This is a genomic window from Paenibacillus sp. FSL H7-0756, assembly GCF_038006765.1.
Lineage (GTDB): Bacteria > Bacillota > Bacilli > Paenibacillales > Paenibacillaceae > Paenibacillus_AQ.
On the sequence record NZ_JBBOVT010000003.1, the window covers coordinates 688,576 to 746,246 of the forward strand.

Here is a 57,671-nt window from a genome sequence, read left to right on the forward strand (position 1 = left end):
CTTCGGTGGGCTGCGTGGGTGGCTGGGTTGGTCGCGGGCACGCCGGCGAATCGGTCCTTTACAGGTGTTAAGGTGCCAATGACACAGGCTAAGGTGGACTGGAGTCATTCGGAGGTATTGAAGGGTTTGTCCGAAGGAACCCTGATGGCCACGCGAGACGGTTACGACTACATTATCGAGTCTGCCGTCAATACGCTGACCACGCTGGGAGCTGGGGAGCGGGAGGACTTCGGGAAGATCCGCGTGTCGATGACAATCGACCAGATCTTGAACGACATCTACGCTGCCGGTAAAGCCAATAAGGCCAAGCTGGACAATGACAAGGATGGCCGGGGGCTGTTCATCGCTGCGGTCGTTAGTTATCTGAAGGTACGGGCGCTACAGAAGGCCATCGGTGATGAATTCACTTTTACTGAGCACCCTACAAAGGTGAGCGACGCTGATTACGCATACTTTTCCCTGTCGGCGAAGCCCTTGGATGCGATTGAAATCTTTAATATTGATTGGGAGGTGGCGTAATCCATGGAACGCGAGCTGATTGGCCGTAATTTATCTGTGCAGGATGATAACGGGGATTCGATTCAGACCATTAAAGAAGTAGAAGTGATCCTGAAGCCGGAAACACTGGATATTATCCGCGCGCGGAAGATGTCCAAGACAAAGCAGATTGTGGGGTATGAAATTACGGTCAAACTGGTTATGTCGAAGCTGGAGTCGGCCCTTCGTTACCGCCTTCTGGCCGACTTTAAGGCGGGCAAGACCATGTTTTTGGACCGGATTACCGGCTCTCTCGAGGACATGCAGACCGGCAATGTAGAACGGGTGATGATTAGCGGGGTGCATATTCATGATGAGATGGATCTTCTGGTGGCGAAGATAGATGAGAACAACGGCATCGACATTACATTGTCTGGTACTGCCAATGACTTTGATTTCATAGAGCAGTTTCCGGATTATATGGCGTAGTCTATTGGAATTATCCTATCCATGAGTATTTTATTGTGCTATATTTGCATTATCTTACAATTGGTAGAGGTGGATACTTGAAGAAGAATTCCTTTAAGAAATATATAGTAACTAAAAATGTAATCTCTATTTTCTTGATTATTGTAGCAATTTTATGGATTATGTGGCCTGATTTATTAATATTGTTTTCAAAAAAGTTTGATATTTACTCAACCCTATTAATAGTTTTCGCATTACTTATTTTCTTTTTTGAAGCGTTAAAGAAACAATTTAAATCAGCAAAGGCAATAAAAAAAAGTACTTGGAATAAAGGAATATTATTGCTTCTGTGTTTTTCAATAATAATTCTACGAATGTTCTTTAAAGACTTGAATTTTGATAATACATCCTTGTATATACTTATTTTTATTGGTGTGATAATTTTGATACCTGATCTTAAAGATCTTTTATTAAGGATAAGAAAAGTTAAAAAAGGTGATTTTGAATTAGAAATAGGAGAAGCTTTAAGCGAGTTAAAGGAAGATGTTAATAAGGTAGAAGAGAAATTAGAGACCGATCCTGCGCCTAAAGCTAATTACTCAAATGACCCACCAGATATGATGAAATATATTATAGAGCTGGCTAATGAACCAAGAGCGCTGATCTTAATAACCTCTGCTGAGATTGAGAAAAGAATACGTAATCTTGGATTTGAAGCGGATGTAGAAAAAAATGATGATAAAATGCCGGTATTTATGTTAATGAAAAGATTATTTAACTATGGTGTGATTCCTGAAGAACTAATACCTCTCTATCGTAATTTTCAAAAAATACGTAATTTGGTTGCACACGGAAAAGGCGAAGAAATAAGTAATGCTGAGTTGTATGAGGTTTCAGAATTGGGTATAAGGATTCTTTCTTTAATACCAACTCATGTTGTCCGATAAATTATTTTTTAATGGAGTCGCCATAACTATGGCGACTCTTTTTATATCTAAATATGGAGGGATTATTATTATGAAAGATAAATTGGAGAAATACCTATCCAAAGGCAAAACAGGTCGCGATGATGATACCATTACTGTGCCAGCAGATGGTGAAGAATGGTCCGTTCGCCGTTTGACCACTATAGATGTGCGCCGGTCTTATGAACTGGCTTATGAAGAGAACGGTGATCCGAAAGAGTCCTATAACGAGATCGATGTCATGATTGTTAAGGCAACTGAACACGATTTCAACTGGAACGATAAGGAATTGCTGTTGGCCTTCAACTGCATCAGCAAGTATGAACTGCCGCCCCGCATCCTGGACAACCCTGCAGATTACTCTGAGCTCAGCAAAGCAGTAACCAAATTTCAGGAAACAAAGGATGCTCTGCTGAAAGAAGCAAAAAACTTATCCGGCGGGACGGAGAAGCAAGCTGGGTAGCCTCGTTTTGGGTTAATCAGCATCGACTGCCGACTGAAGTCCTGCCTTACGAGGTGGACAAGCAGCGGCAGTATTTTTTCTGTCTTGCCGCAGGGATGGTCGCTGAAGAAGAAGCCAAGCGCCTGGCCAATAAGAAATAGGCAGGAGGGGGGTGAACAACCATAGCAGCTACAACAAAAGTGACGGTCCCGTTTGAAGCGAAGGACCTTATTTCTGGTGCTGTCCGGAATATGCGAAATGCACTCCGCGGGGCAACTGATGATTTATTCGACTTCCGCCGGGCTGCAGGGCAGATGGGGGATAACCTGGTATCTGACCTTCGGCGGTCCCGGAGCGCGGCCGATGATTTAGGTGGCCGGATTGGTAACGTTTCGGATGAAGCTCGCCGTCTGGGACGTGCGAACGTGGATGATATCTTTCGACGCGCTCGATCCGGAGCAGAAGATTTACGCCGCTCAGCATCCCGTGCAGATGATGAGATCCGCGGTATGAGTGATTCACGAGTGCATATAAAAGCGCAAGATGGAGTCAGCCCGGTCATTGACGGGATTTCAAGCAAGCTAACGACTTTGGCAGCGACAGCCGGGGCAATCCTTATTGGCGGCGGGATTAAGGATGCTTTATTCGGGAATGTCATGGATTACTATTCTGAAGCTTCTCGCAGTGCGGCGCTGTTGCCTGCAGGGGTGCGAGATCAAGGTCTTCAGACTGTGAAGGACTTGAATGCTCAAGGCATTATCCCTTCTCAGACTGAGGGAGCCCGACAATTGGCAGATTTGGCTCCGCTGGTCCGGGATAAGTCGCAAGTCAGCGAATTTCTAAGGGCTTCATCAAATATGCAGTATGTCCGACCAGATGCCGGAGCAGAGGAAATTAACCGTGCATTGTCACAGTCGGCTGATACATTTCATGAGACCTACACTTCAGTGGCTGATAGTATGATGTATGCCTATAAGGAGGTAGGAGACAAGCAGCAAGATCTCTTCGATACCTTCTGGGAGTACAGCGGTTATTTCAAAAATACCGGTGCGAATTCCGGGCAGATGGCCAATTTCTTAACCCAGAGTGTGAAGGAAGGGGCCTTCAACTTTGACAAGCCCGCCGATTTCATCAAAGAAACATTCGGCGTAAAGGCCCTCGATGCTGGGGATATGGAGAAGTATTTCACCTTGCGTGGCGCTGGGAAGAACGATGCAGCGAAGCAAGCGGCAGCATTCACAGGAGATATTAACTCTGAAGATGAACAGCGAGCGAAAGGTGCTCTAATGTCACTGGTTGCAGACTTGGCCAGTCAAACGCAGAGTCAGCTGAAAGCTTCGCTGGTTTCGCTCGGCTCGGCTGCCGCAGAGGACAATGGGCTTGCTGTTCTTAAGACCTTCCAAGTGCCGTTTCAACCCGCGCCATCGGGGATTGCTGGGACAACAGAGAGAATGGTGCAAGCTCAACAGGCTGCTAATCCCATGCAGGATATTATTCAGACCCGCGCGCAGATTGATCAGCAGATGCAGGACCTGGGGGCTAATCTTTCGACTGCAGTCCTGCCTGCGCTACAAGAATTCAATACCCTAATCACGGAAAATAAAGATCAGATACAGGATTTAGGCACAAAAATAGTTGGTTTTGTTAGTAAGCTCACCAGCTTCTATAGTGATCATTTCAATGTAATAAATAGTACTTTAGGAGTTATTGCCGGTGGTCTTGTCGCAGTTAAAGGAGGCAAACTAGTTCAGAAAGGCTATACAAGTGTCAGAACAGCAAAAGAGTGGATTGGTCAGAAAAGAGGACGAGCAACATCTCCAATCGAAGAGGTTGGCACTCCTTCCCGCCGTAGATTCACTCTCAGACGTGGTACCACTGGTGGATCGAGTGGAAGTCTGGGGGGCGGCCTGAGTTCATTATCTTCTATGACTGTAAATGCCAGTGTGGTTTATCTTAATGATTCAGGCGGTTTGGGTGGATCTCTTGGCGGGCAGGGTAGTCGCCAGGGTGGCAGGTTGACCCGGCGTGGGCGCACCAGGGCTGCTGGTGGTTCAAGTACTCGAACTACAAGAGGCAGCGGAACTGGTGGCTCAATCAGAGCGCGCCGGGGAGCCCGGACGACCAATATACCAGATGTGGATTCAATTCCAGATGTAGCTCCAAGACGCGGGCGGGTCACTTACAGAAATACGGCTCGACTCCGGGGAACATCTGCTATTCCAGAAATTATATCTGATGTCTCGGATATACCAGCAAATCGTGGATTGTTAAAAGGATTGGCCAAAGGTGGAACCAAGGCTGTTAAAGCATTGGGGATTGTAGGTACTGTCGCAGGTATTGGCATGTCTGGGTATGACCTATATCAGGCTTCACAAGATAAGGGCTGGAAAGACGGCATTTCCTCAACGGGTGGGTCACTGACAGGAAGTTCGCTTGGCGGGCTTATCGGTGGTGATGTTGGTACACTTGCAGGGCCACTTGGTACTATTGCTGGAGCTGCAGCTGGGAGCCTTGTAGGCGAGAAGCTCGGTTCTTGGGCAGATTCAAGTGGAATTACCAAGTCTGTTGTAGACGGAGTGGTTTCGGCTGCTGGTGGTATTAAGGATGCGGCAGCTTCAATAGGTGGTTGGCTCGGCATCAATAATCAAAAGGAAAATAAGAAGCTGGAGGTTATCCCCCCTCCTGAAGCGAAAGTGACCTTTGGTAACATGACACCGCAGCAAGAGGAGAAGCTGAAGGCATCCTTCAGCCGTTTTAGCACAGATGTTGCTAAGAACGGGCTAGTGCCTGCTTTCAAAGGAGTGATTGAGAAAAGCGGTGTCCTGCAGGGCGTGGACAAGGTGAAATCGGAGCTCTCGGGCGTTTGGAAGAGCACGGAGTCTGCATCAGCGCAGAATAACATTGCTGCCGTGGGATCTGCAGCTAAAGGGACATCAATACAGGCACAACTTCTGGGCAGCACTACCAAAACAAGCACCGACAGTATTGTCGCGGGAACCAGCGCTGCTGGAATGGGTCTGCTTGGAATTGGAACATCTGTGAAGACTGCTGCAGATGAAACCAAGCAGCAGCTCCAATCGATTCAAACCGTCACAAGTCAGAGCCAGAGCTGGGGCAGCGGTATCATCACAGGCATCTCCCAGGGGATGCAGAGCAAGTTTCCAGAGCTGAAATCTACAGCAATGGGTGCAATGGGTATCTTGTCCACTCTGACCGGTACGGGAGCCAAGGTATCTTTTGGCGCTCCTGCATCATCAGGTGGCGGTGCCAAATACGCCAATGGTGGTGTCATTAATCGCCCTCATCTTGGGTTGGTCGGAGAAGCCGGTCCAGAAGCGATCATTCCGCTGTCTGCAGAGCGCCGGCAGCGTGGGGTGGAACTTTGGGAGAAGGCCGGGGCAATGCTGGGCGTCCGTGCTTATGCAAACGGTGGTATTGTTGGCGCGCAGCCTTTGCAGGCTCATGCGCTTCAAGCCAAAACCTTCATTGATGATAATAACGACAATATTGGTTACGGTGCCGGTTATGCTGAGGGCATCCATGGATCGCTCGATATGGTGAAGAAATATGGCGCCAAGCGTTATACCAGGTCTCTGAGCAAAGCGGCCAGTCTCACGGATGCCTATAAGATCCGCGCAACGGGTCACCGCTTACGTAGACAGGCTTCCAAGATGCGGAGATTTGCTAAAGGTTCAAAACTTCTCGGGAAAATAGTTCGACCGGTTGGTTATGCTATGGACGCCTGGGACGTCCTTTTCGCGGGCAAAGGGAAGAAAGGACGACAACTAGCCAAAGTAGTTGGTGGTATTGGAGGCGGTATGGCAGGTGGTGCGGCGACTGGCGCTTTACTCGGAACCTTCCTTATGCCAGGAGTCGGTACCGCTGTCGGCGGGGCGATCGGTGGCCTAGTGGGTACGATCGGCGGTGAAAAGTTGGCCACGAAGATTTTCGACGGCATATCGGGATTTTTTCGCCGTCGGAAGAAGCGTAAGAAGAAATATGCTGATGGTGGCCTAATTAGTTCCCCTCATATGGGGTTGGTGGGTGAAGCGGGTCCTGAGATGATCATCCCATTATCCAGGCAGCGGAGCCAACGGGGCAGAGCTTTATGGGAGCAAGCCGGCAGCTTGCTAGGCGTGAGGCCATATGCAAACGGTGGGGCGGTAGGAATGAGGTCCAGCAGTATTCCGGTGGCGAAGACACTGGCGCAGGCGCCCGCATCGACCCGCGACATTGTAATTGAGAATATCAATATCGACTTTGGAGAACTGGCCAAGGGAATAACGAATTTTGCTGAATTTGCGAAGATGCTGACCAGCCCGCAGGGGCGGTCCTTGTTCCGGAAGATATTTGGAGAGGAGCTATATAAGGCTCTGGAAAGCGGGGGATAATCATGCTGACCATGATTCGGGATAAGAACAGATTTACATTCCCGATTACGCCGGCGGAGATTCAAATTACAAGCAGCAACGAAATAGATTCCTTCACGGTGATTACCGGGGAGGAGAAGACCAGTAAGAGACTCACTTCGAAGCTGAAGCGGGTCTCTTTTTCTGTCATCTTCCCGCGGCGCTGGAATGATCTGTGGGAGAAGGGGAAGGAAACCATCACCTACAAATCTCCAGAACAGGCATGGAAGCTGATGGAGGAATGGAAGGCTAAGCCGGTTGTGATCAACTTCGAGTCACTGTTCTCGCAGACCATGTGGTTTGAAACGATGGAGGCCACCTATAAGGATGGCCAGGCAAACTTGCATATCGCCTTCACCTTCGTGGAGTTCGATCCGGTCAAAATTGTTTCTTACTCTAATACCCAGCAGTTATTGAAACCAGGTGTGATAATCACCAAATCATCCAAGAGCCGCCCGAATACTACCGGACAGACGGACAAAAAGAACCAAAACAAGAAGAGTGATAAGCAGAAGAAGGCTGAAGCAAAGGCGGCTGCCGACAATGCGAAAGGTAATTTCGATTACTTGTCTCAAAAGGAAAGGATTTTGGATAAAACCTCTACTCAAAAGTGAGGAGTGTAGATGGACAATTTTGCAGTTGTATATGGGAAGGAAAGCAACCGTATTTTACTGACGGATGCAATTGTCGAGCTGGCCTGGTCTTCAGCGAGAGATGAAATCGCTCGTAGTATGACCGTGCGGGTGCGGGATGCTGCAGACGTTAAGATAGCCGGTCTGTTGATGTGTTTTTCACAGCAATTATCAGGGGTTGGAGTGCTTCATCACAAAAACCAGTTCTTCTACGGACCGATTATCAAATATGAGCAAAATGAATTTTCTCGGGAGTGGGAAATCGATGCCCGGGAGATCAGCTGGTATTTGTCCAAAAACAAAGGTGTCCGTCCTTATCTTAAAGGGGAAGCCGGCGCGGAGCTACAGCGCTACATCAAGACTACTGGCATTGATTTCCGCTGTCCCGCTTTTGGTTTTAACCTGGACGAACGGTATGGAACGATTTCACACTCAGAACTCATCCTGGATGTGTTGCAAAAAGCATATGAGCGCAGCGGCTACCGGTATCACATTGATGTCGTCCGGACGGATTCGGGATTTTACCTGCAGGTGGTCCGCGAAGGGACAAATAGCCGGGTACCGGTGTTTATCCCTGAACAGATGGAATCCAGCACGGCGGGCTACAGCATTGAGGAAACCTATACGGTGGTTACTGCTCAAAAGTACAAGGATGACAAGTTGGCCTCCTCTGTAACAAAGACTGCGGCAGGCGCAGTCCAAGCAATGGGCCGTATGGAGGAAATCATTGAGGTTGAGGAAGATGAGGACCCGACCACGATCGCAACTCAGCGCCTGAAGGCTATGTCACCGGCTAAACAGAGCAAGAAGATCACAATCAAGCATGAAGATCATTCCCTCTCTGGGCTTAGAGCCGGTTGGATGGTGTTAATCAAGACGGACCATACATCCAAGTGGATTGTGGAGTCTGCGGAGAGCAGTTTTAAAAATGGAATGTATACCGTAAAGCTAGAGTTGGAGAGGAGGGAATAGCGGTGCTGAATGATGCGCTTAAGCTGCTGCGGGAAAAGACTGCCGGTCACATTGATGCCCGAGATACCGAGAGGGCCACACTGCTGAGCTGGCCGGGAAACCCTGCCATTCAAGTTGATGGCGATCAGGAGCCTTATCCTGCAGAGAAGCTAGTCTTTGCAGAGTATCTGCAGGAGCGTCGTATTGATGCTGTATTTGAGGTTAAGCAGCCTTCTACTTCTGCGCTCACAGGTGTCCTCGTTCTTCCCAGCCCGCTGCAGGCGGGTGATCGGCTGATCGTCTCCCGATTGACCGGGCAGCGCTATTACGTACTTGGGAAGGAGGTGGGCAGCAGTGGCGGATGATGGATTGTTTCCTGTTCTGGATTTGACAGACCTCGATGGCATAGAGTTGACGGAATCCGTCGTCTCTGCGACTAAGTGGACGTACGTCATCGATTATCGCAATCGGCGCGCCGTGTTTGATGATGCTGGTCATCCTACAAAGACCCGCACGTATCCAGAGTACTTGGTGCAGACAGCTTTGAAAATCCTCAATACAGAGCGTTTCCGTTATGTCCTTTACGGTTCCGAGGTCGGTGTCGAACGGTCCGAATGGTCCGGTTGGGAAGACGTGGAGATCAAGCGAGATATAGAAGAAGCCCTCTCTGCGCATCTGGAAATCCTTCGAGCGGAAGTGGAGATGATGGAGCGCGACGGCCAAGAAATGCATCTTAAAATATTGATTACCGGATCAGCCGGTCAGGCAGAATTGGAGGAGACGATATGACAATTAAACTAACCGATCTGCCCGTGCTCCCCTATATGCCGATCTTGGAGGAGGAGCCGGAGGAGATCTATCAGCGGTGGGTAAACCGCGCAATTACACTGGCGCAGGAACGCGGGCTTCCTCCGCCGCCAACCGGGGAAGGGGAGTATTTTTACGATCTTTGGTATCCGATCGCACTGGAGATTGCCGAGCAGCAGTCCTTGTGGACGTACGGATTCCTCCAGGGCTTCCCGATTTGGGCGGACTCCGAGTACCTGGACGGACATGGCTGGGCGGCTGGCTTAATCCGAAAGGAAGGGGAAAGCGACGACATCTTCCGGCTCCGTATGCTCGAACGGGCTGCGTCTGAGTTTGGTAGCGGGCGGCGGAAGGATTACGAGAGTTGGGCAATGGAGATGGCCGGAGTCGGCGGAGCCATGGCCAGGGAGAAGGAACGGCATGAGAACTCAATCGATCTTTACCTGACGGATTTGAATGGGCAGCCAATTACCGAAGAGTTTGCAGGGAAAGTGAAGGCGTGGATGTGGGAAGAACGTCGAATTGTCGGACATGATCTTCAAGTGCATCCGGCTCCAGTATTTACGGCCAAGATCGAGACGAAACTGCTGACTGTTATCGGTACCGACATGGCTGCCCTTGAGCAAACCATCCGGCAGCGCATTGCGGAGTATGCAAGCGGCCGGGACAAGCTGGTTTACAACTATGTGGCCGCGCTCCTGCTGGTTCCCGGTGTTGAGGATTATGAGAGCCTTACGATTAATGGAGCCGAGGACGACATAGTCATCCCGCCGACTTCGGTCCTACGGATTGAGGTGGTCCTGTCATGATCCCGCTGAGATACCGGGAAGTGCTCCCCCCGTACTGGTATGAAATAGACATGGCGGACCGGCATTTTTCAGTGATGGAAGAGGAAATGATCGCCCGTGAAAAGACCATTGATGATTTGAGTAATCAGTTTACTTTGAATCGTGCTACTTGGGCGCTGTGGGCCTGGGAGTGGATGTACTTCCGGAAGACGCAAGCCGGAACCGATGATGAGCGCCGGGAGGCGATCCGGCGGAAACGGTGGGGAGACCGGCCGTTCAGGCTGCCAGTATTGCGGGATATAGGTAATCAACACGGTAAGTTACTGAACATCACAGAGGATTTTCTGGCCAAAGAGATTCAATTTGAGTTCTCACTTTCCCAGCCAGTTAATATGGTTGGTCTGCAGGCAGACTTTGAATATATTCGTCCGGTTCACATCCGCCGGGCTGTGGTGAGTTCATCTGTTCCTTCACAAACGATCAATATTAAAGGTACTGGATACTCTCACGGAGTGGATTTCCCCATCTGTGGATTTGAAGTGCCGATGGGAGGCTGATATTTTTGGCAGATGTAATTAAACAGTTATTGCTTGATAAATTGATCAACGATCTGAATGGCCATATTAGAGAAGCGCGAGTAAATATTGGTGGAGTGCAGACGGCTTACCCGATTCATAATACAGTCGTTTCAGGTTTAGCTGTTCGGAAGTATATTTATATAACAGAGACCCAAGCCGTAGGCAAACAGCTTTTAGGAGCTGCATTGTTAGATGTAGAAGGCAATATATTGGCAGATCAACCCCTTACCGTTACCAAAAACGATAAGGGGTTTTTAATTGCCTTTGAAATTGTGTTAAGACTGGAGGCGAATGCTGGTGGCATATAACAAACAGACCTGGAAGGACGAGATCCCAGACCTGACCAAACCAATTAAGGATGCTTCCGGGAAGCAAAAGACGGACCCGCAGACTGGACGCCCGATTTATGAATTGGTTCAGGAAGGAACGCGAATTACCTCAGCAAGTTTGAACCATATTGAGGATGGAGTTGAAGGAGCACATACCCAACTGGCAGAACTGTCTGAAGATGTTGAGACACATTCAAGTGACAAGGTGAAACATCTTACCGCAGCAGAACGCACAGCCTGGAATGCTAAAGAGACACCAGCAGGAGCCCAGCAAAAAGCGGATGCCTCCCTCTCTTCAGCAAAATCTTACACTGAGACCCAATTGCTGACGAAGGCGGATAAAAGCACCACCTACAGTAAGACGGAGACGGACCAGCGTATTAAGGCAGTGATAGGGGCTGCGCCTGAAGCGCTGGATACGCTAAAGGAAATCGGGGATGCATTGAACAACGACCCTGATTTTGCTGGGACAATGACGACACAGCTTGCGGGTAAAGTAGATAAGGTGTCTGGAAAGCAACTTTCAACGGAGAATTTCAGCTCGGAAGAGAAGGCGAAGCTGGCCGGACTAACAACGGGGGCCGGTGGCGCCGGATCAGCTACGGATATCGTCATCGGTGACCGAACGATTACCGACACTCAAGCACCTACAGGGAATACCGGATCGCCTACCAAGCTTTGGGGTTGGTTGGCATGGATGATCCGTGCAATAACCGGCAAGGGGGAATGGTACACTCCTCCGGCCACAACCCTAGAGAAAGCCAAGGAGCATGCGGACGACACTACCCGGCACATCAGCTCAGCGGAGCGCACAGCCTGGAATAACAAGGAGACTACCGCCGGAGCGCAGGCCAAGGCAGACGCAGTACAGACCAATCTCACCACCCATGCAGGCAATACAACGGCGCACATCACCGCAGCGGAGCGGACGGCCTGGAGCGCCAAGGTGAGCAAAGCTCAATCCTTGCCGTCTAATGCTGACTTGAACACCTTCCTGAATGAAGGCTCTTGGGTAGCTATATCAAATGCCATTGCGGCGACTATAACCAACCGTCCTTTTGGCGATTACGCCTTCAATCTCACCATAAAGACTACAGTAGGTGCTGATGGTACAGGTTGCAATCAGACGATTACTTTTTATCGAACGGATCTCGACCCACCAAAGATGTATACCCGCAACTTCTATGCAGGCGTTTGGTCAGCTTGGGTAATCATTGAAACGGCTGTAGGTTCTCAATCAAAGGCAGATGCTGCGCAGGCTGCGGCCATTGCCTACACTGACACGAAGGTAGGCCGGGTAGACCTGACCCAAACCCTAGGGCCGGGCACATCGGTGGTGACGGCGGACGGGAATGGCTCGGAGCTGGAGCTGACCGTGCAGGGGAGGACGCTGGTGAATCTACTGGGTAGTATCGGCAATTTTGAAATAGACTCTGATGGGGATGGCCGAGCAGATGGTTTAAGTATAGGCATGCCCGCAACCTACTCCCGTGTTGTGGGTAAATATGGGGCATTCGCACAGCGTATAGCAAACTCTGCCTCTGAAACAAGCACGGATCGGCGAGTGTCCCGGTTGAATATAGTGGTTCCTGCCGGAAAGTATGTGGTTATAGCTGATGGCATGACAGACGGAACAAATGGACGTATGGGCATATCTGTGTATAACAATGGATCAACTGTAGGGGTCACAACTGCTATGAGCAATCCTAGTAATTGGAAGCCTGTGTATACCAAGTATACACTGGCGGCTGATACAACCACGCTAGCCCTGCATTTTTATAACACGGCCACAGCGGGCACGGTCGGCTGGGCGCAGTACGATGGGGCAGGGCTGTACCAAGTTGATGATGCACTATACGCCCGAATCGGCGCTGACATTACTGAGGCCAACATCCGGGATTATCTGCCGCATGTTGATGGCAAGCAGCACGTACAGGGCGTTGCAGTGAGCAAACAGGGGAGAAACCTGTATACTGGCGGTGGCTATTCGCTAGGAAATGGCGCTGGAACAACCATGAATGAGGATTTAGCTACAAGTAGTATAACTGTAACCTCTGGAGCGGTGGTGTACAGCTACATGAGGTCAAAACCATATGCAGTTTTTCCAAATACTACCTACACACTAAGCTATGTTGCCACTAACGTCAGTGGTGTAGATGCGCCCCAACTGAGCGTTAGGAAAGGTAGCGATAATGGCTCAAGTGGTATTGCGGCCGCAGTGGGAGGAGGTTCCGGATTTAAGAGCGTCAGCTTTGATACAGGCACTGAAACCGAAATCCTGCTGTTCGCCTATGGCTCTGTGGCGACTGCTGCTGCACAGGTCAAGCGCTATGACAACATCCAATTGGAACTAGGGGGAACAGCAACTACTTACACCCCAGCGGAGCCACAGTCTGTCATCCTTCCGGTCACGCTCGGGCAAATCGGGGATGTGCGGGACAGCGTGTACTCCCAGGGTACGGAGTGGAAGTATCTTGAGAGAGTTAAAAAGAACGTATTGCTGGATGGATCATTAAGCTGGGTAGGTCATACATCTACAACTGACTACAGTGTAATCAGAATAGACAGACTTCCAGCGTTGTCGGATAACTCCCCTCTCGGGGGCATGATTGTGGCACGAATGGTAAAGTATACTGGTTCTCTGCTGATTAATAGTCCCCAGAATGTAACCGCAACTGCACCGGATGTATTCAGGCAGCTCGGGGGCGATGCGTATCTCTATTTAAATGTAGCGCGTGCAGAGTCGGGATGGGTAAGTGCTCTCCCCCCAAGCACTAATGCAATGAAAGCACTAATGAACGGCTGGAAAGCTACAGCCAACAACGGCATTGCCTATACATCTTGGGTGTCTATCTTGGACGGCAGCGTACCAGCAACCAATACTGAGGCATGGGTTTCCGCCAACAAAGCGCCGGGATGGACGGCGTGGGCTACGCTGGATTACGTGCTGGCGCAGGCAGCGCAGCCGGTCCCGGTCCCGAACGCCGAGGGAAGCATTACACTCCATCCGGGAGGCAATCAGATCAGTGTGGAAACTGGGGTTGTTCAGCGGGAGCGTGTCACTGTTACAGGTGGGGAGCCTAAATATATTAATGCTGGAACTAAGATGAGTTATCCAGCAGCAAGAATACTTCAAGTGTACAAAGGTGCCGATATTGATAACAAATGGCTGCTAGGATTACGGGGGGCTAGACTTGATCCTTTTGGAGTTGCTTTCGCGTCTATTTCTGCCGCAGACTATGATGCCAATGCAACCTACTATGTGACCTATATTGCCCTGGATAAATACCCCCTCACCGCCAATGTCACAGAGACAGCGGCAAGCTGGAGGACAGGCCTGGGCGGCGTTGTCTCCGAGCTGTTGCAGAGTACCGCCGAGCTGCGGCAGGATAATGATCGGCAGGACTTCGCAGACGACTATATCGAGGCCAAGGTCGATAACCTGCGGCTGGGTATCGCTGACGCCTCGGCGCTGCCTGACACCATCCAGAAGTACAAGCTAACCGAGAAGACGGGCAAGCCGTTTGTTATCACTTCAGGCAGCGCTGATGCACTGACATCAACAGGCCTCTACTATATCTCAACAACTTCAAATGTCTCTGGATTTCCTACGGATGTTGCTACCAATACCGCTGTGACGTTGGAAGTCCTCGAATTGGGCGTGACCTCATCCAGCAAGTCTTGTCTTCAAAGAGTTACCGCCTATGCCTCTGTGAGAGTGTGGCAGCGTCGATACAACGGTACGGACTGGACTGCGTGGGTGGAGAGTGAGAACACCAATAAGAAGAATGTAGCTTGGGGGTATGCAGGGCTTGACGGCTCTGGAGATGTCGCCCTCGCTGCCATTCCAGACGTTGTTCAGAAGTATAGTCTCACTAAAGACGATGGGAAAGCCTTAGCTCTTGCTGCGGGGGTTGATCTGAATAACGTTCTGACAACGGGATTCTACTCAGGAAGTACGCTTTTGAGCGCACCGGGCGACTCTCAGGGTTGGTTCCATATCCTTGTCCAGACGCATTCCGGGACATCAGACGGAACTAGTTATGTGGTGCAGAGGGCGATACTCCTAAGCGCAGCAGGGACTCCACCAGAGTGGATTAGACGGCGTGTCAGTAATAATTGGACCGCGTGGGTAAGCGTTCCGAATAGCAGTCTATACAATGTTCCGAATGGTATAGCCGGACTGGATGCAAACGGTGACTTGCTGCTAACTGCGATCCCTGACGCCGTGCTGCAAGGGACGGTTTCCTATCTGGGCACCCTCGCGGGCAACTCGCCCAATTTCACCGGCTCCGCGAATCCGCCGATAACGGCCCTTGTAGCCGGTCAGCGGTTATCCTTCAAGTCGCCGTCAAGCACAGTTGGCCCTATCAATTTAAATGCAGACGGGCGGGGAGCTAAGTCCATTAAAAAGCCAAACGGCAATAACCCGCCGCTGGTGCAGGGCGGGGTGTACACGGTCATTTATGACGGTTCAGTTTTTACGTTACAGGGTGAAGGGGGTGAGTATGGAACAGCGGAAGCAGGCCAAGTGCTAACCGGCTACTCCGTGGGGAGAGAGGACGGGGTGGTGAATGGCGCGATGCCTAACCGGTCCGCAGAGAACCATCATATGCCTGCATCGCAATACACGGTATGGGCGGGAGATCGAGTCTTCTTGAATCCGCCTGAAGGATATTACAATGGCTCATCATGGGTCACAGCTCCCGCAACAGATATCAAACCGGAAAATATTTTATCCGGTAAAAATATACTCGGGATAGTTGGTAATGGAAAAAGCCCGATGAAAGAGGCAGTTCGGACGTTTACTTCTAATGGAGGAACAGTTTCAGTTTCATTTGAAGGTCTTCCATTTGTCCCCATGGTATTAATTTGTTCGCAGGTTGTAGTATCCACTAGCAGCACAGTGCCGGGAACTTCTGCCTTAGGTGAATGTTACGGATTTGCAGTGCGCAATACTGTGTCAGGCACAGCAAGAGGGGGGGCACCTCGCGTAGCGTATACTCCGATTTCTGGAGGGTCTTCATATTCTCAGTTCGGGTCATTTAACGTATCTTGGACAGACAATTCCGTTACAATCACCATGTTTGATAATGGCAGTGTAGGATCAAGAGCCGCATTTATCTACGGTATTTAAGAGGAGGAATACAAGATGAACATCGGAATGAAAATCTATTATGACAAAGCAACCGGCAATGTAATTCATAATACCGGGGAGTACGTGGGCCGGGGATATGTGGAGACAACAGAGGACCAGGACTTTGCTAGCATCAAGGAGCTGGCCCAGCGGGTCCGGGAGACGGTTGCTGTAATCAAGCTGCAATACGGCCAGTACTCGCGGGAATTTGCTCAGTGCGACAGCTATCGGGTGGACCCGGAGACGGGCGAGCTGGTGTTTACGTATCTGCATGAGCCGAACCCATTGGAGGGCCGCATGGCTGCCGTGGAAGCCGGAGCGGTAGACACCGCGCAGCAGCTTGCGGATGCGCTGGAAAGACTCAATGAGACGCAGGCTGAATTGCAGGTAGCCAAGCAGGAGGCGGTTGACGCTCAAGTTGGCCTTGCTGAACTGTACGAGCTGGTGCTTGCCGGGCAGCAGCCGGAAGCACCGGACGCACTCGCAGGGGGAGGTGAAGATGAAAATGGCTAAGGTATATGCAAACTTGATTAATAAGGGTATCAGAACGCTGGAGCAGGTGCCGGAGGTAATCCGGCCGGATGTCGCCGCGCTGATTGAAGCTGAATAGAGATTACCAATAGCGCCCAATGAGGCGTTTTTATTTTGCCCCTGGACTTGTATCCGGGGGCTTTTTATCACCATTAGAGATGAGGGGGGGAATCAGGTGGAGATTACAACAATTACGGCTATAGTCGCAGCAGTGAGCGGAGTTGTACTTGGGTGGGTAACCCGTACCTCTGCATTTAAAAAGGATGTTGCCCAGGAGGCTGGTAGCGGTGCTGCATTGCGCACAGATGTTGAGTACATCAAGCGTGGTGTGGATGATATCCGGGCAGACGTAAGGGTACAAGGGCAGCGTACAGACGCTCTATCAGAGCGAGTGACTAGAGTTGAAGAGTCTGCGAAGCAAGCCCATAAGCGTATCGACAAAATTGAAGAGTAGGAGTGATAGACATGGAATGGAATGCTGTATCAAGCTTTATTAAGCCGGAGTTGCTATTGGTGCTTGTTGTCTGCTGGGTGATCGGATATATCCTCAAGCAGACGCCGCGCGTGCCGGATTGGACGATTATCTATATTGTCACGGCAGTTGCTATTATTGTGGTCTGCCTGATGCTGGGTCTGAGCCCCGATAGTGTATTGCAGGGCATCCTGTGCGGAGCTGTGGCCGTGTACGGCAATCAACTGGTCAAACAGACAAAAAAAGGAGCTGGCGAATAATGCTGACTCTGGATCAAGTAAAGAATAAATCGCAATCCCGCCTGGACGGGCTGCATCCTGTGGTCCAGGCGGCCACGGTGGCGCTGATTGAGCGCTGTTATGCCCGGGGAGTCAATATAATGATCACCCAGGGCCTGCGTACCATCGCAGAGCAAGATGCCCTGTATGCGCAGGGCCGGACAAAGCCGGGCAGCATCGTCACCAATGCCCGGGGCGGTCATAGCTATCACAATTACGGTCTGGCGATTGACTTTGCACTGCTGCTGCCAAATGGCACCGGCGTATCCTGGGATATGAACAGGGACGGGGACAAGGACGGTGAAGCCGATTGGGCCGAGGTGATTAAAGAGGCTAAAGCGCTAGGGTTTGAGTGGGGCGGCGACTGGACTAGCTTCAAGGACTACCCGCACCTGCATATGAGCTTCGGATTAAGTCTGGCTAATCTTCGGACGGGGAAGAAGCCAACAGGCGTACAGATAGATGCAGCATATTCAAGGATCGATAAATTACAAGGGGAGGCAGCGGAGGATATGAAGAAGATTGAGGAATTGGAATCACAGGTGAAGGAACTGGCAGCGGCGGTGGACGGATTGATCAAGAGCAAGGATGTGCTGAAAGATCAGGCGCTGCAGCAGGCCGGAGATATGAAGAAGATGAATACCTTATTGCTGGAACTGACCAACACTACGCCGCCAGCATGGGCCAAGGATGCGCTGAAGGCTTTTGCAGATACTCCGTCATTGCTTAACTGCAAGCCGGTTATTGATACGCCGGATAAGGCCACATACACCGAGGCGCGGCTGATTACGATTTTGCACCGGCTTGGACTGGCCCGGATTCAGAAGGAAGCAAAATAATGAACAAGGTAGACTTGAAGGCAAAACTGTCCAGCCGGAAGTTCGGGGCGCTTGTCGCAGCACTGGCTACGTCAATTCTGGGGGCCGTAGGGGCATCGGATGACACAGCGGTTAAGGATTACAGGTATAATTGCAGCTGTCGGAGCTTGTTCGGTGTATATGTTGGCTGAAGCAGTTACTGATACCAAAAAAATAAGGGAATTGATATCTGAAATATGTAATATGTAATTGCCCATTGAAAGTTCCTAATATTTGTGTTATAAAATATGTAAAGAGCGATCCACGAAAGGATCATCACAAAACACTTCATCTTAATAATTAAGGTGGAGTGTTTTTTATTGTAGAAACTGATGCTTTTTTAGTGTAAAATGAGGAAAAAAGTCCCATGATGGCGATCACTGTTAATAAAGTGACTATGAGGAGAATTCTATAGCTATGGTAAACATAAACTTGGGAACAAGAATTATAATGTTTTCAATATGTACATCAATTGAATTTGACATCAAAGAATATATATTAACAGGTGGTCAACCAATTAATTATACTCCTGAAATGATAAGTAAAGCTAAATTTAGAAATTCCAAGATTGAGGTTACTAATGATAGAGCTATGCTTGATCAATTAGATCTAGGTGACTATATCAGTATTATTAAAGAAAATCCATATTCCTTTAATATTAATAATGAAAAGGCCAGTGTGTTATATGAGTATTTTGAGAAGGTAATTCCGGTAAGAAATAGAGTAATGCACACCAAACCTCTAGAACTTGGTGATAGAGCTATTCTCTCGGAAATTATAGAACAAATTGATAGTTCAATAAATTGGATAAAATGGAATCAAACTATAAATACAAGAACTGTCATCAATGAGGATCCGAGTAAATTGATAGTCCAAAGGTACCCCAAGATCATTGAATTTAATCCTAAAACTTATCATAATATACCCGAACCAGAGTTTGACGACACAGGCTATATCGGAAGAAAAAAAGAAGTAACTGATATTAAAAATTTATTACTAAATAATAAAAATCAAATAGTCACTATTATTGGAAACGGGGGTATCGGTAAAACCGCTATTGCGGTTAAAATTCTTTATGATTTAATCGAAGATAGTGAAAATAAATTTGAAGCAATTATTTGGATATCGCTTAAGACTAGAACTTTATCCAAGGGGGAATTTGTTCTAATAAATAATTCTATTAATGATATTCCTCAATTATATTTGGCTGGTGAGTCTAACGCAATAAAGGAAGAAAATTTTACCCCTAAAGAAAACCTTATAAATTTTATGCGTGAATTTAATGTTTTATTAGTTTTAGATAATTTAGAGACCATAAATAATGAGGATATTAATCAATTTATTAAGGAAATACCTGAAAATTCTAAGGTTTTAATAACCTCCCGTCATGGGCTTGGAGAATTAGAATATCGGTACACTCTACAAGGAATGAATAATAAAGATGCCACTGTTTATTTCAGAGAACTATCCAAATATTATGGGCTTGATCTGCATAAAAGAACTGACTCTCAAATAAATGGCATAATCACCAAGCATTTGTATTCTAATCCACTCTCAATTAAGTGGTTTATATCCGGGGTTTATAATGGTATTAGTGAAACTGTTCTTATATCTAAAAAATCAGAACTAGTAGAATTCTGTATGTCTAATGTCTACAATAAACTTACTATAAATTCTAAGACAATTTTACAACTTTTTTTAATTGAAAGGAAAGAATTGAGTCTTGGGGAGATAGATTATTTTACTAATCTATCTGATGTCGAATTAAGGAAGTCAATTAATGAGCTTTTATACACAAACATGATAATGCTCAGGAATGGCATATATACAATTAATGAGATGGCGAAAGACTATTTGTCAACATATCAAGCGCCTGAAAATAAATTGGTTGTAAGTACATTTAGTAAAAGGAAGAAATTAAACGATATCTTGCAGTCTATAAAAGTAGAAAATGAAGTTGATCCATTTAATCCAAAATCCATGTTTGCAAACATGGATAACGAGAGTAGAAAACTTGCTTCATATTACTTGACCAATGCTCTTGAAAGAAGTGCGAAAAAGGATTGGGAAAAAGCTTTTTATTATGTTGAAAAAGCTGCCAATATATCTCCTGATTATTTTGAAGTATATAAAATAAAAGCATTTATTTTAGCAGAAAGAACTGAACTTTATGGAGCATTAGATAATTACCAAATTGCATTAGATAAGTGTGAAACAGATCTAGAGAAGGCTTCAGTATTGTTTTTATTTGCAGTATTTTATGTAATAAAATTGCTTGATCCTTCAACAGCGTTAGAGTTGATTTTAAAAGCTGAAGAGATTTGTCCAGACGAAATTATGATTGTATCTGAGAAAGCACGTATTCTTATGTACTTAGGCAAATACAATGAATCAGAAGAAATTCTTTTAAAGTACAATAATAAAAAAGAGGAATATGATTTAAAAACCCAAAATATACTTGCATCAAGGTATGGAGAGTTATTTCGCAGAAGGGCAGAAAAATATGGAAATAGAGATTTTGAGAAAAAAAGAGAGCTTTTGTCACAAGGAATAGCAGAAATAGAAAAATTGCCTCAAATCGACAGAAGATCTTATTTAGTTTTGTTGGCTATCCTAAAGGACTTATCATTCTTATATTTTGACCCACAATCAATAGAGTTACTAGGAAAAGCCTTGAAAAAGCATGCAAGTAACATTAAATCAATAAATCATAATAATATAAAAGTCATTCAAGAAGTTTTATCAGCACATCGAGAACAAATACCATTGGAGTTGGTTGATTCTCTAGCGCAGTTTGTTACTGATTTTCGAGCAAAAGCCCAGGAAATTAAGGAACCTAACAATGGTATTATAGTTTTTATAAAAGATCATTATGGGTTCATTCAGAATGCAAATCATAAAAGTATTTATTTCACAAAGAACTTACTTCCAGAAGGTTTAGGAGTAGGTGATTTAGTAGAATTCATTTTGGTTCCTAGTCATGCTGGTAAATACACTTGTAAAAATATCAAAAAAATTATATTCGAAGAAGAGTACAACGTTTAAAATGGTTTCAACCCTGCCAACAATAGCAGGGTATTTTTTGTATTATGGAATTTCTCTCTTATTGTCATATTAAATATTACTGCTCAACCACTCAAGAAAGGATAAGTCATTCGTTCGCCTCGCCTGAAATCCGCAACTTTATCACTCGTGAAATACTCTCCACATCTACATATGGCACCCAAATCGGCCCCTCAATCGTATTGATCTTTACTCGCTCAGAATCAGCTGATACCTCCGCAATGCCTTTTATCTTTTCCCCGTCATGAAGCCATACAACAATCATTTCCTGTTTTACAGCCGCAGTCTTAATACTTTGCCTTAGCTTTTTATCCATGACCACACCTCGGGTGTTTTCTGATTATTATACACCTCGTCTGATACCCGAAGGAAAATTTTCCTCACCCACATATACATAATGTTCCATATGATTTATATTGGAAGGAGATTTCAGTCGAAATTGTTTATAGGGGGATTAAAATTGCTTGGGATTTTTAATGCAGCAATACTTATTGTAATCATTGTTGCCGGTATTGTGTTTTTTGTTTTGTCTAAGAAGAAACCACAGTGCACACGTAATGAAGTTATTGATCCACTCAAAATTACAATTCAGGATGTAGACCGTATGGAAGACGGATCGGAGTTTGAGGAATACCTATATCGACTATTTTTAGCCTTGGGATATAAAGATGCTTATAAGACTCCAAGAAGTAGAGATTTCGGAACTGATTTAGTTTTTACGGATCGGGACGGATATCGGAATGTAGTTCAAGCAAAACGTTATTCATATCCTGTGGGATTAGGTGCTGTACAAGAGATCTATAGCTCAATGAGGTATTACCGAGCCAAGAAGTCTATGGTGATCGCATCAAATCAATATACTGTTGCATGCGAAGAACTTGCTGGGTATAACGGTGTAAAACTACATAATAGAAATGATCTTATTGTAATTATGGATTTATTTAAGGCGGGGCAGATCGAGAAGGTGAAGGATATCATAGAAGCAGATGCACATATGATTTTTGATTCCTGGGATAACTACATGAATGGGGATAAAGTAATCAAAAAGGACTACAAAGCTGAGAAGCGAATCTTAGCTGAGCAGCATGTGAAGTGAAATATGAATACTGCATACAAAGTTTTGGAGAGCGACAAAGACTTCTTCATGGCAGCCCTGGCGCAATCTAAAGTATCAGTCTGGTACCGGGAAGATCCAGACCCTATCGGGCATCTCATGGACTACGGGGGGATTGTGGAAGGCTACACACCTGATTCAATCAAGATAGCCGGCGCCCGGTTTGTCCGCGAACGGTTTGAATTCAGAGCATACATAAAATAACCCGCCGGGCTTGTGCCTGACGGGTCTCTTTTTTGTTATTGAGCTTTATACTCACTTACCTCAAAGGTTAGGATCTTATCATGTATTACATATTCAGTCCGTTTGCTAAAAGGCCCCTTGTTGTTGGAATGTTTATTAATTGCATACATACCTGGACCTCTGCCTGCATCTCGGGAATCACACCAATTTAAGAATGCATCTACTTCAATCATTGAGAGGTCATATTCCTTCTCGACTCCATTAACCATTGTGATTGTAATTAATGCACGATCACCCGATGGTTGTTCAGGTCCTGGTGTAGGTGTCACTGTGGGAACTGGAGTCGGTGATGGTGTTGCGGTTGCTAACGGGGACGCAGTTGGAGTCGGTGTAGTAGTTGGACTAGGAGGACTTGTAGGCAATGGAGTAGCAGTTGGTTCGGGTGATGCTGAGGGAGACGGTAATTGATCTACATAGTCGGTCCATTCAGTTATAAGATTAGTTGTCTTAGAACCGAAACTAAAAGTATTTAAGGTCGAATTTTCGGATAAAGTAACCTTTACATAGCGTATATTAAAATCTTTGATCCCAGTAATGTAAGACCCTAGAGGTAGCTTGCTATTTTTATATACTTCGTTCTTATCTTTGTCATAAAGATAAACACTTGCAGTGCCTGAACCGGAGGTATAAATAAGTTTTCCGATGTACTCAGAACCTATATCGCCCCAATAAGTTTTTGTTTCCCCCGGTCCTGTGGATACAGATGTAGCTGCTGATACTCCTGCTAATGGTATGCAAGATAAAATTAGCAAAAACATTAAAATGATCTTTAATCTTTTCATTTAAGTACACTCCTCATTATTTATTATAGATATTGACTTTACAAAACTTAACAAGGGTTGTCTAAACATATATGTCTATATCTGCAATAATGTGAGCGAATGATTTCTTTTTCTTTCCCAGCCAAAGAATATATTGCTCCTTGTGCATAGAACATTTATTTGGTTATAATACAAACAAATGTTCTTATTTTGGAGGCTATCAATCATGAAAATGAGCATCGGCCAAACCATAGATATCATATACCTGGACAAAGCGGGCAAGATCACGCAGCGGAAGATTGAAGTGAACGGTATCCGTGAGGGCCGTATCCGGGCCACGTGTCTGACCACCGGCGCACCGCGAGTATTCCTGGCGGAAAGTATCTTGTCATGGCAGCCGGTACCGGAGCGGCAGCATGCTTGACGACACCCCACGCAAGCTGCTGAGGATCATCGTGCAATTTAAATATCACTTTCGCCGCATGCCCTCGATCCGGGAGCTGGGGCGATTAAGTGGGCGGAGGCCGGCGGATGTGATTAAAGGTTTTAAAGTGCTGGCTGCGGAGCAGTATATAGTATGGGATGCAGGTAAACCCATCCAGACGGCGGTGATAGTGGAGGGGGGGGAACGTGTCATACGATTCTGCGCCGCAGGGAGGCGCACAGACGGCGGAGCGCGGCGGTAATGCGGATTACTGGCTATACCATTAGGGGGCTGCTTTATGAGTAAGTTGGATGGCAACGAGCGGTGGAAGACCAAGATGCTAATGACAGAGCATGTAGATCAGTATGAGCAAGCGGAGAGGGCGGCAGCCGGTAGTAACAAGATGCTCACCGCCGAAGAGCGGACCATGATCCGGGATCTGATCTTGTTGCCTCATATAGATACGATGGTCGCCAAAAGCCTGCGGGAGTTGGATCACTCCGGCAGCATCCTTAAGCGGGCTTATCAGATGGCCGGGGAGGCGATCCAGCAGCGCATTATGCAGGATACCTACCGACTGCAAAAAGAGCTCAAGCAGCGGAATGTCCGTTTTATCCCAGACGAGCAGGACGAATTTGTCATATACCATAAAATCTTTTGCAGGGGGTATCAGGATAGGTTTGGAATGACCCGGGATGTGATGAGGACTGAGATCAGCCTGCGGCTCACCAGATATACAGCGGAGCTGGCAGAATCTTTGCGAGAACAAATAAAGCCCCGGTAAAAAATCCCGGGGCTTATTGCTATTCTTCAAATACTTCGTCCATTAAATTTTGAATTTCATTCTTTCTCTTTGTTGTATCAGCCTTATCAATCGTTACACTATCTTCTTCAAAAATCAGAGTGTCTCCTATCTTCGCTTCAGCTGGCAACTCTGATCTAAGAATATCCTCTGTTTCCCCGTTAAATTCAACAACAGCAAACTTTCCTTCAAACCGATCTATTACTCCTTTTCTCACTTCCCAGCCCCCTTGGTTGTCGTGAAGGTGATTTTATTACCGTCACTTATTGCGGTAATTGTACCCTTTTGGTCAGTACGTAAAACAGAGGCGTTCGCACTTTTTAATCTGGATAATACGCCGGAAGTGGGGTGCCCGTAATTGTTTTTGCCTACACTGATTACTGCGTAACTTGGCTTAACTGCATCAAGGAATGGTTTGCTGGTGGAACTGCTGGAGCCATGGTGCCCGACTTTTAATACATCGGCTTTCAAAGATTTACCATCAGCCAGCATGTCGTTTTCGGAAGCTTTTTCAGCGTCACCGGTAAATAAAAACGACTTGCTCCTATAAGAGACCTTCAGCACAGCACTCCAGTTATTCAAATCGTCTCCGTAGGAGTTGACTGGACCAAGGAACGTAGCGTCTACGCCCGAAAGCGGAATTTTAACCCCTTTGCTGACTGCCTTGATCGTCCGCCCTTCATTTTTGACAGCTGTCAGAAAATCCTTATAGGTCTGTGTGGTATGCGAGACCTTTGGTGCATATACGGACTTGACGTCCACCGCCTTCAATACATCATCCAGGCCGCCGATATGATCGGCATCGGGATGGGTCGCTACCATGGCGTCCAGTGTTTTAACGCCGAGAGCGTTCAGGTATTTCACAACGTTTTTACCTTGATCGTTGTTGCCTCCATCAATTAGGATGTACTGATTAGCGGGCGTACGAATTAAGGTGGAGTCACCTTGACCAACGTCAAGGAAATAGACCTGAAGTGTGCCCGCAGCTTGCTTTTTGGGCAGTGCGATTGCTGCCGGGGCCGGTGTTGCTGCTGGTTTGCTTGTTGGCTTGGCTGTGGGTTTAGTGGTTGCCTTTACAGCCGGCTTTTTAGTAGCTGCCGGCGCTGGCTTTGAGCCTCCACCATTGTGATAATGGTATTCCCCGTTTTTAAGCCCCCATTTAGCACAATTGGTTCTGCAGGTATGCCCTCCGCTTGAATCCGTTCTTCCAGGATGTGCATTGGCGATAACAGGGAGCAAAATCAGTAAAACCGACATAATCATTGATAAAGCAATTCTTTTCTTCATAAAATCCCCCCAGAGTTGTTCTGGAAGTAGTCTATCAGAATAAGGGAATATTTACTACGAAAAAGCGAAACTTTGCTGGCAGATATGCTCGCAAGGCTTCGCTTTATATTTTGTCCACAGTATGTTGATAACTTATCAGTATCACAAAGACCTAGATAGGAGCTTGTCAACGGGCCATTCGAACAGTGCGCTGGACATGCTCAGCCGCCTGGAGACCATGGTGCTCAGTGCTGCTGATCTGCCGGTAACCGTCGTTCGTCAGCAGATCAGCTCAGCAATCGATATATTCGTGCATCTGTCGCGGTTGCGTGACCGTTCACGCCGGGTGATGGAGATCAGTGAGGTTGCTGGAATCCGCAATGGTGAAGTTATCCTGAATCCTCTATATGAGTTTCGGGAATCGGGCGAACAGGATGGCAGGGTGCAAGGGAGGCTTGAGGTCAGCGGCAACCCGCTTCTGCATGCGGACAAGCTGCGGATGGCCGGAATCCATGATTATCCGTTGCAGCAACATGAGAGTAGAGGCTCTGCGAAGGAGGCGAGTGTGCCCTGAACGTAATGAAGAAGAGCGACCGGCAGCCTCTAGTAAGGCGACGCAAAGGATTCTTGAAGAGGACACCGCCCGTGCTGCCGGTTAGCGCATCTCAAGGGGGAGAGCAGGTGCTGCTGCCGGATTATACCGTATACGAGCTGACCTCCCTGCAAAGATTGCTGGTCATTCTGGGTGCCGGAGTCCTGTTGTTCGGCATTGGTTACCTGTTCTATCACCGGCTGCTCCTGGCGGCACTGCTTGTCCCCGGAAGCGCCTATGGGCCGAAGCTGCTCCGCGAATATCTGCTGCAGCGCCGCCGGGCTGCGCTGAATCTGCAATTCAAGCAGATGCTATTCTCACTCTCTTCGTCGTTATCTGCCGGGCGTTCGGTGGAGAATGCCTTCCGGGAGGCCGTGCAGGACCTGCGGATGCTTGACCCGGAGGGCGCAAGTGACATGATCTCCGAGCTGAATATCATCTGTGCCCGGATGGAGAACGGGGAGCCGATTGAGGATGCACTGTATGAATTCAGCAAAAGAGCGGGAATGGAGGATGTGGAGCGCTTCGCAGATGTATTCATGGTCTGCAAGCGTACAGGCGGGGATCTGGTTGAGATCGTACGCCGCACATCATCGATCATCGGCGAGAAGCTGGATATCCAGCAGGATATAGCCGTCAGTATAGCCCAGAAGAAATTCGAGGCGAAGGCGCTGCTGGTCTCTCCGCTGATGATGGTGATGTTCATGAGTCTGAGTGCCGGGGACTATATGCAGCCAATGTATACAGGTGCGGGAATAGCGGTGTCGACATTGGCGCTGATTGCATTGTTCCTCTGCTACCTCTGGACCCATAAGATCATGGATATTCCGCTATGAAGGAGGGGGAGTGAAGGGGATGTCATTGATCTGCGGTGTTATTCTGCTTCTGCTCGCAGCAGGCTGGCTCATTCTGAGGATGAGATGCGGCAGCCGTTATGCTGCACTACGGGAGCTGCCCATGGAAGGTCTGCGGCTGCGGCGGCTGGGTGAGCCTCTATTATTACTGTTAGAGCAAGGCAGAATCGCCAGTTATCTCCCCTCTGTGATGTTCAGGATACAACGTTCGCTGCAGCGGATCTATGGTATGCGCTACAGTGCAGAACGGACCTTGCTGTTCATGGGGGAGATGCTTAGCTACAGCTGGCTGCTTGCCGCAGGCGGAAGTGCGCTGACCATGCTTACGGGAGAACAGACGGGAATAATCCTTGGCGGGCTCTTGGCAGTTGCACTCCCGGTAGCGATGGCTAGCGATCTGCACAAAAAGGTACGTGTACGGGAGCAGAATATTATGCTGGAGCTTCCTGAGCTGCTGAACAGTATTGTTCTGCTGGTCGGCGCGGGTGAGACGGTTCAGCGGGCGATTGTCCGCTGTGTGAACAGCCGCCAAGGGGACAGCTCCCATCCGCTCTACGCTGAGTTAATGAAGATGACGGCTGAATGGGACGGCGGTTATTCCTTCCAGCAGGCGTTCGAGAACTTCAGCAAGCGCTGTGCCGTGCAGGAGGTCTCCATCTTCACAACTACAGTCCTGCTTAATTACCGCAGAGGCGGGGCCGACTTTGTTCTGTCGCTACGGGATTTGTCACGGATGCTTTGGGAGAAGCGGAAGGCGATTAGCCGCACACGCGGCGAACAGGCATCGTCGAAGCTGGTTTTTCCGATGGTGGTAATCTTCCTGATTGTGATTGTGCTGGTGGGAACACCGGCGATTATGATGTTAAAAATGTAGGAGGTAGAGGCGTATGTTAACACAGATGGCTGAAGGAGCAAAAAGCTTTTGGAAAGATGAGGAGGGGCTGGGGACGCTGGAGATGATTCTGATCATCGCTGTACTGATTGCGGTCGTTCTGGTATTCCGCGAGGAGATTGTGAAGGTGGTTAAGGATCTGATCGGCACGGCCGGAGATAAGAGTCAGGAAGTCTTTGAGTGATTCCGCTGCGGGAGGATGACGGGAGCTTCACTATCGAGGCTTCACTTCTGCTGCCGATGCTTATGGGGATTACGATGGTGCTGCTGTTTTTCTCCCTTTACAGCTATCAGAAGTCGATGCTGCTGCAGATTGCCTCAGCTACTGCGGAGCGGGTTGCTTATAACTGGGAGAATAGTAACCGGGCGGTAAGCGGAGAATTCCAGACCGGAAATGTTGATCCGCTGTACTGGAGGATCGGTGAGGATGGACTGTTAGCTGCGCTATTCGGTTCAGAAGCAGAGAATGGCAGTACCGCCATTACGCTGCCTGGTAATGCATATGGAGGAGGGCCCCTGCCGGTAGTGAAGCTGCGCCGTGCATCACAGATGGTGCCAGCCGGATTACAGGGTGAAATGAGCTATGTCTATGGATTGACTGGCCGCAGAATCAGTGCGGAGCTGAAGAAGGTGCTACATCTGCCTGTTCTGGACAATCTGCTGGCGGATGGGGCGACACCTGAGGTGTATACCCGCTCCTACGTTACGGAGCCAGTTGAATTCATAAGAACGGTGGATCTCATGCGTTACTACGGGTCGAAGTTCAAACAGAATTCCTCCGCCAGCAAGGAGGGCAGCGGCATGGAGAAGAAGCATGCAGCCCTGATGCTGGATAAGCTGCAATGAGAATGGCTCGTGTTGTGTGGCCGTGGCCGGGGTTATTCAACAATAAGGTTAAGGGGAAGTTCGGATGCGTATTTTCAAGCACAGCAGGTTCTTAAGCAAGTATCCCGGCCTGAGCCGCTGCTCGTATCGCGGATCTATATTCAGATGTCTTCGTTCAGTGGAAGGTTCGGTATCGGTCTTTCTTATAATGGTGCTGGCGTTTGTATTTCTTTTTAATGCTGTGCTGATCGATTACGCACGGATTGCGGCGGTGAATGTGCAGGAGGAACGTCTGGCGAGAGCCGCTATACGCTCTGTAATGTCGGCATATGACATTGAGCTGCGCGAGAACTACGGCTTATTCGCCTTCGGCGGCGGGGACGGCAATCAGCTGCTATCGAAGGTGCTTAATGACAATCTGTATGAGAGCGGACGGGGGGATGCCTTTAACCTGCTGCCTGTGATGGTCGATTCCTCTTCGCTCGACTGGAGCCGCCCGCTGGGCACCTATGAGGTCTTCCGGCGGCAGATTATAGAAGAGATGAAATACAAAGCGCCGGTTGATTTCGCCCTGGAGCTGGCAGGCAAGCTTAAGCCGTTATCGGCGGCCATGACTGAGGCTTCACGGACAACAGAGATACTGGGTGACTTGCAGCCCTTATATGATCAGCGTGAGGAAGCGCTGGATCTTATGCTGCAGAAGCGCAAGGAAGCTGCTGACAGTGCACAGAACCTGCAGAAGCTGCTGATGAATCCTCCGGGTGACAGTATTCCGGCGCGTTCGCTTGCATCCTTGGCCGCAAGCTCCGATATCCCGGCGATGTACGGGGATTATGTCAACAAATATTATGACGATTATTACCGTCCCCCCAAGACATGGCCGAAGTACACGGCAGTGCTATCGCAGTATCAGGTTCAGGTTGTTGAAGTAACAGGCAAGATACCGGCAGTGCTGGCTGACTTCCAGGAGAAAAATAGCCGTCTGCTGGATGAAGCAGAGGCTGCCCTTAAGCAGGTGAACGCGCTGAACCTTCAGATGAAGAGTGTCATTGATCAGGCTGAGGCGAATGCCAGTGCTGCGGGGGATGATCCTGCCCGCAACTGGGACATTCCGGACACAGCGGGAGAGCTTAGCTCAGAGCCTCTTAAGAAGCTGAGAGCACAGGTGGAAGGTCTTATCCTTCCTCCGGCTGAGCTTAGCGGAATGGGCAGCAACATCGGGGTACAGCGAAGTACCGCGCTTCCCTTGGAGCCGCTGGTCTCCGGCTTGCCGGCTATATTAAGTACAGCATCCGGGTTGTATGCCGACTATTCTTTTATGAGTGCAGGGGTTCTTAATGCTTCCCGGGCAGTTCACGGCTATATAAGCAGTTACGGGCAACACGGTTCTGTTATAAAGCAGGAAGCGGAACAGATTGAGAACCGCCGCACTGCTGACAGCCAGCGTAAGCAGATAGAAGGCCAGGCGAAGAAGAAGCTTGGCGATGCCATGAAGCTGCTGGATCAGATCCGCGCGCTGGGAAGCAGCGCTCAGGAAGCGATGGAGCAGTATGGTAGTCTGCGTCAATACTACCAGCAGAATGTCGCCTTTAACGAAGCTCTGGAGAAGGAACCGGGGGCTGCTGTGAGTACTGACGATCAATATGCTGCGGGCAAGTCGTCCATGAAAGATATGGATGGAATCTATGCAGCTATGGGCAGTGTGCTGGCAGGAGCCAGAGACCGGCTGTACCAGACGGAGTACTCTGCGATGTATTTCCGGCATTTCGATCTGTCAGCGCTGACCGCGCTGGCCTCCGGGTCCGCAGAAGGATTCGGTGGGCAGCTTGGAGAGCAGCTGAAGCCGCAGGCGCAAGAGCTGGAATATATTTTGTACGGATTCTATAATCCTGCAGGCAATGTGGCAGCCGTTTATGGCGAGATCTTTGCTCTGCGGCTGGCTGTGCGAACGATGGAAGGCCTGATTGAGAAAGCCGGTATGGGGAATCCGCTTGTCGTCCTGGCTGCTGCACTGTTGTACGGTATTGAGCAGGCTATCCAGGATATGATACAGCTCTGTACCAAAGGAGAGATTCCCTTATCCAAATATATGACCGCACAGCTCAGCTATCGTGACTATCTCCGGCTGTTCCTCCTGTTGCATGGGGGAGGGGAAGAAGAGTTGTCCCGGATGCTTGCGCTGATCCGCCTGAATACCGGTATCAATCCGGTAGAGAAATATACATATGCCTCCGCCCGGATCACGATGGGCATGCAGCTCTGGTTTCTGCCAGGTGTAGTGAAGCTGGTGAATTACAGTGCCGGGCTGTCAGGAGATGTACGGGGCAAAGTTTATTTCAGACAAGCAGTAGCTGACTTTTCTTACTAAAGGGGGGACGGTAGAATGAAGCGCTGGCTGAGGAAATCGCCGGACCCTAAGGATGAAGGCAGCATGGTTGTGGAGGCGGCACTGATCCTGCCTGTGTTCCTGTTATTTGTCCTGTTCCTCATCTTCATCATCCAAATGACCTTGTATTCGACGGCGCTACAGAGTACGGCTTCTGACACTGTCAAAATAATCTCTACCCATATGTATCCAGCAGCTCTGGCAATGCAGCAGCAGGAGGGGGAAGGCGGCGGCGGGGGAGCTGAAGCCAAAGAAGCAGGTGAGGGAGAGCATTCAGATGATGCCGACTCCTCCAGCATCTGGAGCATTCCACGGCTGTCGATAACGGAGTGGAGTGAGGACTACGTGGAGAAGCTTCCGCAGCCGATGGATTCCTGGGTCAAGGCAGTGGTCCGGGAGGGAGAAGGGCCGCTGCAGAAGGTGCAGGCGGGAGCGTCCGAGGCTGCGCTGGATCTGGTGCTTAAGCCGGTGCTGCGGCCGTATCTGTCCTCAGACCTGCTTGAATATAGCAAGATTCATGTATCCAATGTCACTGTACCCGATCTGAGGCAAGGGACGCATCCGTATTTCGGCATGGTAGTCAGCTATGAGCTGCCAATGAGAGTCCCGTTCCTCAATGAAAAAATCGTGCTGGAGGCCAGCGCAGTTGAACGCTTATGGGTCGGCAATACCGATTCTTCCGGGGAGGGAAATCCGGCTGAGCCTGCTGAGGAGACGGGGAACATTATGGTCCTGGAGAAGCCTAATCCGGGAGTAGCGAATCACCAGGGCATCATCAAGGTGAAGGTGCCACCTGGGGCATCGGCCAATCTGGCGATCTTTTACAAGAGCGGCCAGAGTACTGCCAAGTATCTGGGCTGGAAGCAAGCGGATGAGCACGGGTACATCGAATGGGAATGGAAGATCGGCGTGAATACTACGCCGGGTACCTGGCCCTTCGTGGTTAGTCTGGCTGATGGAGCTACGCTTCAGGCGACTTTTACAGTAGTCAAAAAATAAAAGAATAGAGAAAAGAGGGGCACGGATGACGGAATGGGCGTTATGGGGCTGCCTGCCGTTCCTGACAGCGGCATTGTTTACAGACATACGCTGGATGAGAATTCCTAACTGGATTACACTGCCTGCGCTGATTGGCGGACTGCTCCTGCAGATGATTATTAATGGCTGGCAAGGACTGCTGTTTTCACTTTGCGGCAGTGGAGCGGGCTTCGTGCTCCTGCTGATTATGTATTTTACCGGGGCGGTGGGTGCTGGTGATGTGAAGCTCTTTGCGGCTATCGGTGCTTGGACCGGAGTGCTTTTCTCGCTTCAGGTCATCGTCTATTCGGTGCTCTTGGGGGCGGTGGTAGGCTGGATTATCATTCTCTACAGGAGGGAGACAGGACGCAGACTGCGCAGCATGATTAACAGAACAGCCGGGTTCCTGCTGCTTCGTAATATGAGGATGGCCAAGGGCCGGGAGGGAGAGTTGCTCCGGTTTCCTTTTATGCTGGCTGTGTTCCCGGGCTTCATCTGTGCTTACATATATTTCTGACTTGGAGCTTATCGTTGACAGCTTAGGAGGTGAAGAGACTTGTTTGGACTGGAACGGGATTTCATTCAGCAGGACGGAATAACGATGCTGCTGGACAGATCCGGGGGGCTGAGTGCAGGAGAGCTGAATATGGTGCAGGCCCGGATGCTGATGACCAGCGGGATACCGCATCATTTACGGTTGCTGCTTAGAGAAATAGATCTAAAGGTCACACTGGAATACACGGTTGCACGACGTAAAATGCTTGGAGCTCTGCTTAAAAGCGGGAAGCTGAGCATGACGGAATTCTTCGGGCTGATGCTGCAGATCGCTGCCGGGATGGAGGAGGGGCAGCTTTATATGCTGCGTACGGAGCAGTATGCGCTCCATGAGGAGTTTATCTTTATCGAAGGTCCGCTCAGCAGCGGCAAGGTCTTCCTGACCTATATTCCGCTGGAACTCACAGATCCCGCACCGAAGCCGGGAGAAGCCTTGAAATCGCTGATCATGGTCTTCATGGGAGCGATCCAGGAATTATCGGGTGATGGAATTCAGCGGCTGCTGCAATATTGCGGGGAAGAAGATTTTAGTCCGGCGGGGCTAAAGGAGCTGCTCGCAGTAATGCTGACGGAGGTTACACTCCATAACCATAAGGTTCATGCTGAAGGGGCGGGGCCTGCATACGTAAATCTGACGGCTGGCACAGGCACTTCTGCCGCTGTAACAGGAACGAGGATAGACTGGGCGCAGCCTACAGCTGGCAGGCTGGACGAACCGGGAAGGGAGAGGTCAGCGGCCGCAGCGTTCTCCCATGTACATGGAGATAAGGAGGAGCAGTCTTTCGGTTCTATGCTTAATCCCGCGCCTTGGATGAACGGTACGCCGCAGCTGAAGCGGAAGGAGGGGGTATCAGGAGTTCAGGCAGCAACGGGTACAACAATGAGACCTGCTCAGGCTGAGGACAAGCAGAGTCCTTACAGGACATATTTATTGCTGGGGGCATTATTAGGTGATGCGTTACTATGGAAGTTTCTCTATCTGAATGATCCCCGGACACTGTGGCTGGCAGTTTGTGCTGGGGTGACTCTGATACTTGCGGCTGTATGCTGGCTGGTGTGGAGCGGGAGGCTGGCTTGGGGCGAAGCAGAGGAAGAGACGGATGCTCTGGAGGAGGGACCGGAGGATTATAACAGTACAGTCCGGAACCGTAAGCTGAGAAGCGATCAGGAGTGGGATTTCGGCAGGAATCCGGTAGAACATCATCGTTCTCCTGCACCGGTCTACACTCCTCAGAATCAGGAGGCAACTGTGGGGAAGAGCGGATTTACAGCCACACCAGTTGGCAGACTACAGGCTCCGGCGGGAATGACCGCCAGCAGTCCGCAGAAGAAGGAAGCGGCGATGGCTACAGCGCTGCTGACCCGGGAACCCGTTCAGGCTACAGGTAGCGGAATTCCCAAGGCGGGTAGGGCAGTACCCTATCTGGAAAGAAGTGACCCGGATGACGGCGGAGCTCCCGAACGAATTGAGCTGAACCGGCCCAGCTTCATTATTGGACGCTCCTCTGAAGTGGCTCAGTACATTGAGAAATCGGAGGGAGCTTCGAGGGTTCATGCTGAAATCTCCAGAGCCTCAGGAGGTTACATTCTGAAGGATCTGGACTCCAGGAACGGGACGCTGCTTGCAGGCGAAGCCATGGTTCCCTACAAAGAATACCCGCTGACCGAAGGCAGCGTGTTCACCATTGTTAAGGGTACCTATACCTTTCGCACAGCTTAGCAGGGGTAGATGTGATGAATGGAATGGTGCGTTTGCAGCAGCCTACTGATTTTTCAGTTGCTCCAGTGCAGGCTGTAGCGTGGGATAGTTGAAGGTGAAGCCGTGATTGATTGCTTTGGAAGGAAGCACACGCTGGCCTTCCAGCAGAATCTCGGACAGCTCGCCCACAGCAGTTTTTAGCAGAAACGCCGGAAGGGGGAACCAATGCGGGCGATGGTAGACCTTGCCGATCATCCGTCCGAACTGTTCATTAGTGACCGGCTGTGGAGCTGTGGCATTAACGGGACCCTCGATCTCAGGCTGGAGAATGCAGAATTCGATCAGGCGCACAATGTCTGTAAGGTGAATCCAGGACATCCACTGCTTACCGGTGCCGATTTTGCCGCCGAAGCCAAGCGAGTAAGGCAGCTTCATTTTGGGAAAAGCACCGCTCTCATTGCCAAGCACAACCCCGGTGCGCAGCTTGACCAGACGGATACCGGCATAGGCTTCATCCGCAGCCTCCTCCCAGGTCTTGACCACCTCGGAAGGGAAATCGACAACCCGGGTCTCGGAAGCTTCGGTATAGGTATCCTGCACCGACGTACCATAAATGGCGACTGCTGAGGACTGGACGATCACGCTTGGCTTATGCTGGAGTGAATTCAGCAGCTTACCGGCAGCGGCAACGGTTTCAAGACGCGATTCCATAATCGCCTGCTTCCCCTTAGGGGTCCAGCGCTGGCTAAGCGAAGCTCCGGCAAGATTAATCAGCGCATCTGCGCCTTCTGCCGCTTCAGGATTGGCGGCCAGGCTGTCCCAGGTGAGATAGCTAAGCCCCGGATGATCCAGTTTGTTCTCGGGGTTCTTGCGCCCGACACTGATGATCTGATGTCCGCTCTGCAGCCAATATCCGGTAAGCTCGCTGCCGATGAATCCGCTGCCTCCGCAAATGATATATTTCATAGGGGTTGCTCCTTAATATGCTTTATTTGACCAGATGCTTGTAAGGCGCGTAGTCAATGCCGTTCTTCTCCAGGAAGGTGATCAGGAACCTGTTGTCACGCCGGGGCGTAGCAATAATGTACCCTTGGATACAGTGCTCACGGGTAACCTCGGTTGCTTGGCTCTCTACAGCAAGCTTGCCGATCTCAGCAGCGATAGAGTGCTTGGCAATGTCACGGAACGGGCTGGGCACCGGCTGTACAAGCTGGTCCAGAAAAGCTTTCATCTCGTCGCTCCACAGCGGACGGCTGCGTTCCACCCAGTAGTTCTGCCAGTCCAGCTTGGATTTGCCGTCAGCCTTGGGCAGCACCTTCAGAAATTTGCGGAACATAAAATAGCCGCCGATGCACATGCTGCCCAGCAGTAAAAAGGTCCAAAATGCGATAGAGTTCATAAACCAGTTGCTTGGAGACGTTGACAATAAGCTTGAGGGTAAATGGAAATGCATGAATACACCGCCTTTGACAATGATGATTGTCACTTTCCTTTTGCTCCTCTTGAGTATAGCGTATTTCCTTAAGTTTGCGAAGCGGAAGCGGCCTTCCGGGGCTTGCCTAGATTTATTCTTCCGATCACGGTAGAATAAGGGTTAATTCGTGAAGGAAAGAGGGAAATAGGCATGCTGAAAATAGGTTCACATGTGTCCTGCGCGGACAAGGGTCTCCTGAGCGCGGCCAATGAAGCAAATGAGTACGGATCTACCTCGTTTATGATATATACGGGAGCGCCGCAAAATACGCGCCGGAAGCCGATTGAGGCGATGTTCCCCGAGGAAGGCAAGCAGAAGATGCGCGAGAATGGTGTCGGAGAGATAGTGGTTCACGCTCCTTACATTATTAACCTGGGCTCCTATAAAGAGAATACCTACCAGCTGGCAGTAGATTTCCTGCAGGAGGAGATCCGACGGACCCATGCGCTTGAGGTCAAGCATATTGTCCTGCATCCGGGTGCATTCACTGATAAGGATGCTGATTACGGCATTCAGCGTATTGCAGACGGCCTGAATGAGGTGCTGGGCGGTACGAATGAGACTGATGTGCATATCGCACTGGAGACGATGGCTGGTAAAGGCACAGAGATCGGCCGCACCTTCGAGGAGCTCGCCTCTATTATAGATAAGGTCGAATTTAATCAGCGGCTATCGATCTGTCTTGACACCTGTCATATTCATGATGCAGGATACGATATCGTGAACGATCTGGATGGGGTGCTGAAGAAATTCGATGATACGATCGGCCTGGAGCGCCTCGGCGTGATCCATCTTAATGACAGCAAGAACCCGCGCGGAGCGGGCAAAGACCGTCATACTCCGATTGGCTCCGGCTACTTAGGATTCGAGACGATCAACAATGTAGTCCAGCATGAAGCACTCGCAGGTCTTCCGTTTATTCTGGAGACACCCTGGATCGGTAAGGATGCTAAGAAGGTTCGTCCCATGTATGAAGTAGAAATCGCCCTGCTGCGCGGTAATGTCGCTGAACGCTTCGGTGCAGAATTCCTGCAGGAGCTGGAAGAGCTGCATGCTTTTTTTGCCAAGCAGGAGCTGGATTCCCGCCGTTATGTGCTGGATGTGTGGGAGCTGCTGAAGAATGACGCCAAGGCCAAAAAAGCAGACCCCCGTGAACCGCTGGAACGTCTCTATGATCAAGTCATAGCTGCCGGATTATTCCCTCAGCTTAGTGAGGAAGCCGTTAATCACCGGCTGATCGCCTGGCTTGCAGGCAAACAACTGCTCGTGAAGGCATAGACCCGCATAGATAACGCAAGCAGATGAGAGGATGAACGGAGAACTATGGAATTACATGTGAAGAGAGAGCATTCAACAGGCAGACCTTATCCCGACCGGGCACGTATGCTTATATCTTGTCCTGATGGACCGGGGATTGTAGCGGCGGTATCGCATTTCTTGTATCAGCATGGCGCGAACATCGTGCAGTCGGACCAATATACGATGGACCCGGACGGCGGAATGTTCTTCATGAGAGTAGAGTTTGACCTGCCTAAGCTGGATGAGCGGCTGGAAGAGGTGCGTAACATCTTCGGCGGTGTTGCCGAGCGCTTCAAGATGAACTGGCAGATCTTCAAGGTGAGCCATAAGAAGCGGCTGGCGATCTTCGTCTCCAAGGAGGACCATTGTCTGGTGGAGCTGCTCTGGCAGTGGCAGGCGGGCGACCTGGATGCAGATATCGCGCTTGTGGTCAGCAACCACACCGATATGCAGGCTTATGTGGAATCCTTCGGCATTCCGTTCCATCATATTCCTGTTACCGCTGAGACGAAGGCTGAAGCTGAAGCGCGTCAACTGGAGGTTATCGGTGAGGATATCGATGTGATTATACTGGCCCGGTACATGCAGATTATCTCTCCTTCATTCATCGAGCATTACCGGCACCGGATCATCAATATCCATCATTCATTCCTGCCCGCCTTCGTCGGCGGTAAGCCTTACGCCCAGGCCTATCAGCGTGGAGTCAAGATCATCGGGGCGACTGCCCATTACGTGACTGAGGAGCTGGACGGCGGGCCGATTATCGAGCAGGACGTGCAGCGGGTCAGCCACAGCGATGATGTGAATGAGCTGAAGCGCATTGGACGTACCATTGAGCGGGTGGTTCTGGCCCGTGCGGTCAAATGGCATATTGAGGACAGAATCCTCGTGCATCACAACAAAACAGTAGTATTTAATTAATCAGCCTGATCTTGCAGTCAACGTTATAACCACTCCGGTAAAAGTCAGCAATCCTGCGCAATGCAGGAGATATAGAACATCGTTCTGGCCTGACTTTTACCGGTATTCATCTTCAGCGGGAGCTTCCCGCAGCCTCAGGCTTTACCAACCTCACAAGGATAATCTAATACAATTCTCAACCACTAAGGTGAAAAAGCATTTTGCCGGCATTTTGGACATAAGCGCCAAGATGTATTTTGCTATGTGCAGAAATCACATTCAAAGGGGGTAAAGGGCTTGTCAACAAAGCGCGGACGTCTATTAAAACGCAATTATTTCTTCGCCGGACTCATCCTGCTCATCGGCTTCGGCGGACTGCTCGGCTATGATCTGTACTTCAAGCCTTATGTACTGTCACAGACCGTTGTCAAAATCAAGGTGGATGGCGGAGGCTTCCTGCCGAAGAATCATGAGCTGACAGCAGAGAATCTCTATCTGGATTCCGTACAGACCAAAGACATCCCGGTAGGGGTCGTCCGTAGTCTGGAGCAGGTGGAACAGAAGATTACGAATGTCAATTTGACGGATGGCAGCATTCTGACCGAGTCGCTGGTGGATGTAAGCGAGCTGGAGCCACAGCAGGACGAGGGGATTTTTCCGATTCCCAAAGACGCCATCTATGCCATCAACGGTTCTCTCCGCAGCAGGGATAAGGTAGATATCTATCTGGTCGAAGGAGACTCGCCTGCAAAAGAACGCAGGGAATACAGTCCGGCTGCTGCTGCATCCGTAGCTACTCCCGGAGGGGGGCCGGCTTCAGACGCTTCTTCCCTGCTGGAAGCAGAGGTTCTGCCCGAGGTGCCTGCGCGCAAAGTATTCTTGAGCGGAGTAACTGTAAACTATGTCCGTACGGAAGATAACAACGATGTACTTGACTCGGAGAATGGCAACAACAATAACCGCTTTACTTCGACAGGGAAGGTGGCGGCCCCGGAGCTGAAGTTGAAGAAGAGCGATGGTGAGCTACTGGGAGCTTATCTTGAACAGGGCAAGAAGCTATGGATTGTCCGGGTAGAGTAGAAGAGCAGACAGAAGGGAGGAGGAATGAACTTGAGAATATTCAGTCTGGGTATAGATCAGCTGACCATCAACGAGATTAAGCTGGCAGGCTTCACCGTTATAGCACAAAGTGTGCTGCCGGAGCCTGAGCATGCCGGAGGGCATCTATTAATGGTAACTAGCGAGCAGGTGCCGGCAGTGGAATTAAGAGAGCTGAGAGGGAGGTATCCGGACTCTTCGATTTTGTACATCTATCTGCAAAAAGGGGTGCGGGGTTACCAGGCTATACATATGCAGTGTGAGAGTCTGGGCATATCTTTCATGCCCCCGCGCACAACCTCAGCGGCAATCATCGATAAGCTGCGCTATATGCTCGAAGATGAGCATAAGGAGAGCGGTAATGTAGTAGGGTTCTTCGGCTCGGGGCCAGGTATTGGCTGCACGAGTATTGCCAAACTGTTCGCGAGGAGGACTGCTGCTTCAGGGCTGCGGGTGATTATGCTGGGGCTCGACCTGTACGATCCGGGCTATGACCGGAAAACGGCGGTTAGTCTGGACAAGCTGCGTCCGCGGATTACCGGTAAAATGCTGCATGATGAGGACTTCAGCGCGCTTGTGAAGCAGGAAGGCTATGCCTATCTGCCCGGGAACTTCGATTATCTAAGCGCCCAGGATTATCAGGAGGAGGAGATCGAATATCTGCTGGCGAGAGCAAGTGAAAGTGCGGATGTGGTGATTGCTGATTTCGGGTCGATTCCCGAGAGCGCCGCGTGGTATGTGGGGATGCAGAAGTCGGTTCTGCACATGATCGTCACACACCCGCGGCATGAACATAGGCTGCAGCCCCTGCTGGAGCTGGCCGGACACATGGACCTTCATCCGCAGGACTTCCAGTGGATTATCAACCGCAGCAATGTGGAAGAGCTGACCTCACCGAAGAATCTGGCCCTGCGTTTTGGCAGCGAGCTCCTGCTGGAGCTACCGTATTATCCATCTTTTCCAGAGAGCCTGCCGCTGGGGAAAAAAGAGCTTCAGCAAGTGGACGATAAGGTCCACGCATTGCTTGTATCACTGGGCCTCGCCCAGGAAACCCGTAAGAAGGGGATATTCCAATGATGAACAACAAGGATAAAAGCTTGCCGTTGCTACAGAAGCGGGTGTTGTCCGGATGGGCTCCGCTGGACCCTGAACAGGGCAGGCGGCAGGAGCAGCGGGATGAGAGTTTACGGGCGGTGTCTGGACTCGCGGACGGAACGCAGAGCAGACGGCTATTTTCACTGAAGCAGAGTGTACTGCGAACCAGCAAACCTGGCAAAGAAGACTTCTACAGCTTCCTGCACACCATGAAAAGTGAAATGAACGCCGGGCTGGAGCGTGAGGATGACGGGTATTTCGAACTGAATGCGAAGGCGCTGGTTGGTGATCCGCAGGCAGTCAGCTTTTTCATGAACGAGATTGAGAAATATCTGCGCAGGACCCCGTTTACCGGAAAAGTGCCGGAGGCTTACCGCACAGCCGCTGAAGCGCTGTTTCATGAATGGAAGGGCTTCGGCCCCGCCTACCGCTGGTTCACAGACCGGGCCTACAGCGAATCTACCGGATTGCAGATGATCGGACGGCAAATTTTTTATAACCATCAGGGCAGGTTTGTAGCGTATCCCTATGAGATGCCTTCGCTCGACCGGGTGGAGCAGCTTAAGCGCTCTCTCCTCAAAAGCGATCCGGGCAAGAAGCTGAACAAGGATAATCCTTCTGTTGAATTCAAAATGGATGATCCCCTCTGGCCCGGCCGGTTCATCCGTCTAGCTATCTGGGTCTCGCCAAGGGTCTGGGAGGGCTTCACTACCATCTCACTGCGGCGGCAGGTCGTGGAATTTCTGGATCTGGATGATCAGGCCGGTACGGAATGTATTCCTGCGGAAGCGATTGAGCTGATTCGTGCGCTTACCGGGACGTTTCGCAACACGATTATCGCGGGGGCCGTAGGCTCGGGTAAAACCACTTTTGCCAACACGATTGTCGGCGAGCAGCTGCTCGGCTCCTCTTCCTGCATGGGCGTTGTGATGATCGAGAAGCATCCGGAGTCGATTTTACCTTATCAGATCAAAGGCCACCGGATTATTCCCATTCAGGCTTCCAATGAGGAATTGATGGAGGTTGGAGTGGAGTCGCTGCGGCATGACCCGAACATTCTCTACATGACAGAAATGAGATATAACGAGTGGGAATTCTATCTGTGGAGCGGCGAGAAGGGCTATGACGGCATTACGGGCACCTTTCATACCGTAGATTCGGAGGATATTCCTTATCAGGGGGCGTTCGCTGTATCTACGCGGATTGGCGGCAGTCTGAAGGGGCATTTAATCTCAGCGCTGAAATCCTGTGAGCTGGTGTTCATTCTGGAGAGTGTTCCGGATGGTAAGAAGCGGCTCGCACGGATCTCCGAGGTCTTTTATGAAGAGGCCAGTAATTCGGTCTTCGCGAACGATCTGATGCGCTGGGAACCGGAGCAGGCGGGCTGGACCTATAATGACAAGCTGACCCAAGCGCTGATCGCGAAGATGAAGAAGAAGAATGCCAGAGCGGCACGGATGCTGCTGCAAGAGCTTGGACATCTCGCTGCACAGAAACCCATGACTGATCCGCTGAAGGAAAGTCTAAAGTCCAAAATCGTTTTGAATGAATGAGAGGAGGGAGTGCCTGTGGAGCTGCTGTTCTATATCATCCAGTTTGTGCTTCATCTGCTTGTTGCAGGCGGACTCTGGCTGCTGGTCAAGCCGTTGATCGAGCGGCATCTATGGCAGTGGGGGCAAAAGCTGGATCTGCGGATGAATCTGCGAATGAGCTTGTTCGGCAAGAGGGTCAGCAGCGCGAAGAGGAAAATGTGGCTGTACCGCCATCTGGATGATCTGCTGTATTTTGCCCATAAGCGATACGAGCCGGGCATCAGTGTGCTGCGCTTCGTCACCCGTTCGGGGATGCTGTTCCTCGGGGTATTCCTGTCGAGTCTGCTGACCCTTAGAGAGCTGCCGGGGCAGATGAGCTTCAGCAATCCTTTTCTGGAGGGCATGGTGTTGAATGACGGTGCACCTGTGGCGAATGCCTGGCGGCTTCCCTTGTTCCTGGCGGTTCTCTCGGCCTGTATTCCTTATCTGCGGATGAGATATGCCTATGCCCAGCGCAAGGTGCGGGGGAGCTACGATCTGCTCGATGTGATCAAAATCGCCACCAAATTCACGCATTTGTCTGCGGACTCCATTTTGTCCAAAACCAGTGACTTGCTGCCGGTGGAGAATGTGCTGAAGACGCCCTTGAGGCTGCTGGGGGCAGCGTTCGCTGGCTATAGCAATGAACAAGAGCTGAATGAGGAAGCCGGGCGTTTTGCTGGAGCGATTGGCACGACGTTTGCCGTTGAGTTCGTATCTGATCTGCTCTATTGCGAGAAGGAGGGCACCCGTTATCTCAAAAGCTCGCTCATGACGCTTAACCGCTCCATGGAGCTGCAACGGGAGACTATTCTGACAGTAAAGGCCAGCAGCAGGGATGCGATCAGCCTGGGACTGTACGGTAATCTGATTGTGCTGGTATCTTCTGTGGGAACGTTCATGTACATGCTGAAGCCGGATGTGTATTTCAAATTGCAGTTCGAAACAACGATTGGACTTACATTTATGATGGTGATCCTTACGGGCTTATTCATCTCGTTCATGATCAGTACCATCCTCGCCAGACCCAGACTGGACTACCATTAAGGTGATGAATGATGGATAGATTACTACTTTTGATAGCTGTAACAGGTATTGTGTATCTTGCTTTGTTGGTCTTTGTCAGCAGTAGCAGCCGTCAGGAACGGTATGTGCTCCGTCTGGGCCAGCAATGGAAGGCCTTCGGTGAACGTGTGCACAATGAGCGGCTGCAGCAAATGCTGGGCCAGAGCGGACTCTCTATCTCCGCAGCCAAAATCACATTATTCCGCTATACGGCGGCCTTCCTCTATCTGCTGGTTCAGGCAACGGGAGGTTTCGTGCGCTCAGAGCCAATGTCCATATACGATCCTCTGATTGCGCTGCTGATTCTTGTAATTACCAGTCCGCAGCGGGTGCTGCCGTTCGGTTGGGTGCTGAGCTGGCTGCATCAGAAGACGCTGATTCAAAAGGATGGGGAGCTGATCTCTTTCATCCGTCTTTATGAGAACAACCGGCTGCGCAAACGGGGATATGTGGAATTTGGCGCCTTCTGCGCCGGGACGGCCAACCATTTCAGTTATATCCGCCAGGATCTGTATGAGCTTTCGGAGCGGGCGGTGGATGAGGGAACGGAGCGGGCCATTGAATGGTTTTGCAGCAAATTTCCCGAGAACCACATGTTTATCAATGATATCCGCTCGATTCTGCTGGCGACAGAAGGGATGGATGATGACCATGAAGCAGCGAAGTATCTGCAGGAGCAGGGCAAAATTATCACCAAAATCTCTAGTGACCAATATCTGAAAAAGTGGTCCTTTATTGGGGACATTTCCACGATCATTAATGTTGTTCCGTCAATCGCTACCTTTCTGATGATTGTGTCGCTGGCCATGCAGTACATTATGCTGATCAAAGGGAATTTTAACGGCGTAGGGATGTTCCAATGATCAATTTAGGCAGGCTGACAGCAAGAAAAAGAATCAAATGAAATTTTTGTTATATCCAAGCAGCTATTTAAAATATAAAATCAAAAGGGAGATATTAACAATGAAAAAAGACGCTATTTCGACTGGTTTGTTTATCGCTATCGGGTTCCTGTGTGTGGCTATTGTAATTGCTGTATTGATTCCTGTAGTACGGGACGTAATCGATAAGGCAGATGACAACAGACCTGAAATTCCGAAGGTTAGTCTGGTTCAGCCCGCAGATTCTGTGAAAGCGGCAGTAACGTACACAATCGCTGGTCCCTTGGTTTAACCGAGATGAAGAAGGACTCGATTTCCGTCGCGCTGTTTCTGGCTATTGGCTTTGTGATTGCCGGGATTTTTATCGCTGGTGCTACAAGCATCATAGGCGGCAGCCAGGATGATATTATCACCCATGTCAAAGCTGTCGAGAAGTATTAAAAGGAGGCGCTGCGCTTGAAGGCAACCGTCCTCCGGGCCTTGTTCATGTGGCTGGTGCTGTTCATTATCCTGCAGCCGATTTTTACGTACATCGATTATCTGCTCGATCTGCAGGTCAAAGCCAACACCTCGTATATCACGCAAAAGGCAGCGACAGAAGGGATGATCACTGCCTCCATGAAGGCTGAGGTCATCTCGAACCTGAAGGCTGTAGGTTTTCCTGAAGGCTCGATCAAAATAACCAGCGGAACAGAAGTGATTCTTGAGCGCAAACAGCGGATTGATGTATATGTGACTGCGCCGCGGGTGAACCTGTTTCCCTACAATTTCTCCGGCGTATCCCAGCCGACCCAGTACTATGGACATGGCTCGATCATGAGTGAATATCTCGATTAATTAAGGGATGAAGCTAACCTATGGATTATATTATTAAGCTGGCCTTTGTCCTATTGATCTTTATTTATTCCTGGTTTTTTCAGATTCAGAATCAGGAATGGGACCAGGTGCGCAGCATGCTTAAGGATGCCAATAATATGGCTGTCCATGACGCATCACAGGAGTTGAACGAAGCAGCGAGGGCCCAAGGCCGGCTGGTCATAGACCCCGCTGAGGCTTATGCCACCTTCCGCCACACCCTGCAGAGTAATCTGGGACTGGATGACGGCTTATCCCCCTTAGCGGGGAGCCGGCTTCAGGCTCAAGTGAAGATCGTCAAGTTCGACATCGTGGATGAATCTACGGGTACTACTTTTCCAATGCTCTATGAGGACAGTACTTACGGTATCACCAAATACATACAAGGTCCTTCGGTCATCGCCATTATTCAAACGCAGCATCCGGTGCTGGTCTCCAGAAGCAAGGTCCAAGAGGCCATCACGGTACCGGCAGTTCAGGAGTATAGAATGAACCGGTAAAAGCATCCGGCTGATGCGGGTGATAAAGGTGCAAAACTATGAAAACTAAGGGAGAGTTTAATTATGACGAAGTTGAAGATTAGCAAGACAGTGGCGGGGAAAACCGCAGTAAAAGCTTTTCTGGCAGTGGCGTTGTTGGCCGGTCCGGCTGCTGGTTCAGCAGGGGATGTTAGTGCTGCGGGGGTGAAGGCTACGGCGGCTCCGGTGATGACAGATAACTTGGCTAAATTCGGACTGAAGAAGGCAATGGACCTGCCAGTCACTCTTGAATCGGAAGGATTGAGTTATACACTTCATAAGATTATGATTTATGATTTTAAGTCTCCTGAGGTGAAGAAGCTTCAGAAGATGTATGGGTTTCAAAACTCTACAGATATCATCGATAGCCCAAAATACTTTATATGGACAAAGGTAACTTTAGAAAACAAAACGGGCAAAATACTTATCGGTAGTGGATCTGATATTGAAAGAATTGTTCCGCTAAGATTTAAAAGTGGTACAGTTACTGATCCGATTTGGCCAAGAAAATATGCTGCAAAAACAAATAGTGCAGAAGCTTTGTGGAGTTATAATCTAAAGCCAGGTGAGAAGATTACTTCATATCTTGGCTACGTCTATGCTGATGATTTTAATTTTTTTGTGCTTCGTATGTTTTATGGAAAAAAAGTCGTTGAAAAGTTTGTGGTTCCAGAATGAAGAAGTTATTTTGTTCTTTATTGGTCTTAACTTTCCTTACAACTCCTTTAATTCAAGTTAGAGCTGTAGAAGCAGCAGAAGCAAGAACTGCTACCATCTCCATCCCCATTAACACAGGTCTTATTGGAGAAGAGTATGCGGCTAAGTCGTATACTCTTGATTTACCAATCGGGGTAACAGCAGCTTCTATTAATAGCAGCACTTTAAAATATACAGGTAGCAATACACTGGTTGGGGGAATTACTCTTGAAAATGGGGGGGTAAATTTAAAATTAAATGGTGTATCAAATCCGAAAACTATAAATAACTTGACTGGATTTCGCGCTTCTTGGAAGGAATATTATATTGCAAATCCTAGTAACTCTATTTGGAGATATTCGGATGGAAGACGTTGGCAAATTAATGAGTATAATGAAGCAACTGATGGAATGAAGACTTATGATAAGCCTTCTGAAGATTATTCAAATCCGTCCTCTCAACCTCCCAGAACTGTTGTTTCTGCTGCTCCGTTTCAGTCGATTGATTATGTGAAATGGTATAACGGATCACAAAACAATGTTATAGATTCGAAATATATAATTGGTAATACGATTACACCACACTTTGATTACGTAAATTCCTCAACAACGCTTAAGGAGACGAAATTTAAGAATAATAGGATTATTGTTAATTATGCTATTCCGTATTTTGTTAATTCTGCTGGTGAAACAGTGGAGCAGAAATATTCAAACCAAGATGCAGATGCTTCTCATCCCCTCGTAGGCCAAGCTCAAGGAAGAAAATATGAAGTTCGAGCTGCCTACTACTACACCGCCGACGCCAAAGTTCCAACCTACAGCTACAGCGGCAGCGTATCCTTTAGCTACACGCCTATCACCGAACCCACCCTAGACGGCGGAGTAAGCATCCTCAAGCCTTCGCCCAATCCGGCGAAGTTTGAGGGGAAGGACACGGAGGTATCCTTGAGAGTCAAGGGAGACCTTTTGGCTTACGATAATTCATCTAACATCGATGAATGGATATTTTATGCGAAGGAGACTGGCTCAAGTGATGTGAAGACAAAGAAGGATTATGGCAAGGTTTTGAACAGCACGCAGACCTTCGATAATTTTGTCATCCCTAAGAGCAGGGGAAGCAATGTGAAGCAAGAGTATACTCTTACCGTTACCGTGCGGTTCATAAAGCCGGTAGTGACCGGGAATGGCACCGTTTCATCTCTGTCCAAAACAATGAAGGCAACCGTAGAAGTCTCAGACTCTCCTGCCCCCACAACACCACCGCCAGCCAATAACAATAAGCCGCCTAAAGCGGTACTCGATGTGTCTGAAGAGGTCATGGCAGGGGAAGAAACCTTGATCTATGGTAAGGATTCATATGATCCAGACGGAACGATTGTAGATTATAAATACAATACCCCTGGAGCTGTGGAGCCGGTTAGTGGTCCGTTCGGCTGGACCTGGTATCCGTTAAGTGCTCTCGGCCAGCATTCCGTGCGCCTAACCGTAACGGATAACGGAGGGTTGACCGGGTCAACCAGCGCCAAATTGGTTGTCATCCAGCCTATCCCTAGAGCGGAAATCTTCATAGACGGAACCAAAAAACAAAACCGGAAAGTTACCTTGGTAAGCAAAAGCCGAAGCCCGGAGCATTATCCTATTGATGAAACGAAGACGCTGTGGACCATTTCACCGGTTTCCGGCGGAACTGCCGGAGATATTAAATACTTGGGGAATCTCTCAGGGATGAACATCAAAGATGTATTGTTTAAGAAGCCGGGGACATACAAAGCGACCCTAACAGTAACGAATACTGCCGGGTTTGGCGACTCTACTAGTATGACCTTTGAGATTGTTCCCGATGAACCGCCTGTTGTGTATATCTCGGTTCCCAATAAGATTTATCGAGATCCTACTCAAGGCAATATCGCCAGCGCTGCGCTTACGGATATGTCCTTCTCACCGGATTATGATTTTCTGGATCGCCGTATTTGGGAGTACAGATACGATTCCAATAACGACGGCAATTTTGGGGATGAAGCTTGGGTGATATTCAGCAATGAGAACAAGACAGTCTTTAATTTGCAGTTGAGCAGTGTGGGTAGATATGAAGTGAAGCTTACCGTCATTGAAGAGTTCGATCAGCCAACCATAGCAGAATTGGTTACGGAAGCTGACCGGAGATCTGCGGATTCCTATAGCAGTGTTCCCGCGCAGCCCTTGGCAGAACGAGTCGTCGAGGTGTACAACCGGGCACCTGTTGTGGACTGGTCGTGGTAAATGAAGGAGAATCGAGAATGAAGACATTTATAGAGCGGATGACGATGTACATTCTAGTGATGGTGCTCTTGGTGCCATCCATAGGCATAGAGGCGGACAAGGCAGCAGCTGCCGGAGAGATTATTGAATTTAACGAATACACCGTCCCGGCCCGAAGTCTTACCGGTTCCCGTGGCCCCATCAAATATGAAGGCGAAGATAACTGGTATCCAAGCACGATGTATGTCGATATGCCAGCGAATACATTTAATGTGAAATGGGATAAAGTGCGTAACTTCTTTTACATTACCATGAGCAACAGCTACATGCCTACTCGATGGGAGATGTATCGTGAGGGGTTGGGGGGGCAACCCAAGAACTTCAACACAGACCGATCTTACCATGGGTACACTACTTATTGGAGTCAGTCAATGGAGATTGTTTATAAGGATGGCTCATCGTCTCAAATCAATGGAGTGGCGACAGGGCCTGGGGGGTATATGTTTCAGAATCGGGATTTGTCCGGTTATCATAATGCTTTAGCAGGTGAATTCAATAATGTTACAAGTAGCCCAATGTGGTACGGAAAAATTATCTTGAGTCCTGATTGGCCGGACGGTTATTATCTGGATTGGAATTCCACCAGTATTATCCCCTATTCGGAATATGTTGTGGGTGTCGGCAATAGAGTTCCTGCTTACTTAAGAATTACGTTTAATTTTGCCGAGGTATACCAGACGTTCGACAAGTGGAATTTTAAAAGCACAGAACATTATCCTTATGGTGTTTCTGATGTGCAGATGATCCCGTTATCGACCAACAAGAAACCCAATCTCACACTGACTTCACAGAACGGGCAAAACATCATCAATGATGCCGGACTGAGCACATTCAACGTGGAAGGATACGTGCAAGACCCGGACAACGATACCGTCGATGTCATTGCGGAGATCCCGAATGTGTTCTATAAAAAAATCACATTGGCCAATACGGGCTCTGCAAAAAATTTCACCATTCCCATTGATGTTTTAAATGAGGGGATTCCGCCTGGGTGGTACAACGTCAACGTGAAGGTAGTCGATCCGTTTAACCTGAAAGCGGAAGCCTCCACTTCCTTTAGCGTGACCAACCGGCTGAGGAACAAAGCTTTCTTGCTTATTAATAGCCCGATTGATATCAGTACCTCCTATGCCGATTACGAGAATGACGGCAAATATGCAGAGCGGTACCGCTATGATCAGGACCCGGCTATTTTTGATAACTCCATGGGGATGATCTGGGACAGCGGATTGTGGCGGGATAGCAAGTATCCGTCATTTCCCTTCAGCGGCGCTTATACGGCTACCTTTCAGGCGAGGGATAATCCGAAGGGAGATGACCGGTTTGATAATTACCGTATGTGGAGCCGGGACAACTTATCCAGCATGACGTTCATGGTTCACCGGAAGCCGGTTGCCTTGTTCTCAGCGAAGCTGATCGGCGGTACGCTGCAGCTTACAGACAGCTCCTATGATCTGGACCATATGTCGAGTCCCGCTAAGGGGCTGGTGAGCTGGCAGTGGCAATGGCGCAAGGCGGGGAATGAAGTGTGGACTGAGGGACAGCCACCTGCACAGCTTCCATCGGGCGAAGCCTATGAGATCCGGCTGCGTGTCCGGGACATTGATGGCCCTAACGGCTTCGGGGTTTGGAGTGACTGGATGCAGCAGAGTGTGGGCAGTGCAGCTAACCTGCCGCCGGTCGCTCTATTCACAGTGAGTCCGACTAATGTCTCTTACCGCAAGGCAACGACTATTATAGATAAGTCCTTTGACCCGGATAATGATCCGCTCGATGTGTATTCCTGGACGGTTATAAAAGACGGCTGGCAGCAGGTATGGAGTTATTATTCGGGCGGTGCGGCTGTACCTCCGAATATCGCGGCCTTCGGCATGGGATCTTACCAGATTAATCTGCAGGTTCACGATAACCGCGGACTCTGGTCGAATGTGTACAGCCAAACCGTGCAGGTCATTAATCACCCGCCTGCGGCCAGCTTTACGATGCCTAATGAGGTCTACCGGGATACGGTCATCAGCTTGAACAACCTGACCCCTGATCCGGATGAAGATGGAGATGCCTTGCAGTATGGCTGGTATACCAAGCTTAATAATGATCCCTATTACTGGCGGGGGAGCAACCGGAATCAGGTATTCAGGGTGCAGGACGTACTCAATGATTATGGGATTTCTGCTCAAAAAGCCATCTCTGACGGCTGGGAAATGAGACTGAACGCGACGGATGGAAGCCTCTATTCCTATGCCACCCAGATGTTCAGCGTCAAAAACCATGTCCCGACAGCGGCAATCAACGGTCCGGCAGCGGTCAATCAATACGATACCCATACCTTCACTTCCTCCGATGCGGATGAAGATATAGCCGATCAGAGCAGCCTGAAGTATTACTGGCGGGTGACGGGAAGCGATCATAAGATCACACTTTTCCAGACTCCGGGTATCTCGCTTGCCTTCGATGAACTGGGAACCTATACGCTGGAGCACTGGGCCGTGGATCAGATTGGAGACAAGTCGAACATAGCTACACTTAAGGTGACGGTTAAAGAAAACTTGGCTCCTAAGATGACCCTTACGTATCCTGCTGGGACGGTGAAGACCCCTACGATTATCGATGCGGAAAAAGAAGGAGATCCGCTGATCAAGTGGACCTACTCCGACCCGGAGAATGATCCGCAGGAGAGATACCGGCTGGAGTTCTTTACGAAGGACGGGCTGCTGGTCAAAACGGTAGAGAACGCCGACAGTACCGGATCAGTACGCCAGTATCAATTGCCGGATCAATCGCTGGACCGGTTCCTGCTCTATACCGTTCAGGGGCGGGCATTCTCCAAACGAAAGTGGTCTGAAATCTCCAACGAAAAAGCCTTTATCATCGACAATCCGCCTAAGCCGGGATTCACCCTCATTACGGATACCGGAAAAGATGCGACCAAGGTACCGATCTACCGGACGGATGTTCTAAACATCCAAAGCACAGCAACGGATGCAGATATTCCTAAGGGGGACAGCATCAGCCACCAGTATTTCTTGAAACCGGCGGTTGGAGCTGAGGCACTCTTAAATACACAAGTTAATTTCACCAAGCAGTTCACTTCTAACGGAACCTTCGCCCTGCGGCAGGTTGTCACAGATTCCTTAGGGCTGTACCGGGAGCTTATTCAAAATATTACAGTTGTGAATCGGCTACCAGTGGTGAACATCACTTACCCGTCAAGCAGCGTGTCCACCAAGCCGACTATTGTAAGTACTCTAACGCCAATCATCAAATGGGATTATCAAGATGAAGATGGGGACCCGCAGCAACGCTTCAGGGTTCGGATCATCGACTCGACCAATGGTCAGGTGATTGGATCTGGAGAGCAAAATTCAAGTGATAATCAATGGCAAGTTCCGGTGGGTAGGCTTGTTGAGAACGTAAAATATGTTGTGGAAATGGAGGTTTATGACGGATTTGAATGGAGTAATGTGTCTGCGAAAAAATTCATGATGGTCAACCTGCTTAGTATCAAGGGGGCTGTCCAGCATACAGAGGAGTGGAACGGCAACCGGCAGGCATACAATATGAAGCAAAGCGGCTCGCCTGAAAGTCCGCGGGGGTATAATGTCTATTGGGCTGGCGAGAAGTTTGTGCTGCAGGGGACAGCTACCGGATTGCCTGATACCGTGCAAGTCACAATGACCGGAGGATATACGGCTGCGCTGAGTCCGGCCGGGAGCGATAAGACCCTGTGGACTGGTGAGCTGGCGGATCCATCGTTCGAACAGCTGCCGGATGGTCCGGTTACTTTTACCTTCACCGCTACCAATGAGTATCAGACCAAGGTGGATACGGTGACGGTAACGATTCTCGGAGACTGGACAGAATATTATCAGAGCCATCGTATAAAATAACGCGGGACGCAGTCCTTATGCCTTATGCTCTACAGTGAGTTTTGTTTCACCCGGATTAAGCGGGCGGAGGGTGATCGTTTAGATGATTCCCTCGGCCCGTTCTTCATGCAGCCGCAGTCTTGCGGCTGTATAATCTGCCGGATTAGTAGCTTGGGGGTTATGTAGACTAGAACTTTGAAGGGCCGCAGTATGACTCAGGTGCATATAGTAAGAGAGTTTGCCGCTGAATATTTTGTGGGCATTCAAGGATAAAGCGAAATCCTCCGGAGTCACGAAGCAGGAGGGCTTGGCTACCGGATGAACAGTGGTTTCCTCCAATACTGAGGCGACGAACTGGGAACAGAAGTAAGCGTTCTCCCGGTCAATCCGGATGTTCAGCAGCACTCCGACCAGACCGAGCAGGTGATATTTATAACGCTCCTGATTCTGCATCATACCCTGGACATGGTTATACATAGTGTCATAATCTTCCTCACTGACTCTGAGCTGGTATATGGCACAGTCTGTACTGCTATAGAACGGATGGATGAAGTTCTCGTGGATCAGTCCGGCGATAAACGGGTTGTACACTTTTTTCCGGCCGAAGCTGTAGACCTCGCGCATTTCACTGTCAAAAGCAATCGAGGCGTGATTCAGCTCTGCTTTGGTGAACCATTTAATAATTCCGCTGAAGGCCGTGCCCGTTCCGGTCAGTACAATATAAATATCTCTGTTTACAGTCATCTTCCGACATCCTTTCTGCTGGAAATTATGGATAATCCGGCTAAAATTCCGCTGAGGTATCTCCATCTTACTGTATATATCCGCTTTGTAAAACAAACTTTAGTCTTAATTAGGAACTAGACTTAAGGCTAAGTCTCTCAACCCTCTGCGGCATCCTCCGAAATTCTTCCGAAACATTGCCAAGCTGGCAAAAGAGTGCATAGACCGGGCGGAAGCCGCTAATTATAAGCTGTCTGGAACTGCGGCCTGCAAAAACAATTGGAAATGCTTCCACTTCCGTGATACAATAATAGTCAAAATGACATTCTTGATTCGAGGAGGATTATTGTAATGACTGAACAAGCAAAAGATCAAGCCATTCATAAAGAAGAGAACTCAACGGTGGACAACCTGGCCATCACTACGATCCGTACACTTGCCATTGATGCCATTGAAAAGGCAAATTCCGGCCATCCGGGTATGCCGATGGGCTCCGCTCCTATGGGATATCAATTGTTCGCCAAGACAATGAATCATAACCCGGACCACCCGACTTGGGTCAACCGTGACCGTTTTGTGTTGTCTGCGGGACATGGCTCCATGCTCCTCTACAGCTTGCTGCACCTCAGCGGCTATGATCTGCCTATGGAAGAATTGAAGCAGTTCCGCCAATGGGGCAGCTTAACTCCGGGACATCCGGAAGTCGGACACACTGCCGGTGTAGATGCAACAACTGGTCCGCTTGGACAAGGAATTGGTATGGCTGTAGGTATGGCAATGGCTGAAGCACAGCTGGGTGCGACTTACAATAAAGATGAACATAACGTGATTGACCATTATACCTACGCCATCTGTGGCGACGGCGATTTGATGGAAGGAATCTCTTCCGAGTCTGCTTCACTTGCCGGACACCTGAAGCTGGGCAAGCTGATTGTAATGTACGATTCGAATGATATCTCCCTTGACGGCAAGCTGAACCTTGCATTCTCCGAGAATGTTGCTAAGCGTTTTGAAGCTTACGGCTGGCAGGTTCTGCGCGTAGAAGACGGTAACGATCTTCCTGCACTGGCTAAGGCTCTTGAAGAGGCTCAAGCAGACAGCAGCAAGCCTACACTGATCGAAGTGAAGACTGTCATCGGCTACGGCAGCCCGAACAAGCAAGGTAAAGGCGGCCACGGCGGTACTCATGGCTCCCCGCTGGGTGCTGATGAAACGAAGCTGACGAAGGAATACTACAAATGGGTATATGAAGAAGATTTCTATGTACCGGATGAAGTCCGCGCCAGCTTTGCTGAAGTGAAGGCCAAAGGGATCGCCGCTAACAAAGCATGGGATGAGAAATTTGCAGCCTACAAAAAAGCATATCCAGAGCTTGCTGCACAGCTCGAAACTGCACTAAGCGGTGAGCTTCCTGCAGGCTGGGATGCCAATCTTCCATTCTACAAAGCAGAAGACAAAGCTGTCTCTACCCGTGTAGCTTCCGGTAATGCGCTGAACGGATTGACTGGCGGTATCCCGCAGCTGGTTGGGGGTTCTGCCGATCTGGAGAGCTCGACCATGACGCATTTGAACGGTCTGTCCCAATTCACCTCCGAATCCTATGACGGCCGTAACATCTACTTCGGCGTACGTGAATTCGGAATGGCTGCAGCCATGAACGGAATTGCCCTGCACACTGGTCTTAAGGTATTCGGCGGTACGTTCTTCGTATTCACAGATTACCTGCGTCCGGCTGTCCGTCTGGCTTCCATCATGAAGCTGCCGGTAACCTATGTGCTTACTCATGACAGTATTGCTGTCGGTGAAGACGGCCCTACCCATGAGCCGATTGAACAGCTTGCTTCCTTGCGTATCATTCCAGGTCTGACGGTTATTCGTCCGGCTGATGCCAACGAAACCTCTGCCGCTTGGGCATACGCTATGGAGAACACCGCTAATCCGGTAGCACTGGTACTGACCCGCCAGAACCTGCCGATCCTGGCTGGAACCGTGGACGGTGTGCGCGACAACATCAAACGCGGCGGATATGTGGTATCTGATTCCAAGAACGGTACTCCGCAGGCACAGATCATTGCTACAGGCTCTGAAGTACAGCTGGCGGTTAAGGCTCAGGCTGCACTTGCCGAAGAAGGCATTGATGTTCGTGTTATCAGCTTGCCGAGCTGGGATCTGTTCGAGAAGCAGGATAAAGCATACCGCGATTCCGTGATCCTGCCTGAAGTAAAAGCCCGTCTGGCCATCGAAATGGCACAAACCTTCGGCTGGGAACGTTATACAGGCGATCAGGGTGACATTCTGGGAATCACTACCTTCGGCGCTTCCGCCCCTGGCGACACTGTAATCAGAGAATACGGCTTCACTGTAGAAAATGTAGTCAGCCGCGTAAAAGCGCTGCTATAATAGACGGATCTAAGAACAAAGGGGAGAATAAGCATATGAGTCAGTTCACCAACGCGACAATTCAAAAAGCAGCCAATATTTATTACGACGGAAAAGTGACCAGCCGTACAGTTACTCTGGAAGACGGCACTAAGGTGACACTCGGCATTATGCTGCCTGGCGTATACGAATTCGGTACAGAGGGCCCCGAGACGATGGAGATTCTCTCCGGCAAGCTCAAGGTGCTGCTTCCCGGCACTGAGGTGTGGAAGGACATTGACGGAGCAGAGACCTTCCATGTTCCCGGCAACTCCAAATTTGCCCTGGAAGTATTCGCATTAACTGATTATTGCTGTTCTTACCCGATTGTATAAAATAAAGAATTGGAACATTGGAATCCCCTGGCACCTTCGGCTGCCAGGGGATTTTTTTGCAGACAGACTAGCATTCGTTAACACGCTAGAGTCATAATACACGATTCGACAAAAGATGAAGATATTCAGTCTATTATTGACGAAATAGGTATATTCTCATATACTTCCACTATCCATTTGGGGAACTGGCACATTCTGCTAGGAATGATAGAGGAGATGAGAGGTTGGGAAAGTCAGGATTTTGCAAGGAAATACATAAGCTTATGTTGTTATGGTTCAGCTGTTTAATACTATTATTGCTGTTATTTGTACCTGCAGGAATGACCCATGCATCGGCAAATATAGTGAATCCTAATCAGGTCTATTCCTATACGATTATGCAAAGGGATATTGAAAGTCTGGTGGCACAATACCCTGATCTGGTATCCTCCGAATCGCTGGGAGCGACGGCGTATGGGCGGCAGTTGTGGGCAGTGAAGCTCGGGCGGGGAGAATCGGCGTTATTCCTTAATGGTTCCCACCATGCCAGAGAATGGATGACCAGCAGTCTGCTGATGAAAATGATCGATACGTACGCCCAGGCCTATGATCACAATGAGACGATAGGCGGTTATCACGTGCGCAGTTTACTGGACGAAGTCAGTATCTGGTTCGTACCGATGGTCAATCCGGATGGGGTTACCCTCTCCCAGCAGGGTACAGCAGGACTGTCAGCAGATGTGGCTCAAATGCTGCGTCAGTATAACGGAAACAGCAGCAATTTCAACCGCTGGAAAGCGAACATGCAGGGCCTTGACCTAAACCGTCAATATCCGGCGAACTGGAAGGGCATAAAGAATGCCAGCTCCTACCCCTGGTATCAGAATTATAAGGGAAAAAAGCCCGGGGAGGCTGCGGAAGTGCAGATGATGATGAATTTCACAGAGCGGATCGATCCGGAGGTGACTATTTCCTATCATAGCTCCGGGGAGATTATTTTTTGGCACTTCAATACGATTAGTAGCAGTCTGAACCGGGACAAGGCGATAGCCAGATCACTTGCCGGTCTTACCGGATATTCTCTCGTTGCTCCTGAGAAGAATCCTTCGGGTGGCGGATATAAGGATTGGTTCATCCAGGAGTACCGCCGCCCGGGGTTCACCATTGAGATTGCAAGCTATGCGGGGGAGGGCAGCGTTCCCTTGAAACAGTTCAGCGGCATCTGGTCCGAGAATAAGGGGGTTGGCTTATATTCTGCCGAGCAAACCTATTCATTGTGGCTGACTAGGCAGAAGGCACAGTATCTTCAAAAATCTATGAGCCTGCTGGCTGAAACGGAACTGTACGCGAAGATAGGGACTTCAACTGGAGGTACACGTGTTCTACCGCAACAGCTTTATGTTATTGCCCAAAAGGGTGACTGGTATCAAGTTCAGGCAGCGGAGGGGCTGGGCTGGATTCATCCATCTCCCGGAAAGCTCGCTGTGATTGAGGAGATCTCGGCGAATGCCAGCTGGAGCAATCGTATACCGGCGTATCAATACCCGGATGCTTACTCACCGAAAGTGACCTTCCTCGATCCGCAGACTGTAGCGGTATCGGGAAGATATGGGACCTGGCTAAGGGCTTCTGCTCCGGGCGGGAACTGGTGGATTGACGGGCGTAAAGTAACGATTAGCTGGCCTGAGAAGGCAGCGGAATCCGTTCCGTCAACAGATAGTGGACTAACCGGGGAAGAGCAGCCTGAGGCTGCTGAGGGGACATTGTAATCCTTCACCAGTGCGTTACTGCAACGCCCAGGCACAGCTGATAAATCCGGCTGTGCCTGGGCGTTCACGCAATGGGTGCTTTTTTTGCATTTTTATTTTGTCAGCTCCCCGTGCTTTTGTAATGCCTCACTCCTATGCGCCAGACCAGCAGAGACACTCCGAGAAAGGCAGCTCCAGAGGGAAGTGAGAGGAAGCCCAGCCAGCGGGGGTAATCCCAG

Annotated in this window: 58 protein-coding genes and 1 pseudogene (2 of these 59 only partly in view); 51 read left to right on the forward strand and 8 right to left on the reverse strand. The window is 49.4% G+C overall.

Annotation, left to right across the window (positions count from 1 at the left end):
- From NST04_RS29025 to NST04_RS29120, 20 genes are all read left to right on the forward strand, one after another.
- Window positions 1-519: the end of a phage tail sheath subtilisin-like domain-containing protein gene (locus NST04_RS29025; RefSeq protein WP_341187347.1), read on the forward strand. The gene continues 834 nt to the left of window position 1, outside the view; only the last 519 of its 1,353 coding nucleotides appear in the window; its start codon lies beyond the left edge, outside the window; its stop codon occupies window positions 517-519.
- A gap of 3 nt (window positions 520-522) precedes the next feature.
- On the forward strand, window positions 523-966 hold the full coding sequence (locus NST04_RS29030; RefSeq protein ID WP_154122335.1) for a phage tail tube protein: 444 nt from the start codon (window positions 523-525) through the stop codon (window positions 964-966).
- Window positions 967-1,043: 77 nt separating this feature from the next.
- Window positions 1,044-1,892 carry a hypothetical protein gene (locus tag NST04_RS29035; protein WP_341187348.1) on the forward strand — a complete coding sequence of 283 codons (849 nt, stop codon included), beginning with the start codon at window positions 1,044-1,046 and terminating at the stop codon, window positions 1,890-1,892.
- A 70-nt stretch (window positions 1,893-1,962) separates the two neighbouring features.
- The gene (locus tag NST04_RS29040; RefSeq protein ID WP_341187349.1) at window positions 1,963-2,373 is read left to right on the forward strand and encodes a hypothetical protein; all 411 of its coding nucleotides are present in this window, start codon (window positions 1,963-1,965) and stop codon (window positions 2,371-2,373) included.
- Between the two features lie 230 nt (window positions 2,374-2,603).
- Window positions 2,604-6,743, forward strand: a complete 4,140-nt coding sequence (locus tag NST04_RS29045) for a hypothetical protein (RefSeq protein WP_341187350.1) — start codon at window positions 2,604-2,606, stop codon at window positions 6,741-6,743.
- 2 nt (window positions 6,744-6,745) lie between these two features.
- A complete protein-coding gene (locus NST04_RS29050) occupies window positions 6,746-7,375 on the forward strand; it encodes a hypothetical protein (RefSeq protein WP_341187351.1) in 630 nt (209 codons plus the stop codon).
- Between the two features lie 9 nt (window positions 7,376-7,384).
- Window positions 7,385-8,365 carry an XkdQ/YqbQ family protein gene (locus NST04_RS29055; RefSeq protein WP_341187352.1) on the forward strand — a complete coding sequence of 327 codons (981 nt, stop codon included), beginning with the start codon at window positions 7,385-7,387 and terminating at the stop codon, window positions 8,363-8,365.
- Window positions 8,366-8,367: 2 nt separating this feature from the next.
- Window positions 8,368-8,709 carry a hypothetical protein gene (locus NST04_RS29060; protein ID WP_341187353.1) on the forward strand — a complete coding sequence of 114 codons (342 nt, stop codon included), beginning with the start codon at window positions 8,368-8,370 and terminating at the stop codon, window positions 8,707-8,709.
- Window positions 8,699-9,133 (forward strand): DUF2634 domain-containing protein, encoded by a 435-nt coding sequence (locus tag NST04_RS29065; protein WP_341187354.1) that lies wholly within the window; start codon window positions 8,699-8,701, stop codon window positions 9,131-9,133. The genes NST04_RS29060 and NST04_RS29065 overlap by 11 nt, the downstream gene beginning before the upstream one ends.
- Complete coding sequence (locus NST04_RS29070) at window positions 9,130-9,960, forward strand: baseplate J/gp47 family protein (protein WP_341187355.1); 831 nt, start codon at window positions 9,130-9,132, stop codon at window positions 9,958-9,960. The genes NST04_RS29065 and NST04_RS29070 overlap by 4 nt, the downstream gene beginning before the upstream one ends.
- On the forward strand, window positions 9,957-10,496 hold the full coding sequence (locus NST04_RS29075) for a hypothetical protein (RefSeq protein WP_341187356.1): 540 nt from the start codon (window positions 9,957-9,959) through the stop codon (window positions 10,494-10,496). Before NST04_RS29070 ends, NST04_RS29075 begins: the two co-directional genes overlap by 4 nt.
- Window positions 10,497-10,501: 5 nt before the next feature.
- Complete coding sequence (locus NST04_RS29080; protein ID WP_341187357.1) at window positions 10,502-10,825, forward strand: hypothetical protein; 324 nt, start codon at window positions 10,502-10,504, stop codon at window positions 10,823-10,825.
- Window positions 10,815-15,983: a pyocin knob domain-containing protein gene (locus tag NST04_RS29085; protein ID WP_341187358.1), complete on the forward strand. Its 5,169-nt coding sequence runs from the start codon at window positions 10,815-10,817 to the stop codon at window positions 15,981-15,983. The genes NST04_RS29080 and NST04_RS29085 overlap by 11 nt, the downstream gene beginning before the upstream one ends.
- Window positions 15,984-15,998: 15 nt before the next feature.
- Window positions 15,999-16,496, forward strand: coding sequence for a hypothetical protein (locus tag NST04_RS29090; RefSeq protein WP_341187359.1), 498 nt, complete (start codon window positions 15,999-16,001; stop codon window positions 16,494-16,496).
- A complete protein-coding gene (locus tag NST04_RS29095) occupies window positions 16,483-16,593 on the forward strand; it encodes a CD1375 family protein (protein WP_341187360.1) in 111 nt (36 codons plus the stop codon). The genes NST04_RS29090 and NST04_RS29095 overlap by 14 nt, the downstream gene beginning before the upstream one ends.
- A gap of 96 nt (window positions 16,594-16,689) precedes the next feature.
- Window positions 16,690-16,968: a hypothetical protein gene (locus NST04_RS29100; protein ID WP_341187361.1), complete on the forward strand. Its 279-nt coding sequence runs from the start codon at window positions 16,690-16,692 to the stop codon at window positions 16,966-16,968.
- A gap of 11 nt (window positions 16,969-16,979) precedes the next feature.
- Window positions 16,980-17,246 carry a phage holin family protein gene (locus NST04_RS29105; RefSeq protein WP_341187362.1) on the forward strand — a complete coding sequence of 89 codons (267 nt, stop codon included), beginning with the start codon at window positions 16,980-16,982 and terminating at the stop codon, window positions 17,244-17,246.
- Window positions 17,246-18,103, forward strand: a complete 858-nt coding sequence (locus tag NST04_RS29110) for a M15 family metallopeptidase (protein ID WP_341187363.1) — start codon at window positions 17,246-17,248, stop codon at window positions 18,101-18,103. The genes NST04_RS29105 and NST04_RS29110 overlap by 1 nt, the downstream gene beginning before the upstream one ends.
- Window positions 18,103-18,273, forward strand: a complete 171-nt coding sequence (locus NST04_RS29115; protein ID WP_341187364.1) for a hypothetical protein — start codon at window positions 18,103-18,105, stop codon at window positions 18,271-18,273. Before NST04_RS29110 ends, NST04_RS29115 begins: the two co-directional genes overlap by 1 nt.
- 265 nt (window positions 18,274-18,538) lie before the next feature.
- Window positions 18,539-21,166, forward strand: a complete 2,628-nt coding sequence (locus NST04_RS29120; protein WP_341187365.1) for an NB-ARC domain-containing protein — start codon at window positions 18,539-18,541, stop codon at window positions 21,164-21,166.
- A 106-nt stretch (window positions 21,167-21,272) separates the two neighbouring features.
- On the opposite strand, the gene NST04_RS29125 is transcribed toward NST04_RS29120, so the two are convergent.
- Entirely contained in the window at window positions 21,273-21,500 is a 228-nt protein-coding gene (locus tag NST04_RS29125) for a hypothetical protein (protein WP_341187366.1), read from the reverse strand.
- Between the two features lie 144 nt (window positions 21,501-21,644).
- Between NST04_RS29125 and NST04_RS29130 the strand changes: the two genes are divergently transcribed.
- Entirely contained in the window at window positions 21,645-22,280 is a 636-nt protein-coding gene (locus tag NST04_RS29130) for a restriction endonuclease (RefSeq protein ID WP_341187367.1), read from the forward strand.
- A gap of 24 nt (window positions 22,281-22,304) precedes the next feature.
- Entirely contained in the window at window positions 22,305-22,502 is a 198-nt protein-coding gene (locus NST04_RS29135) for a hypothetical protein (protein ID WP_341187368.1), read from the forward strand.
- A 35-nt stretch (window positions 22,503-22,537) separates the two neighbouring features.
- Here the strand turns inward: NST04_RS29135 and NST04_RS29140 are convergent, their stop codons facing one another.
- Window positions 22,538-23,323 (reverse strand): hypothetical protein, encoded by a 786-nt coding sequence (locus NST04_RS29140; RefSeq protein ID WP_341187369.1) that lies wholly within the window; start codon window positions 23,321-23,323, stop codon window positions 22,538-22,540.
- A 205-nt stretch (window positions 23,324-23,528) separates the two neighbouring features.
- On the opposite strand from NST04_RS29140, the gene NST04_RS29145 reads away from it, so the two are divergent.
- From NST04_RS29145 to NST04_RS29155, 3 genes are all read left to right on the forward strand, one after another.
- Window positions 23,529-23,726: a hypothetical protein gene (locus NST04_RS29145; RefSeq protein ID WP_341187370.1), complete on the forward strand. Its 198-nt coding sequence runs from the start codon at window positions 23,529-23,531 to the stop codon at window positions 23,724-23,726.
- 109 nt (window positions 23,727-23,835) lie between these two features.
- Window positions 23,836-23,988, forward strand: coding sequence for a hypothetical protein (locus NST04_RS29150; RefSeq protein ID WP_341187371.1), 153 nt, complete (start codon window positions 23,836-23,838; stop codon window positions 23,986-23,988).
- A gap of 36 nt (window positions 23,989-24,024) precedes the next feature.
- Window positions 24,025-24,510 carry a hypothetical protein gene (locus tag NST04_RS29155; protein ID WP_341187372.1) on the forward strand — a complete coding sequence of 162 codons (486 nt, stop codon included), beginning with the start codon at window positions 24,025-24,027 and terminating at the stop codon, window positions 24,508-24,510.
- A gap of 19 nt (window positions 24,511-24,529) precedes the next feature.
- On the opposite strand, the gene NST04_RS29160 is transcribed toward NST04_RS29155, so the two are convergent.
- Together NST04_RS29160 and NST04_RS29165 are read right to left on the reverse strand one after the other, a co-directional pair.
- Window positions 24,530-24,745, reverse strand: a complete 216-nt coding sequence (locus NST04_RS29160; RefSeq protein ID WP_341187373.1) for a DUF3006 domain-containing protein — start codon at window positions 24,743-24,745, stop codon at window positions 24,530-24,532.
- Window positions 24,742-25,815 carry an MBL fold metallo-hydrolase gene (locus tag NST04_RS29165; RefSeq protein WP_341187374.1) on the reverse strand — a complete coding sequence of 358 codons (1,074 nt, stop codon included), beginning with the start codon at window positions 25,813-25,815 and terminating at the stop codon, window positions 24,742-24,744. Before NST04_RS29165 ends, NST04_RS29160 begins: the two co-directional genes overlap by 4 nt.
- 154 nt (window positions 25,816-25,969) lie before the next feature.
- Here NST04_RS29165 and NST04_RS29170 point away from each other — a divergent pair.
- From NST04_RS29170 to NST04_RS29210, 9 genes and pseudogenes are all read left to right on the forward strand, one after another.
- Window positions 25,970-26,368: pseudogene (locus tag NST04_RS29170) on the forward strand (CpaF family protein); the annotation flags it as partial.
- 53 nt (window positions 26,369-26,421) lie between these two features.
- Complete coding sequence (locus NST04_RS29175; protein WP_341187375.1) at window positions 26,422-27,222, forward strand: type II secretion system F family protein; 801 nt, start codon at window positions 26,422-26,424, stop codon at window positions 27,220-27,222.
- 19 nt (window positions 27,223-27,241) lie between these two features.
- Entirely contained in the window at window positions 27,242-28,114 is an 873-nt protein-coding gene (locus NST04_RS29180) for a type II secretion system F family protein (protein WP_341188078.1), read from the forward strand.
- Window positions 28,115-28,127: 13 nt separating this feature from the next.
- Complete coding sequence (locus NST04_RS29185) at window positions 28,128-28,316, forward strand: Flp1 family type IVb pilin (RefSeq protein WP_036696953.1); 189 nt, start codon at window positions 28,128-28,130, stop codon at window positions 28,314-28,316.
- Window positions 28,313-28,978: a TadE/TadG family type IV pilus assembly protein gene (locus NST04_RS29190; RefSeq protein ID WP_341187376.1), complete on the forward strand. Its 666-nt coding sequence runs from the start codon at window positions 28,313-28,315 to the stop codon at window positions 28,976-28,978. The genes NST04_RS29185 and NST04_RS29190 overlap by 4 nt, the downstream gene beginning before the upstream one ends.
- 187 nt (window positions 28,979-29,165) lie before the next feature.
- Window positions 29,166-31,325: a hypothetical protein gene (locus NST04_RS29195; RefSeq protein ID WP_341187377.1), complete on the forward strand. Its 2,160-nt coding sequence runs from the start codon at window positions 29,166-29,168 to the stop codon at window positions 31,323-31,325.
- A 15-nt stretch (window positions 31,326-31,340) separates the two neighbouring features.
- Entirely contained in the window at window positions 31,341-32,342 is a 1,002-nt protein-coding gene (locus NST04_RS29200; RefSeq protein WP_341187378.1) for a TadE/TadG family type IV pilus assembly protein, read from the forward strand.
- Between the two features lie 25 nt (window positions 32,343-32,367).
- Window positions 32,368-32,877, forward strand: coding sequence for an A24 family peptidase (locus tag NST04_RS29205; RefSeq protein WP_341187379.1), 510 nt, complete (start codon window positions 32,368-32,370; stop codon window positions 32,875-32,877).
- A 39-nt stretch (window positions 32,878-32,916) separates the two neighbouring features.
- Window positions 32,917-34,635, forward strand: coding sequence for a DUF6382 domain-containing protein (locus tag NST04_RS29210; RefSeq protein ID WP_341187380.1), 1,719 nt, complete (start codon window positions 32,917-32,919; stop codon window positions 34,633-34,635).
- Window positions 34,636-34,677: 42 nt separating this feature from the next.
- On the opposite strand, the gene NST04_RS29215 is transcribed toward NST04_RS29210, so the two are convergent.
- Together NST04_RS29215 and NST04_RS29220 are read right to left on the reverse strand one after the other, a co-directional pair.
- On the reverse strand, window positions 34,678-35,580 hold the full coding sequence (locus NST04_RS29215; protein WP_341187381.1) for a TIGR01777 family oxidoreductase: 903 nt from the start codon (window positions 35,578-35,580) through the stop codon (window positions 34,678-34,680).
- A gap of 22 nt (window positions 35,581-35,602) precedes the next feature.
- The gene (locus NST04_RS29220; RefSeq protein WP_341188079.1) at window positions 35,603-36,067 is read right to left on the reverse strand and encodes a DUF2621 family protein; all 465 of its coding nucleotides are present in this window, start codon (window positions 36,065-36,067) and stop codon (window positions 35,603-35,605) included.
- Between the two features lie 171 nt (window positions 36,068-36,238).
- On the opposite strand from NST04_RS29220, the gene NST04_RS29225 reads away from it, so the two are divergent.
- From NST04_RS29225 to NST04_RS29290, 14 genes are all read left to right on the forward strand, one after another.
- Entirely contained in the window at window positions 36,239-37,366 is a 1,128-nt protein-coding gene (locus NST04_RS29225) for a deoxyribonuclease IV (RefSeq protein WP_341187382.1), read from the forward strand.
- A 45-nt stretch (window positions 37,367-37,411) separates the two neighbouring features.
- Complete coding sequence (purU, locus tag NST04_RS29230; RefSeq protein WP_076082422.1) at window positions 37,412-38,308, forward strand: formyltetrahydrofolate deformylase; 897 nt, start codon at window positions 37,412-37,414, stop codon at window positions 38,306-38,308.
- Between the two features lie 276 nt (window positions 38,309-38,584).
- Complete coding sequence (locus NST04_RS29235; RefSeq protein WP_341187383.1) at window positions 38,585-39,367, forward strand: SAF domain-containing protein; 783 nt, start codon at window positions 38,585-38,587, stop codon at window positions 39,365-39,367.
- Between the two features lie 30 nt (window positions 39,368-39,397).
- On the forward strand, window positions 39,398-40,462 hold the full coding sequence (locus NST04_RS29240) for a hypothetical protein (protein WP_341187384.1): 1,065 nt from the start codon (window positions 39,398-39,400) through the stop codon (window positions 40,460-40,462).
- Window positions 40,459-42,033 carry an ATPase, T2SS/T4P/T4SS family gene (locus NST04_RS29245; protein WP_341187385.1) on the forward strand — a complete coding sequence of 525 codons (1,575 nt, stop codon included), beginning with the start codon at window positions 40,459-40,461 and terminating at the stop codon, window positions 42,031-42,033. The genes NST04_RS29240 and NST04_RS29245 overlap by 4 nt, the downstream gene beginning before the upstream one ends.
- Window positions 42,034-42,048: 15 nt before the next feature.
- Window positions 42,049-43,098: a hypothetical protein gene (locus NST04_RS29250; protein ID WP_341187386.1), complete on the forward strand. Its 1,050-nt coding sequence runs from the start codon at window positions 42,049-42,051 to the stop codon at window positions 43,096-43,098.
- An 11-nt stretch (window positions 43,099-43,109) separates the two neighbouring features.
- Complete coding sequence (locus tag NST04_RS29255; protein WP_341187387.1) at window positions 43,110-43,979, forward strand: hypothetical protein; 870 nt, start codon at window positions 43,110-43,112, stop codon at window positions 43,977-43,979.
- Between the two features lie 100 nt (window positions 43,980-44,079).
- Window positions 44,080-44,289, forward strand: coding sequence for a hypothetical protein (locus tag NST04_RS29260; protein ID WP_341187388.1), 210 nt, complete (start codon window positions 44,080-44,082; stop codon window positions 44,287-44,289).
- Between the two features lie 5 nt (window positions 44,290-44,294).
- The gene (locus NST04_RS29265) at window positions 44,295-44,438 is read left to right on the forward strand and encodes a hypothetical protein (protein ID WP_155991580.1); all 144 of its coding nucleotides are present in this window, start codon (window positions 44,295-44,297) and stop codon (window positions 44,436-44,438) included.
- 15 nt (window positions 44,439-44,453) lie between these two features.
- Entirely contained in the window at window positions 44,454-44,834 is a 381-nt protein-coding gene (locus NST04_RS29270; protein ID WP_341187389.1) for a hypothetical protein, read from the forward strand.
- Between the two features lie 20 nt (window positions 44,835-44,854).
- Window positions 44,855-45,352 carry a hypothetical protein gene (locus tag NST04_RS29275; protein ID WP_341187390.1) on the forward strand — a complete coding sequence of 166 codons (498 nt, stop codon included), beginning with the start codon at window positions 44,855-44,857 and terminating at the stop codon, window positions 45,350-45,352.
- Between the two features lie 63 nt (window positions 45,353-45,415).
- Window positions 45,416-46,048: a hypothetical protein gene (locus NST04_RS29280; RefSeq protein WP_341187391.1), complete on the forward strand. Its 633-nt coding sequence runs from the start codon at window positions 45,416-45,418 to the stop codon at window positions 46,046-46,048.
- Window positions 46,045-48,324: a hypothetical protein gene (locus NST04_RS29285; RefSeq protein WP_341187392.1), complete on the forward strand. Its 2,280-nt coding sequence runs from the start codon at window positions 46,045-46,047 to the stop codon at window positions 48,322-48,324. Before NST04_RS29280 ends, NST04_RS29285 begins: the two co-directional genes overlap by 4 nt.
- 17 nt (window positions 48,325-48,341) lie before the next feature.
- The gene (locus tag NST04_RS29290; protein ID WP_341187393.1) at window positions 48,342-52,250 is read left to right on the forward strand and encodes a hypothetical protein; all 3,909 of its coding nucleotides are present in this window, start codon (window positions 48,342-48,344) and stop codon (window positions 52,248-52,250) included.
- 78 nt (window positions 52,251-52,328) lie between these two features.
- On the opposite strand, the gene NST04_RS29295 is transcribed toward NST04_RS29290, so the two are convergent.
- A complete protein-coding gene (locus NST04_RS29295; protein ID WP_341187394.1) occupies window positions 52,329-52,973 on the reverse strand; it encodes a hypothetical protein in 645 nt (214 codons plus the stop codon).
- 330 nt (window positions 52,974-53,303) lie between these two features.
- Here NST04_RS29295 and tkt point away from each other — a divergent pair, with 330 nt between their 5' ends.
- The 3 genes from tkt (at window position 53,304) to NST04_RS29310 (ending at window position 57,453) form a co-directional block, all read left to right on the forward strand.
- A complete protein-coding gene (gene tkt / locus NST04_RS29300; RefSeq protein WP_036727551.1) occupies window positions 53,304-55,352 on the forward strand; it encodes a transketolase in 2,049 nt (682 codons plus the stop codon).
- 35 nt (window positions 55,353-55,387) lie between these two features.
- Window positions 55,388-55,705, forward strand: coding sequence for a pyrimidine/purine nucleoside phosphorylase (gene ppnP / locus NST04_RS29305; RefSeq protein ID WP_341187395.1), 318 nt, complete (start codon window positions 55,388-55,390; stop codon window positions 55,703-55,705).
- Window positions 55,706-56,025: 320 nt separating this feature from the next.
- Window positions 56,026-57,453: a M14 family metallocarboxypeptidase gene (locus tag NST04_RS29310; protein ID WP_341187396.1), complete on the forward strand. Its 1,428-nt coding sequence runs from the start codon at window positions 56,026-56,028 to the stop codon at window positions 57,451-57,453.
- 100 nt (window positions 57,454-57,553) lie between these two features.
- Here NST04_RS29310 and NST04_RS29315 read toward each other — a convergent pair whose 3' ends face one another.
- Window positions 57,554-57,671, reverse strand: partial view of an ABC transporter permease gene (locus tag NST04_RS29315; protein ID WP_036696916.1) — the 3' portion only. It continues 674 nt past the right edge of the window; 118 of the gene's 792 nt are visible here — the last part of the coding sequence; its start codon lies beyond the right edge, outside the window; it ends in the stop codon at window positions 57,554-57,556.

Coding starts and splice junctions, on each gene's coding strand:
- NST04_RS29030 (WP_154122335.1), top strand. CDS start 523: ATGGAACGCGAGCTGATTGGCCGTAATTTATCTGTGCAGGATGATAAC.
- NST04_RS29040 (WP_341187349.1), top strand. CDS start 1,963: ATGAAAGATAAATTGGAGAAATACCTATCCAAAGGCAAAACAGGTCGC.
- NST04_RS29045 (WP_341187350.1), top strand. CDS start 2,604: ATGCGAAATGCACTCCGCGGGGCAACTGATGATTTATTCGACTTCCGC.
- NST04_RS29050 (WP_341187351.1), top strand. CDS start 6,746: ATGCTGACCATGATTCGGGATAAGAACAGATTTACATTCCCGATTACG.
- NST04_RS29055 (WP_341187352.1), top strand. CDS start 7,385: ATGGACAATTTTGCAGTTGTATATGGGAAGGAAAGCAACCGTATTTTA.
- NST04_RS29070 (WP_341187355.1), top strand. CDS start 9,130: ATGACAATTAAACTAACCGATCTGCCCGTGCTCCCCTATATGCCGATC.
- NST04_RS29075 (WP_341187356.1), top strand. CDS start 9,957: ATGATCCCGCTGAGATACCGGGAAGTGCTCCCCCCGTACTGGTATGAA.
- NST04_RS29090 (WP_341187359.1), top strand. CDS start 15,999: ATGAACATCGGAATGAAAATCTATTATGACAAAGCAACCGGCAATGTA.
- NST04_RS29095 (WP_341187360.1), top strand. CDS start 16,483: ATGAAAATGGCTAAGGTATATGCAAACTTGATTAATAAGGGTATCAGA.
- NST04_RS29105 (WP_341187362.1), top strand. CDS start 16,980: ATGGAATGGAATGCTGTATCAAGCTTTATTAAGCCGGAGTTGCTATTG.
- NST04_RS29110 (WP_341187363.1), top strand. CDS start 17,246: ATGCTGACTCTGGATCAAGTAAAGAATAAATCGCAATCCCGCCTGGAC.
- NST04_RS29115 (WP_341187364.1), top strand. CDS start 18,103: ATGAACAAGGTAGACTTGAAGGCAAAACTGTCCAGCCGGAAGTTCGGG.
- NST04_RS29120 (WP_341187365.1), top strand. CDS start 18,539: ATGGTAAACATAAACTTGGGAACAAGAATTATAATGTTTTCAATATGT.
- NST04_RS29125 (WP_341187366.1), bottom strand. CDS start 21,500: ATGGATAAAAAGCTAAGGCAAAGTATTAAGACTGCGGCTGTAAAACAG.
- NST04_RS29140 (WP_341187369.1), bottom strand. CDS start 23,323: ATGAAAAGATTAAAGATCATTTTAATGTTTTTGCTAATTTTATCTTGC.
- NST04_RS29145 (WP_341187370.1), top strand. CDS start 23,529: ATGAAAATGAGCATCGGCCAAACCATAGATATCATATACCTGGACAAA.
- NST04_RS29155 (WP_341187372.1), top strand. CDS start 24,025: ATGAGTAAGTTGGATGGCAACGAGCGGTGGAAGACCAAGATGCTAATG.
- NST04_RS29165 (WP_341187374.1), bottom strand. CDS start 25,815: ATGAAGAAAAGAATTGCTTTATCAATGATTATGTCGGTTTTACTGATT.
- NST04_RS29180 (WP_341188078.1), top strand. CDS start 27,242: ATGTCATTGATCTGCGGTGTTATTCTGCTTCTGCTCGCAGCAGGCTGG.
- NST04_RS29185 (WP_036696953.1), top strand. CDS start 28,128: ATGTTAACACAGATGGCTGAAGGAGCAAAAAGCTTTTGGAAAGATGAG.
- NST04_RS29195 (WP_341187377.1), top strand. CDS start 29,166: ATGGTGCTGGCGTTTGTATTTCTTTTTAATGCTGTGCTGATCGATTAC.
- NST04_RS29200 (WP_341187378.1), top strand. CDS start 31,341: ATGAAGCGCTGGCTGAGGAAATCGCCGGACCCTAAGGATGAAGGCAGC.
- NST04_RS29205 (WP_341187379.1), top strand. CDS start 32,368: ATGACGGAATGGGCGTTATGGGGCTGCCTGCCGTTCCTGACAGCGGCA.
- NST04_RS29215 (WP_341187381.1), bottom strand. CDS start 35,580: ATGAAATATATCATTTGCGGAGGCAGCGGATTCATCGGCAGCGAGCTT.
- NST04_RS29220 (WP_341188079.1), bottom strand. CDS start 36,067: ATGCATTTCCATTTACCCTCAAGCTTATTGTCAACGTCTCCAAGCAAC.
- NST04_RS29225 (WP_341187382.1), top strand. CDS start 36,239: ATGCTGAAAATAGGTTCACATGTGTCCTGCGCGGACAAGGGTCTCCTG.
- purU (WP_076082422.1), top strand. CDS start 37,412: ATGGAATTACATGTGAAGAGAGAGCATTCAACAGGCAGACCTTATCCC.
- NST04_RS29245 (WP_341187385.1), top strand. CDS start 40,459: ATGATGAACAACAAGGATAAAAGCTTGCCGTTGCTACAGAAGCGGGTG.
- NST04_RS29255 (WP_341187387.1), top strand. CDS start 43,110: ATGGATAGATTACTACTTTTGATAGCTGTAACAGGTATTGTGTATCTT.
- NST04_RS29260 (WP_341187388.1), top strand. CDS start 44,080: ATGAAAAAAGACGCTATTTCGACTGGTTTGTTTATCGCTATCGGGTTC.
- NST04_RS29265 (WP_155991580.1), top strand. CDS start 44,295: ATGAAGAAGGACTCGATTTCCGTCGCGCTGTTTCTGGCTATTGGCTTT.
- NST04_RS29275 (WP_341187390.1), top strand. CDS start 44,855: ATGGATTATATTATTAAGCTGGCCTTTGTCCTATTGATCTTTATTTAT.
- NST04_RS29280 (WP_341187391.1), top strand. CDS start 45,416: ATGACGAAGTTGAAGATTAGCAAGACAGTGGCGGGGAAAACCGCAGTA.
- NST04_RS29285 (WP_341187392.1), top strand. CDS start 46,045: ATGAAGAAGTTATTTTGTTCTTTATTGGTCTTAACTTTCCTTACAACT.
- NST04_RS29290 (WP_341187393.1), top strand. CDS start 48,342: ATGAAGACATTTATAGAGCGGATGACGATGTACATTCTAGTGATGGTG.
- NST04_RS29295 (WP_341187394.1), bottom strand. CDS start 52,973: ATGACTGTAAACAGAGATATTTATATTGTACTGACCGGAACGGGCACG.
- tkt (WP_036727551.1), top strand. CDS start 53,304: ATGACTGAACAAGCAAAAGATCAAGCCATTCATAAAGAAGAGAACTCA.
- ppnP (WP_341187395.1), top strand. CDS start 55,388: ATGAGTCAGTTCACCAACGCGACAATTCAAAAAGCAGCCAATATTTAT.
- NST04_RS29310 (WP_341187396.1), top strand. CDS start 56,026: ATGACCCATGCATCGGCAAATATAGTGAATCCTAATCAGGTCTATTCC.